Source organism: Microcoleus sp. BROC3 (assembly GCF_036702515.1).
GTDB lineage: Bacteria > Cyanobacteriota > Cyanobacteriia > Cyanobacteriales > Microcoleaceae > Microcoleus.
Map to the genome: position 1 here is coordinate 1 of NZ_JAUBTQ010000058.1, position 40705 is coordinate 40705.

The window sequence follows — 40705 nt, forward strand, 5'->3', positions numbered from 1 at the left end:
TCACTGAGCAATTGTGTCATTAAATCGCGGAATGCTTGCACAAATGCCGAAAAGGGAATGTTGCGATTGAACTGGTCAAATTTACCTTTAATGAAATAGCCGTGCTGTCGGACAATGGGTTTGTGAACTTCATTGACCACAACGGTTTTTCCTATGCCGGAAAAGCCTGCAACGAGCATCATTTCGCTGTTCCCTTGTGCTACTCGTTCAAAGGCTTGTAAAAGTTGCTGTATTTCTCGTTCTCGACCGTAGAGTTTTTCGGGAATCAGGAAGCGATCGCATACATCCCGCGTTCCTAACTCAAAAGTTTCAATTTTTCCAGTGTCTTGGCACTGCTGCAAACACAGTTCTAAGTCATGCTTCAATCCCCAGGCACTTTGATAGCGCTGTTCGGCATTCTTTGCCATCAGCTTCATCACCATATCCGAAACCACCTGCGGGATTTCTTGGCTGTTTATTGAAGGAGGTTGTTTGGCAATATGGCAGTGAACCAACTCCATCGGGTCGTCACATTCAAATGGCAGTTTTCCGGTCAGCAGTTCATACAAAGTAACTCCCAGAGAATAAAAGTCAGTGCGGTAGTCGATGCCTCGGTTCATTCGTCCGGTTTGTTCGGGAGAAATATAGGCGAGGGTTCCTTCTAAAACGTTGGGATTTTGAATTTCTTGAGTTTCTCTCGGAAGTAGAGAGGCGATGCTAAAGTCAATCAGTTTGACTTGTTTGGTTTTGGGATGAATCAGGACGTTAGCTGGCTTAATATCTTTGTGGATGACTCGGTTTTGGTAGAGTCCGTCAAGGATGTCTGTTATTTGAATGGCGATCGTCAATATTTCTACCAGAGTCAGCGTAGGTGCTTCACCGATCGCTCTTTGGCATCGTTCTTGGGCGTAGTCTCGGAGGGAAATACCGCCAAAATCCTCCATCACCAGGGCATAGCTGTTGCGGTAAAATTCTAAACTAAAGGGGGCAACGACTCCAGGCACACTCAGATTTTTGGCAATGGTGTACTGGTTGCGAAATTGCAGCAGTTCGTTGAAGCTGGGATAATCTCGATTTAATAGTTTAATGACAACCGGAAGCTGATCTGTTTCTCGGATGGCTCGATAAACTAGGGTTCTCGAACCACAATATAATTCCTCAACCAGATGATATCCCGAAACTTGGTTCGTCAAATCCACTGCTGCACTCATCTGGATTACTCCATCTCAGACATTGACTTCTGTAGCTAAGTATACACTTTTATTTGTCGAGTAGGAGTCGGATAGAACTGCGATCGCCCCAAGCAGGCAGACTCTACCGCTTCTATTCGTTTTAACTTTTGAATAGAAGCATCGCCATCCATCGAGTTCGTCTTATCCTTTTATCGGCAAAAATATCGCCAATTCAGTGCCTCGATCGAGGACAGAATTGACCTCAATCGTCCCACTATATTTTTCCATCACAGTCTGACTTATAAAGCCCAATTAGTCGGGATAGCTGTCGTCCTATAGCAATCCTAAATGATATCAAATCTGTTAGCATCGGAATTATTCCTATCTGTATTATCTTCATCTGCGTGAATCTGCGTCGATCCCTTGTCATCTGCGGCCCGACAAATTCTCTTCTTTTTACCGCAGATACAGGCAGAGCAACACTGATTAACGCAGATGAGTTATATTAATTCCGGTTGCACCGTCCGCGGTTGACTGTTGACTGAATTTAACGCCAGACGATGCTACCGGAATTGATATGATTTGTGAGAAATAACCCCAGCTAAAAAACTTGGGTGACTCAAATATTGGGAGATGAATGACTAACTTAAATAAACATTTAAAAACACCAAAAGACTTGCAGAGACGATCGTACTTTCGCACAAATACCTTGGCTTGTAACCAAATATCCTCCATTGGATTCTGCTTTGCCTCCTTAGGTGCAAACCGAATACAACTAATCTTCCATTTGCATTCATCAAATCCTTGATTAACTAATTTTCAATACGCTCTCATCTCCTTTAATCAATGGTAGCTGGATCGTCGTGCCAAATCAAAGGGATACGATTCTCAGGACATTGGCGATCGCAAGTAGTAGATAAAAGCAATGGTATTCTCAGATTTTCCGGCTTCATAGGGTTGAATCAGACATTGCTCAGTAGACAATTTAACTGCACCGTAATAAGTATGTAATATCCCCTGATTCACAATGAGAACAGAAATTCCTTCGTCTGTTCTCCCCCAGATAGAGCCACCAACTTCTACACATAATAAATGACATTCATCCTGAAAGAAGACAACTAAATGACTACAGACCATCTCGCCCCTCTGGGCTTCTAACCAATCGATAATTTCCTATTTTTGTTTACTAAGCTCCGGATCTGGTTTATGATTGTGTTTAAAGCGTCTTTTTCTACCTAATTTCAGCTTGTTCAAACAGCGTATAATAACTTTGCTTCTCCGTCAAATACGGCACCGTACTCATTTTCGATGTGACGTTGCTTTTCTGCCACATTCTCATAGTTTTTGGTTTTCAACCAAGCAGTCATTGCCTGACGTTGCTCAGCCTCTAAATAACCGACTGACCCTGCATCTGCCAGTCTAAGCGCGGATACTCTCATCTGTTAATAACGGTGTGTCCATTTGCTAATAAATCCAGAAATTATACCAGCGAATTTCTTGGCTCTCTCGGTGTTTATAAGCTTGCACAAACATCTTAACAACCACCGCTCGTTTCAACTCACGGGTATCGAGATGGGAGTGAATAAACTCATTCAACGGATTTAGCATACGCAGGGGCTGACGCCTGATTTCTCACCCCTCTAACTTGTCATATCTAGCTTGGGATTGCTATATATCCGATCGATTTGTCGGTTGGCTCCCAAATAATCACGAGATATTTGCTTGACACATAGCAGGTTCGATGCTCTATTTGAGTTTGAAATTTGTTCAAGTCCCGATAACCACTTTGTAGCAATTTCCAGAGAGCGAATACTCGTAGAGTTTCAAGATGAGTATTTTTTTATACCGCAGAGAAAACAGATCGCGCAGAGTTAAGAAAGAAACAAAAGTTCACAAATTATTCTTGTAGCATTTGGGGGTAAGAACAGCATTGCTACCTTCAGAAGTAATATGGGTAAGGTGTACCGCAGAGAACCCTAAATTCATCGATCTTGGAGACTCCATGAAATTCTACTGGAAAATTCCTCCCTTAAATGCGGAAACTATCGGCTTAATTTACGGTTTTTGGGGTGTAGTTGGATTCAGCTTGACACTACCAGCAACCAAAGTCGCTGTGATAGATTTAGACCCGATTTTTGTAGGTTTGGGACGCGGATTAGTAGCAGCTATACTAGCAGCAGTTACTCTGCGATTCACACATCAACCCATTCCCTCAAAAAAGCAATTGGGAAGTTTATTAGTTGTTGGATTGGGAGTGGTTGTGGGATTTCCGGTACTATCGGCTTGGGCAATGCAGCAAGTACCTGCTGCACACGGTGCTGTGGTGTTAGGGTTGTTGCCTTTAGCAACAGCAATAGCGGGAGTTGTGCGAGCGGGCGATCGCCCTGATTTCACTTTTTGGATGGCTAGCATTTTCGGTAGCACAACGGTTGTCTGTTTTGGAATTATTAGCGGTGCGGGACACCTTCAGCCCGCAGATTTAGCTTTGTTTGGAGCTGTAATTGCTGCGGCTGTTGCCTATGCTGAAGGTGGGCGATTAGCTAAGGTTTTAGGTGGATGGCAAGTTATCAGTTGGGCGTTGGTGATTATCGCTCCTTTCGAGATTTTGCCAACAATATTTGTTGTTTTAAAAGAAGGGTTGATAGCTGCACCTATCGCCTGGTTGGGTTTTGCCTATGTGAGTTTAATCAGTCAATTCATAGCATTTTTTGCCTGGTATCAGGGAATGGCCGTTGGCGGAGTTGCTCGGGTAGGGCAAATTCAGTTATTGCAACCCTTTTTGACTATCCTAGGCTCGGCAATTTTGCTTGGTGAAACTGTGGAGCCGATCGCCATTGGAACAGCCTGTTTAGTTGTGGCCAGCGTAGCAGCAGGTAAAAAAGCATCAATTAAACGGACAGAGGACTTGTGAGGCGATCGATATTTTAATTTTACTTTGAACCGCTTAAAATATCGCACAATTTAGTTGAACTTAGTAAAACTAACACTTATTTACCATGTTTTTGACAAAATTGATCGAAACCCGCAACTTCTGCCAAAGTATACAGTGGTCTGCCCTTCACCTCCTCGTAAATCCGCCCCACATACTGACCCAAAATCCCAATACTGACCAACTGCACCGCGCCCAAAAAGAAAATCGCCATCATCACAATTGTCAAACCAGTTAATGCCGAACCCGGAGAGAAAAGACGCCAATACAAAACCAAAAAAGCCATTAACACAGATACAAATGCAGCAAATAAACCTAGATAAATAGAAAGTCTGAGGGGAACCTTTGAAAAAGATACTAACCCATTCATCGCCAAAGCCAAAGATTTGCTGAACGTATACTTAACATCGCCAGCAAAACGGGCGTCTCGTTCAAACTTAACTGCCGTTTGTTTAAAACCAATCCAAGCCCGCAGTCCCCGAATGTAGCGGTTGCGTTCAGGCATAGCATTGAGCACGTCCACCACGCACCTATCCATCAAACAAAAATCCCCGGTATCTATGGGAATATCAACATCAGCAAGATGGCGCAAAATACGATAATACATATAAGCTGGCAACCGCTTAAACCAACTTTCTTGACGGCGTTGAGTGCGCTGAGCGTAAACAACTTGATAGCCCTGCCGCCACTGTTCAACCATATCTATAATTAGCTCTGGCGGGTCTTGCAAATCGCCGTCCATGATGACTACAACTTGACCGCGAGAAAAGTTTAAACCAGCAGTTACAGCTATTTGGTGACCGAAATTCCGGGCTAAGCTGAGGTAAGAAATTCGCGAGTCTTTTTCGTGCAATTCTCGCAAAAGTTCGAGAGAGCGATCGCGGCTGCCGTCGTTGATTAAAATTAATTCTACTGGGCCGTCCATTCGCTCCATCACTGCACTAATTCGCCGATAAAGTTCAGCTAGATTTTCTTCTTCGTTATAGATCGGAATTACCAAAGAATATTTAGGTGTATAGTTCATCGCATTTTATTTTAGGAAATCAGGTTTTGAAAGTTCAATTAAAATATACATTTTTGGACGCACGTTAACAAAAAAAACCGATTTCTTGTTGTCTACTTCGAGCGTATATGACCAATTTACCTGAACCATCCGGGTTTGTGCGTCCAGAACTGTATATCAAAAGCTGATTTTTATCAGACACTCTGGCGGTTTCAAAGGATATATTCAACGCTGGATTTCGCTATTAAACTAGAGAAAAACCTCCGACAAAATAGCAGTGTACCAACACTTATCTATTTTCTTAAACACCAAAAACAAAACGTCCACTACTGACGCAAGCAAAGCGAAAAAATATGTTATCATAGCTGTTAACTCGGACTCTAAAAATTACAATCATAACCCATCGATTCAAAATTGCATGACAACCTCAAATTATCTGTGGCAAGCAAATCAAGACTTAAGCGAAGCTTGTCTGCAACATCTTTTTGTCAGAGGGATTGCGGACGGCAGCCTCCCCCAAAATAGTTTTGCATATTACGTTGCACAAGACGCATTTTTTCTCGGAGCATTCGCTCGCGCTTACAGTATCGCTGCGGCAAAAGCACCCGACTGGGAGGGGTTTGAAATCCTCCACAATCTCGGCAGCGGCGTTGTAGAAGAACTTCGCTTGCATCAAGGATATGCAGCCAAATGGGGTGTAAACTTGCAAGAGGCAAAACCGGGAATCGCTACCCGCCGCTACACAGATTTTTTATTAGCGACAGCCTGGGGAAGCGGTGTAGGTTTGACAGCAGCCGCGATGACTCCTTGCTTGCGTTTGTATGCTTTTTTGGGACAGCAGCTAGCTAAACCTAATATACCGGAACACGCCTTTAGCGACTGGATTTCTACCTATAGCAGCCCTGATTTTGAGATTTTAGCAAAACGACTGGAAAGTTTGGTCGATCGCTACGCAGAAGCTGAGCCAGAAGTAGAAGCAACCTATCGCTACGCTATGCTGTGCGAAAGAGACTTTTTTCAGGCAGCTTGGGAAATAGAGTAAGTTAAGTTGATGGAAAAGATATCGATAAGTATCTTAAGCTACCTACGCCCAAGCCGCAAATTTAACAGCCATGTCTAGCAGTAATGTAGCAAATAATGTCATAACAGCATATCCCACCGAGGCTGACTGCTCAACACTAAACCGAGTCCGATAGAGAGCGACACAATGCCGTAAGCGTAGCGGTGAACCGATTGCAGAGCACCGGAGTCGATCGCTATGGCTAAAGAGCAAAAACCCAAACAGACGACTGTCCAAGCTGTCAGCAAAAAAGTAGGTATCAGCGCCAGTCCCTGCCGCCTAGTACCAGTCGTCAAAGCTCACCAAAAAGTCGCCCAAATATACTCGCCCCTCTCAAAATATCGCAATGCAGATGCTGTCAGGAACAAAAACAATTCTTCTGTATATATGACAGTAGAAAATAGCGACAACCGACACCATACAAGCACAGAAGTAATCCACTTAGCTGCATTGGGATTGTATAGCTGTTCTACCCAAAACTAGACCAGCAATAATGCACCGAGAAACGCCAAACTATTAATTACTACCCCTGCTAGTTCCACTTGGATTCCAACAGCAGTCAACCCGCGCATCAGAAAAGGAAACAGCGGATAAAAAGCCACAGAATGGTGCTGCCCGTCATCTGCATAGGAGTAGCCTAAAGTAGCGATTTCGACGTACCATTTACCGTCCCCGTGCGCAAACAGTTCCCACCCGCTTTTGGGAAGGAAGCCGCTTACAAAAGCCCGAGGCCGCCGAATCGCATACACGGGCGGGTTTTTGCAGACTAAAGGAGCAATTAGCTGCATCCCGATCGCAATTACCGATCGGCTTAGAAACCACATAACAGCGACAAAAATTAACCCGTCCCGGATTTTGGAGCGATCCCGGCGCGGACTTACTTATAGCAGTAAATCAGTATTTGTCATGGCTTAAACAGCGCAAGAATGTTGATTTAAAACTAAAGTACAGCCCTCCCAAATATATACGTAAGTACAGCCCTACTGCTAATTTTAGCGTCCGAGTTTATTGGGAATGCCTTCGCAGCCACCGGGAATAGTCTCTCTCGACTTCGAGCCACACCAAGCGCAACAGTAATAGCGTTGATCCTCCGACAGGCGCTTGACAGCGGTGAAATCAGCTCGTTCAATCACGGTGCCGGTATATTCGCCCGTTTGATAGTTGGGAACTTCGGTACGGCTGCGGGGAGATGCAGTTTCTGGCGAGCCGTAAAATAATATGGCGGCTCTCATGTCGGCGCGAGCGAGATTGGCGTCGTACAAGACAGCGCGCGAGAGATTGGCTTTCACCAAATCGCACTTGCTGAGATTGGCCCGGACGAGGTTAGCTTCGCTCAAATCCGTCCACCGCAAGTCAGTGTTGCCCATGTCAGCACCCGCTAACATCACATTTAAATCGATGACGCGGACGCCGTGATCTCGATCTTCAGCATAGCCGCCGTCGCCGTCAAGGATGGGGCGGCCTAAAAGCCGATCGCGCTTGAGAGGAGTAACCAATCTCGACTGCGACAAAAACCGGAGAATTTTAGCTTTACCTTCGGCATCTACACTGCTCATAATGGCAGCGGTGCGGCCTTCTGCGATCGCCCTTTCCTGCGGCCAGTCTTCCAAAAACCCTTGTTCGTCAAGGGCTAAGTCGGAAACCCCTTGAAAATAAGCATCGATCGTTTGCTGCTGCGTAATTCGATTTTGTTGAATCGTCAAATCTTTCGAGATCACGTACTGCCGCCAAGCCACGTAAACGCCCAAAATTGCGATCAAAATTTGGCCCAAAGCGCCGATCAACTCGCCGAGAGCCCCGATAGCGTCCCAGTTGATTTGGATGTTGCGGCTTCCCGGTTCAGTATTAGTACCGCTGAGCATCAGCAAGCCAACAATCCCAGCTAAAAGCCCGAAGCAGGCGACGATCAGCGTGCGCCAAGTCGGCGGAATTACCTGCGCCCAGATTTTGCCCCAACTCGGCCACATCAGCCGCAGCGATATCCCGATCGCACCGATAGCCCCTATTAAGCCCAGCCAAATGTTGTCATTGGCCAGTCCAAAAATCATCGCTGCAATTGCCCCCAGAGTCAGCACCGACCCCGACATCTCAGCAGTCGTTTGTGCAGGCTGCGGCGACAATAAAACCTTGCGGGTTGGAGGCGGCGGCGGCAGCGGTTTTTCCGGTTTAGCAGTAGCGACGATTGTCGCTGGTTCAGGTGGCAAACTAGGGTTCCCACCGTTAAGACTTTGTACAGTCACGTTCGACTCAGGAGGATTGGGTTGAGAAGAGTTTGGTTCTGGTGTCATGCGTTGAGGCAAATTCTAACTGTGGCTGGTCAATAAAACGATTTTAACCAACAAGCAGGATTCTAGATAGCATTACAATAGAAATATCCACTAATTGCACTCAAAAAGGTAACATAATATGACACTGGTGCTGCCCAATCTGCAAGGCAAACAAATGGGTCAAGTTCTTACAACAATCACCGTAACGAATCGCATCGATCAAGTCCTAGCTGAGCGTGGGTTCATTCCTGCGGCTGAAATTCGTTCATTAACTCTCGATAAAGTTTTAGTAGATACCGGAGCTACTCTGCTTGCCTTACCAGCTTCCATTATCAGCCAGTTAGGTTTGAGCCAACTTGGAGAAACCAATGTAGAAACTGCTGCGGGCGTGAGGAAAGGGCGGATTTTTCAAGATATTATGCTTGAAGTTGAAGGGCGACAAGCAGTGTTTGACTGCCTGGAAATGCCCGAAGGAGTTGATGCGGTTTTGCTGGGCGTGATTCCGATGGAAAGGCTAGGCTTAGAACCAGATTTAAAAAATCAACGGCTGCGAGTATTGCCGATGAATGAAGAACAAACATATCTGATGGTTTAATATTCGAGCGGACGAAACAGCCCAAAAATGTACCAAAAAATGCACTCAAAGAGGTAACATAATTATGACACTCGTACTCCCCAATCTTCAAAGCAAACAAATGGGTCAAGTTCTCACAACAATCGCCGTCACAAATTTTATCGATCTAGTTATGGCCGAACGGGGATTCATTTCTGCTGAGGAAGTTCGCTCTGTGACGATCGATAAGGTGATTGTCGATACCGGAGCAACTCTGCTTTCCTTGCCAGATCCCATTATTAGCCAACTAGGTTTAAAACAAGTAGGAGAAAGAGATGTAGAAACATCGGCTGGCATCAAAAAAGGTCGAATTTTTGCAGGCGCTCAAATTATTGTAGAGGGGAGAGAAGGCAGATTTGATTGTTTAGAATTGCCCGAAGGCGTTTCTGCTGTTTTGTTGGGCGTGATTCCAATGGAAGAACTAGGCTTAGAACCTGATTTGAAAAATCGACGGTTGCGAGTATTGCCGATGAACAATCAACAAACATATCTGATGGGTTAGTCGAGCGGCGTTTACCCTAGCATAAACCTCTCCCATGTGCCTATCATGTCCAGTCAATCGATTTTAGATTTTAGATTTTAGATTTTAGAATTGAAGCCTTGACCCCACGGATGAATCCGAGGGCTTGTATCCTGGATGCTTTCGGTCAATTACCGCCATCAAAAATGTTTATAGTGAAGACTAAAATTATCAAAAAAATTAGAACACTAAAGTCCTCAATAAAAACAATTTTATTTATTGGTTTGATGTAGCATAATATCATCAGCGATAAAAAAATCTACCCAAAAAACTTTATCTTGGGGTATATGTAAGTTTTTTACCATACATCTAGCGAGCCAAATAAGCCTTGAGCAAATACACGCCAACCGTCGCAAATATCAAAACAATTATCCCCAAAACCAACTCCACACTAAACCTTTGAACATTGCCCAAGGTGACAAGAATTTGCTGGCGCACCACAAAGGCCAACAGCCAGCAAATCTCCGCCTTCAGCCAAACCAAAAGCCCTCGCCCCAACAGATATTGCCGGCGAGCGTTCTCAGAAGTAATCGCTATCGGATAGTTAAAAGTATGCGGATAGCGCGATACCGCAGTTAAAACCGCAAAAATAATGGCAGCCACTGCCGGCATCATCCAAATTGTTACCTTGTCCGCCCAAGCATCAGGCAGCCCCCCCAAGCCGAAATGAATCGGAATTCGATCGGGCAAAACCGCCCAAAACTTGACGATCGGCAAAACAGCAAGCAAAAGCCCGATCGCAGCTAAAACCTCTACCACCACTACAACAGGCGAAAGCCCCAGAGAAATAACCGGCCGTTGGTTTGGTGCGTTTCCAGTCATGGCTACTTAAAATTAGATTAATATTGAAAATAATAGTATTGCTTCCAATTTCATCCCCCAACAGCTTTCGTTGGGGGTTTCCAAACATCCCGCGAGGTTCTATGACGGCTCAGGTCTTGATTGAAAAGAAAAAGTTAGAAAAACCGCCCCTAACAATACACACATTAGGCGATCGCGTCCTGCGGCAGCCAGCCAAGCGCGTCAAAAGCGTCGATGCAGAAATTCGGCAGCTAGTCCGAGAAATGCTGCAAACCATGTACAGTGCCGACGGTATCGGTTTGGCAGCCCCCCAAGTCGGAGTCCACAAACAAGTAATCGTCCTCGACTGCGACCCGGAAAACCCCGCCACACCCCCAATGGTTTTGATCAACCCCACCATCAAAAGTAGCAGCGGCGATATCTGCATCTTGCAAGAAGGGTGTTTGAGCATTCCGGGAGTTTATTTAGAAGTCAAACGCCCAGAAGTCATTGAAGTCTCCTACCGCGACGAATACGGCCGCCCACAAACCCTGATAGCAACAGACTTACTGTCGAGGGCAATTCAGCACGAAATGGATCACCTCAACGGAGTGCTGTTTGTAGACAGAGTTGAAAACAAGCTGGCACTGAATGAAGCATTAGTCAAGCATAAATTTTCGCCAAAGGCAGTAAAATCAGTATGATGGCAGGAACTCCGAAAAGTGGTTTACTATTAGCTCTTTCGTGCATCGCGGCGATCGCGGCAGTCGGCTCAATTTTTGAGCTGTCCTCGGGAGAAGCTCAACTCGGCAATTTAGTCACCGGCATCATCCTCGCCCTCAGCGTACCGCTAACTGGCATATTTTTCTATGCAGCCGTTCAGGATGCCAGAGCCAATCTATAAGCAAAGTCATTAGTGATGAGTTATTAGTCTGTAGTTATTAGTCTTTAGCTAACAACTAATAACTATTGAATAAAAATTGCCGATAAATAACATCAGCTAACAGCTCGCGAGCTCATGACTAATCACTGTGGAATAAAGACTGCCCAAAAATAACATCAGCTAACAGCTCGCGAGCTCATCACTAATGACTAATGACTGATGACTCATAACTCATGACTAATGAAATCGCATTTCTGCGACAAGTGCCAGCTAAAGGCGCTGCGGGAGCGCCAGCGTACAATTACCAACTTTCTGAAGATGGGGAAGTCGTTATCGGACGCGATCGCAATTGTCAAATAGCTTTAGAGTCGATCGGCCACGGCATGGTTTCCCGCCGCCACGCCGCAGTCCGTCCCCTGACTCAGGGTAATTTTCCGAAATGGGAAATTTGCGACCTCAACAGCGCTAACGGAACTTATATCAACGGGAAAAAGCTCCCGGGCTGCCAAATTTTAGAAACAGGCGATCGCATCAGTCTCGGCCTTGACGGCCCTGAATTCATCTTTGAATCTCCCGTAACCCCTCCCCAAAATAAACCCGAATTCCCCGCACTAACAACGGGCAATTTTGCAGTAAGTGAAAAGGAAACTCTCACTTTAACTCAATTATTCCCGATCGCTTCGACGGGAAAACAATTAAGCCAAAAAGCTTACTTATATCCAGGTATTGCCACAGTTGTTGTTGTCGTGTCGATGTTTGTGGCAGTTGGAAATTCCGCAGCTTTCAACTTGCTGCTGTCAGCTTACCTCGCCAGTGCGGCTTACTACTTTATCTATCAACTGTGCGGCAAACACAAGCCTTGGTGGGTATTGCTCGGTTCGGCTTTAGCTACAGTCCTGATTGTGATCAGTCCCTTATTGATTGGATTTATATTAGTATTTAGAGAAATTTTGCCCGGTCGCCTGCCAACCGAAGGCGAAGCAATCAGTTTTTTGCCTTTTTTGACCCGAATGTTTTTCGGGGCGGGTCTGATGGAAGAATTGCTGAAAGCCCTGCCCGTTTTGGGAGCGATGCTGCTGGGAAATTGGCTGCGAAATCCGTGGCGCGATCGAGTCGGAGTTTGGGAACCTTTAGACGGAATTCTGTTAGGAAGTGCCTCGGCAGTCGGGTTTACACTGTTAGAAACTCTGGGGCAGTACGTTCCCAATGTCATCCAAAATGTCACCCTGCAAGCAGGGCCGGACGCCGGACAATTAGTAGGATTGCAGTTGCTAATTCCCCGCATTTTGGGTTCAGCCGCCGGACACATGGCTTACAGCGGCTATTTGGGATATTTTATCGGTTTGAGCGCCCTCAAACCCCGGAAGCGCTGGCAAATTTTGGGCGTAGGTTATTTCAGCGCTTCGGCACTTCACGCTTTGTGGAATGCGTCGGGAGCCGCCAGCGTACTTTTGCTAGCATTGGTGGGAGTTTTGTCCTATGCGTTTTTGGTAGCCGCGATTTTGAAAGCCCGGGCCCTGTCTCCGAATCGGGAGCAAAATTTTGCAACTCGAATATTTTCTGAAGGTAGAAGGTAGGAGATCGAGTTTTGAATTTTAATATTGCTTGCTTCTTCTAGCAATTGTGAGGCGATGGGCATTAATCACGTAATTCTATTACAACAAATGGATTTTTTTGTCAATACGTAATTCCTAGAAATTTTACCGTCTGCCGTCTGTTTTCTGCCGTCTGCCGTCTGCCTTCTGCCGTCTTGATTCTTGCTTCTCTTAGAAATTCTTCACAAATAGTTTGACTGTGGTACTATCTGGATGGCTGTGAGTAGCTTAGGGAAGCCAACGGGCTTGATTCCTGTGGTGGAGGAGAATCCAGGAGTGCTAGATAGGATGTCATTGGGATACGCAAACGTTTTCGGCCAGCGAAGTCAACCCGAACCCCTCCGCATTGGGGTGATTGGGGTTGGCAATATGGGCCAGCACCACACACGAGTTCTGAGCTTGCTGAAAGATATCGAGCTCGTGGGTGTTGCAGATATAAATGTAGAGCGGGGAATAGATGTAGCAAGCAAATACCGGGTTCGCTTCTTTGAAGACTACCGGGATTTGCTCGCCCACGTAGATGCAGTTTGCGTCGCCGTTCCAACTCGCCTGCACCACCCTGTGGGGATGTCTTGTCTCCAAGCGGGTGTTCACGTTTTAATTGAAAAGCCGATCGCGGCTAGCATTGCCGAAGCCGAATCTTTGGTCAACGCGGCTGCTGAGGCCCACCGGATTTTACAAGTGGGTCACATCGAGCGCTTCAATCCAGCTTTTCAGGAACTCGGCAAAGTGCTGAAAACTGAAGAGTTACTGGCATTGGAAGCTCACCGGATGAGTCCCTATTCCCAGCGGGCTAACGACGTATCGGTAGTTTTGGATTTAATGATCCACGATATCGACTTGCTCCTGGAATTGGCAGATTCGCAAGTGGTGAAGCTGACCGCCAGCGGCAGCAGGGCATCAGATTCAGGTTATTTAGACTACGTGACAGCGACGCTGAACTTTGCTAACGGCATTGTGGCCACCCTGACGGCCAGCAAGGTGACGCACCGCAAACTCCGTTCGATCGCGGCTCACTGCAAAAATTCTCTGACAGAGGCAGATTTTCTCAACAACGAAATCTTGATTCACCGACAAACAACCGCCAATTACGTGACGGATTACGGTCAGGTGCTTTACCGTCAAGATGGGTTGATCGAGAAAGTTTACACCAGCAATATTGAACCGCTCCACGCAGAGTTGGAGCATTTTATTAATTGCGTGCGGGGTGGAAATCAGCCTTCTGTGGGAGGAGAACAAGCTCTCAAAGCTCTGCGGCTTGCGAGTTCGATCGAGCAAATGGCTCTCGACGGTCAAGCTTGGTATCCCAAAGAGCTAGAGTCTACTTTGCAAGTTAGCTAAATCGAGACAAATCGTGTCGTTTCCGGGTGCTTTTACAGTTTGGGTTTGTTGTTCGTTGAAGACGGTAACTGTTCCCATGCAACCGGATTCGATGTCAGTCGATTTGAGATTGTAGATTTTAGATTTTAGATTGACTCCACAGATCGATCTGGGGGCTTGATTTGTCGATTCGAGATTGTAGATTTTAGATTTGAGATTGACTCCATATTCCCATTGGGGGATTAAACTGTCGATTTTAGATTTGAGATTCCAGATTAGAGATTGACTCCACAGATGAATTTGGGGGCTTGAACTAAGGTTTAAATTTTTTTGCTCTCCACAACCTAATCCGGGGGCAAGTATCCGTTTTTGGGCGAAATCACGATTTGTGCCAAAAAAGAGCGACTATTTGACGACTGATGGTTTTGCTAACTAGCTGATTTCCTTGAGGGCTCAGGTGAATGCTGTCTCGATACAAACTTGGAATTTGCGCCGCACAATTGAAAATGGGAAGAAAATCTATGTAAGTAATTTTCTCTGTTTCCACGAGTTCGGCGAGACGCTCTCTAGCCTTGACTTCCCAGTCGCGAGGGCCCAGGTCGCCGAATTCGCCCAGCTTGGGCGTCACCGCAAGCAAAAACCGGACGTTGGCGGATATAGCTATTTTCTGGATTTGGCGAATAGCTTCTAAGTTGCACCCGACTACATCTGGGCTTTCGGCTCCGGGTGCTGCTAATTGGCGAGCCGGCACTGCAGGTAACAGGTAGCGGCTCAATAAATCTAGTGTGGCCGATCGGGGTTTGCGATCCGGGTAAGATCGATCGCGGCCCACAACCTCCCCACAGGGAGCGGATGCAAACAAATCGTCCGTATTGAGCAGCAACACCAAAGCCTTGGCCCCAAAAACACCGAACCGCTTGGCGTAAGCAAGTTGATTCCTCGGCCCCCAAGAATTGGCTGAGGCGTTGAGAACTTCAAAATCTGAATAGTTGACTTTTGAAGCTAATTGTGCATCGCTCGCCAGATTCTGTACTTGCAATCTCAACTGCCGAGTCATAATTTCCGAGATCGTATTGGTCTGATGTGTCCACCAACCGCCGTTGGCGACAGAATCTCCCAACAGCAAGACACGCAGAGTTTCTGGAGGGGGTATCGGGGCGATAGCTCCGGTACGCATCGAATACTCGTTAATCTCAATCCGGTTGCCCAAGCGGCGCACCCTCTGGTTTGGTGCCAACAAATAGCCGCACTCGGCATCGGCAATGTAAATCAAGGGATTGCCAAAACCCAGCAGCACCCGCAGCAGCACTTCGATTGCTGCCCACAATCCGGAGGTGACAGCCAAAATTATGAGAACAACTTTCACCACTTAACCTCGTTGACGTACTCCCCCGCAGACCAGCGCGGGGATTCTTAAAGGCTGCTTGAGGGTGGGCCGGGGCCACACCCTCAAGCTTTCTTCTTCTTGCTTCCGCGACTCTTAACTAGACCGTTGCCAGTCCCCGTCAGACCGTCTCCACAAGCATTTTCTTTAATGTCCAAGAAGCGTCCCTCCTCAGACAATCCGCGATTGCGGATAACTTGAGCTGCTGCTACGTCTCTATGCGTCGTGTAACCACACTCAGGGCATTGGTGGAGTCTTTCTTTAAGCTCCTTTTTACCTGTGTGCGTATCGCATTGAGGGCATACCTGCGAGGTGTAATCTTTATTAACCTTGCCAAAATATACGCCTCGTTTCCAGCAAACCCATTGCAGTATTGACACGAATTGGGCAAACCCAGCATCTAGCGTATGCTTGCAAAACATCCCTTTAGCCCAAACCCTGAAATCGATATCTTCGACGAATACCATTTGGGCCCGGTCACAAATATGATTAGCTTGCTTAAAATGCCAATCTTTGCGGGTGTCGGCAATATGCTGATGATGTCTAGCTATCTTTCTGTTTAGCTTGTGGCGGTTGTTAGACCCTTTTTTCTTGTTCTTTAACCGACGTTGCAGCAATTTCAGCTTGCGATGTTTGGTCTTCAAAAACTTGGGACGTTTAACTACTTCACCATCAGATGTTGCCAAGAATTGATCCAAACCAAGATCGATCCCTATTGGATTTCCCGATGCTACAGGGTCGGGGACGTTAACATCACACCTCAGTGACATCACGACAAAATACCCTGAAGCCTTGCGAACTATCCGAGCTTGCTTGATTACAAATCCGTCTGGTATCTCCCTAGACTTAATGAACTCCACTTGACCCAGTTGGGGAAGCTTAATCGAATTCCCTTGGATGCAATTTTTAAGCATTTGGGGGAATACAAACGACCTCATCCGATACGGGTTTTTAAACCTTGGGAAACCCATTCCTTTGCGCTGCATATCCACAAAAGCTGTCTCCAGTCGTCTTAAGATTTGTTGGAGTACTTGAGCGTTCACAGTTTTTAGCTCTGGGATTTGCTCTTTTGCTTCTGTCAATGATTTGCTTTGCTGGAAATAATTTGGGTAAGCTGCATCAAGCGGAATGATGTATTCCTTAGAAATCGAGCAAGCATTGACCGCACATTTACGAGAGTTGATCCAGTCCTTGCGTTCCCGCAAAGCGTAGTTCCAAACCTTGCGACAAACCGTTAGAACCCGCTCAATTTCTTGAGCTTGCTCTGGGGTTGGCTTCAATTTGTACTCGTAACTAAGGTTTAACATTGCTCGTTTTCCCTGGCTCTACAAAATAGAGTAGCATTTTGTAAAGTCAACGACAAGCAAAGCAATGGAAGGTAACTTGCAGGCTAAAGCCTGCCTCTAGCTTTCATCCCCGGTCTAAAGACACGGGGTTCTCAGCATATTTGCTATAGAATTCTAGAATATACCGTGACTCATCCGCCGTCAGCCGTCAGTGAACTTGGTGGTTTCAGGAAAATCCGTGGACTTAAAACAAATATTCAAAACGCCGAATCCCATAATCGGTGTCGTACATTTACAGCCTTTGCCAACTTCTCCCCGCTGGGGGGGGAACCTCAAAGCTATTATCGGAAGAGCCGAGCAAGAGGCTACAGCGCTGGCTTCTGGCGGCGCAAACGGTATCATAGTCGAGAACTTTTTCGACGCCCCCTTTGCCAAAGACACCGTAGATCCGGCTGTGGTAAGTGCGATGACTCTGGTAGTCGAGAGGCTAACAAATCTGGTGACGCTGCCGATCGGCGTTAACGTGCTGCGAAACGACGCCCACAGCGCGATCGCCATCGCCTCCTGCACGGGTGCCCAATTCATCCGCGTCAACGTCCTCAACGGCATCATGGCTACAGACCAAGGCTTAATTGAAGGCCAAGCTCACCAGCTACTGCGCTACCGTCGGGAATTGGGCAGCGATGTCAAAATATTAGCAGACGTGTTAGTCAAGCACGGGCGACCCCTAGGCAGCCCCAACTTGACCACAGCAGTCTCTGAGACGATCGGGCGGGCTTTAGCCGACGCGGTGATCCTTTCCGGCTGGACAACCGGCAGCCCTCCAAATCTCGAAGACTTAGAACTTGCGAGTGCAGCAGCGGCGGGAATTCCTGTTTTCATCGGCAGCGGCGCGTCGTGGGAAAATATTTCCACCCTGATGCAGGCCGCTGACGGTGTGATTGTATCGAGCTCCCTGAAGCGAAACGGCCGCATCGATCAACCGATCGATCCGATCCGCGTCAGTCAGTTTGTAGAAGCCGCCCGTCGCAGCTTGTCACAGAAAGAGCGCGAACAGGAAAACAGAGACGCTAATGGCTCCAGAGGGTCAACACAGGAACCGGGCAAAGTCACAAATAAAACGTAAAATGGGAATGGGTAATCGGTAATCGGTAATTGGTAATCGGTAACGAGTAATAGCTGAAAACTAAGAGCTAACACTGAAAAAAAGCACCAATTATCAATTCCCAATTCCCAATTCCCAATTCCCAATTCCCTTGATTGACGACACGGAAGTCAGGGATAGCTGTTGTTTATTCTGACTTCTGACTTCTGACTTCTTTCCTTAAAATTCATTCCTTAAATCCGTTAAATCCCGTACATTCCTCGTTGCCGAACTTTCTTATTCCTTCAACGTCCCACTTCCCAATTACCATTTACCAACTCAAAAAATGATTCGCCGACGTTCAACCCCTTGGATTCATCGCTGGTCTAGGACTGTGATGGCAGCGATCGCAGCCATCGGCGTCCTAGAAACGGCCTATCTCACGATCGCTAAATTCACGACAGGCTCAGTCATTTGTCCCACCAGCGGCTGCGACAAAGTTCTCAACAGTCCCTACGCTACAGTAAGCGGCACAGTGCCTTTAAGTTTGTTAGGCTGTCTGGCTTACCTGAGCATAGCAATCCTGGCATTGGCCCCCAAAGCCGTCAATCCCAACACCAATAAAGGACTGCACTCTCAACTAGAAAACAAAACTTGGCAAGCGCTATTTATCATCACCGCTGCGATGATAATTTTCAGCAGCTATTTGATGTATTTGATGGCTTTTGAAATTAAGGAACTGTGCATTTATTGCATCAGTTCCGCCGTATTGTCGCTGTCGCTGTTTGTGCTGGTGCTAGTCGGGCGCGAGTGGGAAGATATCGGACAGTTGTTGTTTACAGGCATTTTGGTGGCAATGGTGAGTTCGATCGGCGCTTTGGGACTCTACAACAGCGTGCGATCGCCTGCTGCTTCTGTCTCTACCCCCGGAATTGTAGCCCCTGCCGTCACTACAACCTCCGGCCCGGCACAACTTGCTTTGGCCCGCCACCTCCGAGAAATCGGCGCTAAAGAGTACGGCGCTTACTGGTGTCCCCACTGCCACGACCAAAAAATGCTGTTCGGCAAAGAAGCAGCCAAAATAATTGATTATTTTGAATGCGATCCCCGGGGGCAAAATTCCCGCGCTGAAATTTGCCAAGCTGCTGCTGCGAATGTTAAGGGTTTCCCGACTTGGGAGATTAAAGGTCAGTTTTATTCTGGGACGCAATCTTTGGAGAAACTCGCTGAGTTATCGGGTTACACCGGCCCGCGCAACTTTCAAAACTGACAGAAAAGTTTGAGATTTTAGATGGCAAATTTTAGATTGATTGGCACGAAATTTCCTGAGTTTTAAAGGATTTTAGCGTTTTTTCGTGCCGATAAATCAATCTAAAATCTCCCAACTAGAATTAATAAAAAATTAGTAAAAACTAGGTAGATAGCGGTGAACAAAAAAATATAATACGCCGAAACCCTTGTTGCTAAGCTTTTTAAGTTTGATTGCGTACCTCATCTACCCAAGCATCTCTATAGCAACCGCACCAGACGTTGAGAAAGTTATTAATTGGTGAAACCATTGCGGTCGATAGTAACTTCGGTCTTTATTCTTTCTTCTTCCTTCTTTCTTGTTCCTTCTGCTATACACAAATACTCAAGAAACCTGGTTTATGCTTCCAGACATATTTGAAAAATGACATATTTTGGTTGACAACCCCTGTTTCTGGTGTTGAAGCCCGATCGTACCGAAAAATCAAAAAATCTCAAATCGACTCGCCCGAACCGAAAAACCAAAAAATTGGATAATCTAAAATCTCAAATCGACTCGCCCGAACCGAAAAACCAAAAAATTGGATAATCTAAAATCTAACATCTAAAATCTCAAATCGACTGAGCAGATCGCCCCGAGATGTAAAAGCTATGTGTGGTAGTAGCTTAGAAGCTCGAAGGGCGAGGCAAAATCCCAAAATATGCTAAAAAATTTCAAAAAATGGGTCGATCGAGAACGCCGAGTATTGATTACTGCAAGTGCCGTTGCCGGTACGGTGATTGTAATGCGCTGGTTCGGATTTTTTCAGGTGTGGGAATGGGCTGCTTTCGACCACTTTGTGCGCTGGCGGCCGACCGAACCAATTGACTCGCGCATCGCCATTGTAGAAATTAAGGAAGCTGACTTGCAAAAATACGGCTACCCAATTTCGGATGCTGTATTGGCCCAATTGCTGCAAAAATTGCACGCTGGCAAGCCGCGGGCGATCGGCCTCGACGTTTACCGAGATCTGCCAACTCTACCGGGTAACGCCGAATTGCTCAAAACGTTTAAAACTATTCCCAACTTAATCGGCATTGAGTTGATGCCAGACGAAACCCGCTTCGGAGTTCGACCGCCTCCGGTACTGGACAAGCTCGATCGAATCGGTTTCAACAATGTTGTCATAGACGCTGATGGAAAAGTGCGCCGAACTTTGCTCTACGCTTGGCCAGAAGACGGCAAAACTCATCAAAGTTTCGCTCTCAGACTGGCTTTGCTTTACCTCAAAAGCGAAAAAATTTCCCCTAAACCATCAAAAGGCTATCCCAAATACTTGCAGTTAGGCAAGGGGGTTTTTCGACCTTTTCAACCGAATGACGGTGCCTATGTTCGATCGGACAGCCGCGGCTATCAAATTTTGACCAACCTGCGCGGCCCGCGAGGCAGTTTTCGCACTGCATCGATGAGCGACGTGCTTTCGGGCAAAGTACCCGCTGATTTTGTGCGGTCGCGCGCTGTCTTGATCGGCTCAAATGCCCCCAGCCTCAAAGACTTTTACCAAAATTCATACAGTTCCGGTTTGTTTGCTCCTCCCCAGCAAATACCGGGAGTCGAGCTTCAGGCTCATTTCTTGAGCCAAATTTTGAGTGCTGCCCTAGACGGACGCGGGGGTATCAATGTCTGGCCAGAGGCTGCGGAATTGCTGTGGATTTTACTTTGGTCTTGGGCGGGAGCAAATGTGAGTTGGAATTTGCGATCGCTCGGTCGATCGGCTTGCTGTTTATCAAGTATTTGTCTCGGTCTGAGTGCCAGTTTATACTTTGCCTTTTTAGCCGGTTGGTGGCTCCCGTTAATTCCTCCAATCCTCAGTCTTTTGGGTTCTGGTGCCGCAGTTGTCGGTTATCTGGCTCATTTGCAAGAAGAATTAAAACGGTCTAAAGAATTTTTACAATGGCTAATCGATACCATTCCCGACCCCATTTTTGTCAAGGATCGAAATCACCGCTGGGTTGTTTTGAATCAGGCATATTGTCGGTTTATTGGCTATCCTTTGGAAATTTTAACTTGCCGAACAGATTACGATTTATTTCCCCAAGCCGAAGCCGATATATTTTGGCAGCAAGACGAATTAGTATTGCAAACTCACCAGCCGCGAGAAAACGAAGAATATTTTACCAACGCTCACGGAATTACCCATTTAATTGCGACCAAAAGATCCCTCCACAAAGATGCTGCTGGCAACCTATTTTTAGTCGGAGCGATCCGAGATATTACCGAGCGCAAGCGCCGAGAAGATGCTCTACAGCAACAAAATGCTGAACTCAGCCACCAAGCTTATCACGATGCTCTTACCGGCTTGCCCAACCGCCAAATGTTCTACGAATCCTTGCATAAGTCTCTAGAAATAGCCTCCACAAATCAGGAATTGGTAGCTTTACTCTTTTTAGATTTAGATGGATTTAAGTCAATCAACGACACTCTCGGACACAATGTGGGCGATTTGCTCTTAAAAACAGTTGCCAGTCGGCTCAAAAAATGCCTGCGCGGCAGCGATACTATCTCGCGGTTGGGCGGCGACGAATTCACAGTCATTCTCCCCGCAATTCCCGGTCGCGAGGAAGCTGCGAAAGTAGCTGAAAAAATTTGCGCTGCCATCATACAGCCTTTTATTTTAGAAGAACATAAAGTTTCTGTAACTACAAGTATTGGCATTAGTTTGTATCCCTGTGACGGTCAAGATCCAGAGATTTTAGTCAAGAATGCCGATGCTGCGATGTATCGTGCTAAGGAACGCGGGAAAAATCAATATCAATTTTATTAATTAATAGCCGTAAAAAAATAATACAACTGTGCGTAAGCTCCAAATCACGAGCTTAATAAGTCATTCCCAATTATTCAATTCTTTAATCTAAAATCTCACTACTTAGGACAAAATTTGAGCAAGTTTTAGACCTCTAACCCCGCTCCGGCCCAGGGAGGAATATTATTTTCAGGTGTCTGATGTGCAGCTAACTTTGAAAAATAGCTCGCTCCTGAAACCCTAAGCCCTGTAAGGTTTTTGAAACCGTTCAAAAAAATGTCCGAATAATTGAAATCTCGAACATTAAGTCGTATAATCTGTCATCTGTCATTAGATAGAGTTACACCAATATGAAACTTGTTACAGCAAGTCGCCGTCTCCTCTCAAGGTTCCAAAATTTTGAAAAAATCATAACCTGAGACAGAAAACCAAATTAAACGCCCAAAAGCCTTGATTTTAAAGATTTTATGTAAACTGACGAAAGTTAATTAAAGGAAATGTAAAGATATCCGTGGAAGTACGGAAATTGATAGATATAATAGGTCGTAAGGATGTGCATCTACTGCGGTGATTTGAAGAAGACTATGAATACTATGCGTACTTTGATTCAGCTTACAACAACGGCAACCCTGGCTGCCTGTTTGCAAGTGAATACAGTCGGCACTGCAAATGCGGCTGGAGTGGCCCGCAACTCAAACAGCAACTTAACAAAAGACCGCTCGACCCCCAGAGTTTGGGTAGTTGCACCAACCTCTCGCTTGGCCAATCCCCAACAATACGAACCACCCCCGAACGGGAGCCCCAAAAGTGAGGGTACGGGGACGCGCTGACCCCAATTTTTCAATCTTCTATTCGCCTAGATAGAGCCGCAGATTTGTACCAATGGCAGTGGCGAATTAAAGTGTGCGCGCACCAATCCGGATCTGTGAGGGGATAGTCCACCCGGTAGTGACCCCCGCGACTTTCAGTCCGAAACGCAGCACTTTTGAGAATTAAGTAGCCGATATCCAATAAATTTGCCAGTTCCCCCCAATTTCGCAAAATCGAGCTATTCTCCGCATCAGCATCGGAAAAATCAATAATTTGTCCGGGCAGTAAATCATCCAGCGCTTGACTCAAAGGCAAAGACGCAAATTCTTGCCGCCAAATCTCAACTTGGACGATCGCACTTTCCAAGTCCCGCTGTCCCCGGCAAATTCCCGCACTCTGCCACACCAAGTTCGGCAATTCGACCCGCAAATTTTCGATCGCCTCAATGTCCTTCGGACAAATCGATTTTTCTAAGATTGCCCCTGCATCTAACTCATCTGTGAGTGCCTTGGGCCTTTCACTTTCTACCTGCAAAAGTCCCATCTGCGCCCCAAAAACCAGACATTCCAGCAGCGAATTGCTCGCCAACCGATTAGCGCCGTGTACCCCCGTGCTCGCAGTTTCTCCCACCGCGTACAAACCCGGAATCGAAGTTTGGTTGAACTTGTCAGCCACAATCCCTCCCATCCAGTAATGGGCGGCGGGCGTCACCGGCACCGGTTCGGAAAAAATATCAATTCCCCAATCAGCGCACACTTGAATAATATTCGGAAACCTGTAGCGCAGTCGATCGACCGCAATCGGCCGCAAATCCAGCCAAACGTGAGGTTCCCCCGTCTTCTGCAAGTGGCGGAAAATAGCGCGGCTGACAACATCCCGAGGGGCGAGTTCCCCGCTGGGGTGAGAGTCAAAAGCAAAGCGATATCCCTTACTGTCAACCAAATGAGCTCCTTCTCCCCGCACCGCCTCGCTAATGAGAAACCGAGGCGCGCCCGCTTTGCTGAGGGCTGTCGGGTGAAACTGCACAAATTCTAAATCTCGCAGCAGCGCCCCGGCGCGCCACGCAATTGCCACCCCGTCCCCGGTACTTACCGACGGGTTGGTCGTGCGAGCAAAAACCTGTCCGCCGCCGCCTGTCGCCAGCACTACGGCGCTAGCCCGCAGCCACTTGACTTGTGAGCCGCAAATCGAGCTAATCCCATGACAGCGCCCGGTTTCGTCTAGCCACAGACTCAAAGCAAAGGCAGGGGATACGAGTTCAATGTTTTTGCGGCTCAATACTTTGGCTGTCAGCGTAGCGATCACGGCTTTGCCCGTAGTGTCGGCGGCGTGGAGAACTCGGCGGCGGGAGTGGGCGGCTTCTAGGGTGAGGGCTAAATCGGGGCCGGTGCGATCGAATGCAACGCCCATTTTCACCAGGGAGTCAATGCAGGCTGAAGCTTCCTCTACTAAAAATTTCACCGCCTCCAAATCGCAAAGACCGGCTCCGGCAGCCAGTGTATCCTGAACGTGCAGCGCTGCCGAATCTTCAGGGGCGATCGCCGCGGCAATCCCTCCTTGAGCCCAATCGCTTGCAGAAACAGGTAGGGTATTTTTATTGATCAAGCCCACCTGCAAATGTTCTGGGAGGCAAAGTGCGGTGTACAACCCGGCCGCGCCAGCACCTATCACCAATACGTCAAATTTGTCAGTCATAAGTCTGCAGCCAGTCAATTTTAGATTTTAGATTTTAGATTTTAGATTTTAGGTTTTAGATTTTAGTCTACAGATGAATCTGGGGACTTGAACTATTGTCCGTGGAGGGATTTTAGATTTTAGGTTTTAGATTTTAGGTTTGAGAATTGAGTCTACAGATGAATGTGGGGAACGCGCTTATTTCAATCTAGCGAATTTTGGTCGGTTTTTGCCGCATGGTGGTTGAAAGTAAGTCTCCAGAAATTAAAGGCAGAAGTCATCAGCCTGTAGAAAAAAAATTTTTCTTTATGCCGAGTGCCTTCTGCCAAATGCCGAATGCCTTCAAATGAGGCCCGCTGCTACCTAGTCGTAGAGACCATTATTCAACCTGTTGTCTCCTTCAATAAAGACTGATTCGACCTCAGTTACGGTGAATTTGTCCATGTTAGCTTGCAGCACCTTTTTTTGAGCTTCCGTCAAGTCTGAAATATTGAGTACGTCCTCAACATTTTCGTAAGGAGCATTCTTAATAATTAGTCGAGCTAAAGTGGGATACAAGCCTCGAAATTCCCGAAAGTCCCGAACCGCGCTGTTGTTCAAATCAAGTTTTTTGCCGTATTCTGTGGCAAGCTTGTCATCGGCGCGATTGGTTCTAGGGGCTACTTCAACGGCTATGAGCGAGGATGATGGCAAGACGATACGGCTCAAGGTCGCCGCGATCGCGCTTTGGTTTCCAGCCCATGCAAAGCAGCCCAGCACTAAGCCCAATACTGCCAATAGACGACCCAATCGTTTCATGAAGTTTTGTCTCCCAATTTCATACACAGCATTTATGTAGAGACTACCATTTTGCTTATGCAGTTTTGCAGATAAATCCGCAACAGCTAGAGGGCTGTTATAAACTTTACATTTAGACCTTGACACCACGGACGATATATGATATCAGTCGAAGTCTAGGCATCGCAGGCAAGTTTATCAAAGGCGTTCCCAATTAAAAACAGCGACTTCCATTTTTAAGGGTTAATTTTTTGCCCCGCACCGAATTATCTAGCTATCGAGAACTCTTTCCTGTGGTTTTGAGAAAAGCGTTCAAGTCACCATAAGTACCGCCGTAAATCACGCTGGGAGTGTCGTAACCCTTCAAAGCAACGGTGTGCTGCTCGAAAGCGCCTTGGGCCCCCAATTCCGTCAGGTATTTGTAGGTTGTTTCTCCCACGGCAATATCCTTGCCGATTTGCTTAGTGCAAGACTCCAGGCGAAATGCTGCGTTTACAGTATCTCCCAAGGCAGTGTAGTCCGATCGGTCGCTGCTGCCAGAATTTCCCACCATGGCATAACCAGTATTGATTCCGGCCCCGACTCGCAAAGGAAAAGGCAAGGGGTAACGGCTGCTGAGTTCGTCTGTTGCCTTGTGCAGTTCGCTCAAAGCTTGGCAAATCCGCATCATTTCCTCGCTGCTGACACCGCTGGTTTTATGGAACCAGACGGCCATGATCGCATCGCCGATGTATTTGTCCACCCAACTGCCGTGTTCGCGAATTATCTGTCCTGCTTTGCGGAACCAATTGCCGATCACTTCTGAAAGTAGGGTTTCGTCTAGCTGCCTAGTCAAAACTGTAAAGTCTCGGATGTCCATTACCATGACGCTAATCAGGCTGCGCACGGTCAAAGTCGCCGTAAAATCTTCAGAGTCTGTGTCGTGTATGGGATCGTGCCGGTAGCCGGCGGTTGGGTTGTAGAAGTCCAATTCGGTTTGACCGAAAATAATCCGATCGCCATTTCTGAGAGTGACAGGAATACTGACGCGCCGCCCGTTGACAAAGGACCCGTTGCGGCTTCCCAAGTCGATCAGATAGAACTCTCCTGTCTCCATTTGCTGTAACATCGCGTGATTACGGGAAATCCAGCGATCGGTCAGTACAAAATTATTGTCATCGCTCCGCCCTACTGTCCAGCAATTGCTGCCGGAGAGCGGCAAGTAGCGATTGCCGCTTTTCTCTGTACGAAGTACCAAATGTGGATTGGCTTGCAAAGTCACCACAGCCCTAAAAACGACATCAAGTCAACCGATTTGAGGTTTTAAACTTTAAATTTTAACTTTACCGCGCGGCTTATAACTGAGATTGCTGCTAAAAAACCTCAAATCGGCTGTTCTCAAATCTAAAAATTGTTTAGTCGATCGTCGATGCACCAAACCGTACAGGATTGCCGAACCACAATTCGATCGCCAGCGAAGGTAGTTATGGTTCGATCATAGGCGAAATTGTCATATTTTTCACCCCAAAGATGTATCTGGGGAGTTAAATTTGCTGCTTGTTGCGGAAAATATAACTATCCACCCAATATTCTACCTAATGTCGCCTAGCGCACCCAGAGCCAAGTTTTATTTATGCTGCAGGGCCCCAAAAAACTGGAAAATGGCTCTCCGGATCAGACAGAGAGTTGTTAAACACAAGGTATCTTTAAGATTTGTTGCTTAACTTCATGTTTTTGAAGACATCAACAAAGCCTTTTCCTCGCTGCGGCGGTCAATAAATTAGAAACACGAGAATTTTATGTTGTCGAAAAGAATTTTGCCTTGTCTGGATGTGAAAGCCGGCCGCGTGGTCAAAGGTGTCAATTTTGTCAACCTGACTGATGCTGGCGATCCGGTAGAAATGGCTCAGGTATACAACGATGCCGGTGCTGACGAGTTGGTGTTTCTGGACATTACCGCGACTCACGAAGACCGGGACATTATTATTGATGTGGTGTACCGCACGGCCGATCGAGTATTTATCCCTTTGACGGTGGGCGGCGGCATCCAATCCTTAGACAGCATTAAAAGGTTGTTGAGGGCGGGGGCAGATAAGGTCAGCATTAATTCTGCAGCAGTACGCGATCCGAGTTTAATTGACAAAGCGAGCGATCGATTTGGCAATCAGTGCATTGTCATCGCGATCGACGCCCGCAAACGGCAAGACGCAGATCATCCCGGTTGGGACGTGTACGTGCGCGGAGGGCGAGAAAATACCGGCAAAGATGCCATCGCCTGGGCCAAGGAAGCCGAACAGCGCGGTGCCGGCGAAATTCTGGTGACAAGCATGGACTCTGACGGCACTCAAGCCGGTTACGACTTGGAATTAACCCGCAGCATCGCCGAAATTGTCGAAATTCCCGTCATTGCTTCCGGCGGTGCCGGCAACTGTCACCACATCTACGAAGCGGTGACTGACGGCAAAGCAGAAGCCGCACTCCTGGCTTCCCTGCTGCATTACGGGCAACTTAGCGTCGGTGAAATTAAGACTTATCTAGCAAAATATCAAGTTCCCGTGCGACAGCAGCAGCCATTAGTCATTAGTCATTAGTCATTAGTCAGTGGATAGTCGGGCACATATCATATCTTGCAACATTTTCCACAAACCGCTCTGCGGGTTCACTCAAGCGCCCTCTCACAGTGCAAACAGGCTAAATCAATCCGCCCCCACCCCACGAAAAAACTCGTCAGTCACATTGATACCGCTATGTGAGGCCCACCCGAAGGCCCTTAGGTAGAATTTTTTTGATTCTACACAAGTGCCTTCTACATCAAGGTCTTGGGGCGACCAACGCCAGTCATCTAGAAATATTCCCTGAGAAGGATTTCAAATACCAGCTTTTTCAGCTACATATTATATATTAGTTCAATTTGAAAGAAAGCAACGGTTGCTTTTCTCAAACTTGAGTTAAAGATTGTGCAGAATTTGAGTGAGCTTCAGCCTGTTAACAATCTTACCGATCAAAACTTCTAAAAACGGAGAAATTTTGTATGTCTTTTATCAGCTTTGACTTCCCTGCCAAGCGTTTAGTTCGCACTTTAATAGCTGTTTGTTTTTGTGCCTTGATGTTTGTTTCTAATGCTTTCCCGGCTTTTGCCGTTACCAGCAGCCCCACCAAAGGTGAAGACCAACTTTTGGGTATTGAAAAAGAATCTCAAGAAGTTGTACTGAAAAAACCAATGTCCTTAGAAGAAACTCAAGAAAAAGCGAGCAAAGGGCCTAACGAAGTTCAGGGAGACGCTGACATTGATAAAATGAAAAATCCTTCTAACACAAGCGCTACATCCTTTGAGCAACAAGTCAAAAAGGCTGTTGGTAAAATCAAAGACTAACTCAGCGCGCAGTAGTCAGCCGACAGTTGTCAGTATAAAAGATTAGGGACACGGCATGAAGCCGCGTCCCTTCAAATTTCGTATCCAATCTCAATTTAGGTCTTTTTTTAAGAATTGGTATCAGATAGAATAAAAAAGTGGAAAGGACTTGGCATCTTTTGGCTTAACGAACACTTTTTGCTGAGGTTCTAACTGCAATAAGTCAAACTTTTCTCTTGTCAAATTAGCGTTTACTACTTGACCGTCATCTAAGGTTAATTCTACCTGAATTTCCCATCCCAAATGAATCAAGCGACTGATTCTTGCAGGCACTGTTGCACTATTTTCTGTAGTTTCAATTACTACGTCGTGAGGGCGCAAGAAAATCTCCGGGTTGGCTGAGTCAAAGCCGTTGTCTTGAAACATCCTCGAACTGCTGGGCAAGACATTGACGGGGCCGATAAAACTCATGACAAAAGCACTAGCTGGATGGTCGTAAATTTCTGCCGGTGTTCCTACTTGTTCGATTTTACCTTTATTCATTACTGTAATGCGATCGGCAACTTCCATCGCTTCTTCTTGATCGTGGGTCACAAAGACTGTGGTAACGTGTACTTCGTCGTGCAGTCGCCGCAACCAAGCACGCAAGTCTTTGCGAACTTTGGCATCGAGAGCTCCAAAAGGTTCGTCTAGCAGTAAAACTTTCGGTTCCACAGCCAGGGCTCTGGCGAGGGCCACCCGCTGTCGCTGGCCTCCTGAAAGTTGCGACGGGTATCTATCGCCCAATCCTCCCAATTGCACTAAATTCAACAATTCTTCTACTCGCGATTTGACTTTCGCGGGCGGTGTTTTCTGAATTTCCATGCCGAAAGCGATGTTTTTTCGCACTGTCATGTGCTTGAATAGCGCGTAGTGCTGAAACACGAACCCAATTTTGCGGTCTTGGACGCTAGTATTGGTCGCATCTTGGCCTGTAAGCCAGATTTTTCCGGAGTCGGGCATTTCTAAACCGGCAATCAGCCGCAGCAGTGTAGACTTGCCGGAACCAGACGGGCCCAGCAATGCGACTAGGGAACCGGATTCAATTTCTAAGCTGACTCGATCGAGTGCTTGGAAACTGCCAAACTGTTTTGATACGTTTTCTACAACTATCATCTATTTACCATTTATCAATACTTTCATGGTCTAACTGTGTAATTTCTATCAGCACTCTAGCAAAACAGCCATTTTAGGGGGTTTTTGACCCTTGCTGCGATCTGTTTGCTTGTCCCAGTGTCCCTTACCTGATACTCGCTTACAAGCGAACTCTTCTATCAATCTTCTAGCTTACCCCTACCTTGTCTGTCCTACCTTGCTTTTTTACAAATAGCCGCCAACTGTAGGCGGCTAAGCTGGAGAATGCTAACCTGTAGGCAAAAAAAAGCCCCCGCTATCCCTAGTAGCGTTACCTAGTGAGGAAGTAACAAAACCCTGTGTCACGTGGTTCGACAATCTCAAGCCGGTACTGCTCTAGCAGTTTAAGCGCCTGACACAGGCGATAAACCTTACCTACTACTATGCTAAACCCAACCGGACACATCGACTCAATCAAGAAAACTCAGTTTTCCTCACCTTGGCAATCGGGTGCTACCCGCACCATTCGAGTGCCGATAGTCCTAGCTGACGCAACCCTCGAATACGCTCGACAGCTCGGTAAAGGTATTGAACCGCACGACACAGTGAAGAATATTAATTCTGAAATAGAAGCGAGTTCAAGTTCATCCCCTGACACACGCGATTCAAGTGATGAAGTGAATAGGTTGAAGGATGAGGTTGAACGGTTGCAGAACGAGTTAGGCAACCTGCGGGTGCAAAGTGAACTGCCAGAGGCAGCCAACCTGCTTAACCAGTTGAAGGCTAAAAGGAAGAAATCGACAGCCTCGCTTGCTGATGTAGAGGCACTTTTGGAGATGATTGAGGGGTAAACCCCAAAAAGGGAATTAGGAAGCTGCGCCCCTTAAAAGGGGGCTTTATTTCTGTTCCTAGTAAAACAGACTATTTAAGAGTATTTGAGTGTATTTCTGAGCTTAGCCGCCTAAGTTAGGCGGCTATTTCTCAAAATGAAGGTATTTGCCCGAATTTGCGGCTTGACTTGAAGTGGCTTTTGCTGCGATCGTCGTAGATGCAAGGAAGATTTCTGCGTAGCCAGCAAGGTTTCTGACACCGAGCTAACTACGACTTCCCCAAACGTTACGTAACAACGATTGAGGCACATTTATTATGACTGTCAGAACGCCTCCGGCAATGTACAGCCGCAATTCTTAACGCGCGAATCGCTTTTTACTTCACAGTTGGCGCGTATCCATACATTTGACGGCATCACCCATGACAAGGCACTTGAGATACTTTACGACGCAACGGTAGCCCGTCAACTCGAAACGTCTCGCGAACCAATACCCAGACACCAGTGGGGCAAATATTTCGATTTACCCGTAATGTCGGTAAATGATGTGGCGGGTTATTACGGCTTAAAAGCAAAAAAAATCAAAACTGTAATTAGTGGAGTTCCCAGTTACCTAAAGGAATTATTCGAGAGCGGGTTACTGGTATTATTGCGCGATAAGGCTATAGAGGATGCTTGCAAGCAACTAGGTACACCATTGACTGCGAACGAACTCATTTTGCTGCCCCCGCAAGCGGTTTTAAAAATGTGCCTGTTCCTACCTGCTACCCCTACCGTAGTGGCAACCGTTGATGCACTATGGAATTATGCGGTGAGTGAAGAGTTGAGTGAAACCACATCTGCTGACTGGGAAAAAACCTGCTATCGTTACCGCGCGATTCACTGCGATCGGATAAGCGATCGAGAATTGGTTGAGTGCCTGGTAAAAGCAAAAGAACTCAATTTGTATCCCTATGTCCAACATTTTGGACAGCAAGACTGCCTCAAAACTTGGTCGAGCCTGTTTGCCTATGATGGGGAGTTCCCGCCCCCGCGAGGTGATTTTTATATGAAAAAGGATACTTGGGTTGACAGAATATCCGATGTTTGTTTACGCGAGTAATTTACGCGAGCAAGTCCTGTAAGTAATAGAAGACCTAGGTTTAGTTGCCTAGGTTTTTTTGATTTGAGTATTTTTACTTTGACCTCGAAATACTTGAGGTTTACACTTGCTCTCTCTAGTCTATTTTTAGGAATAGCCGCCTATCTTAGGTGGCTAAGCCAGAAAATAGACTTACTTGCTGAGATAGTGAAACGGGATTTTACAGGTCGGCTGCTAAGGGGTCATAATTTCGCATATTTGTGCTGCCAAACCTATAGGGTTGAGAAATATTTTCTCTTATACAAAAACGAACAAATACTATTTAGGCTATTTACCTTCATTTTCACAGATAGCCGCCCGTGTTAGGCGGCTAAGCCAGAAAATAGACACAGATACTAAGAGACACTTCCCTACTTCTTTCACACTATGCACACGACGTGACTGAAAGTTTTCTGCTTCCGTGCCGGAGCGATCGCCAATAAAAAACCGCCCTTTTTAGGGGGCGGTCGGTAGGGTGAGTGTGGGAATTAGATATCAGGAAAGCGTGCTTCAGTATTGATGCCCAAGTAGTGTCTTTGAATCACGTCAACACTATTACCGCACGCGGCAGCTAGTAGCAGTAAATCTGTACCAGCTTGTGCCATTAGAGTGATAAAGGTATGCCGGGTATGGTACGGGGAGAGATAGACACTAATCTTACCTTCTTCTACCAGTTGAGTAACTACACCTGGGTACGTGTACGTTTTTTGAGAGCATTTTAGTTCGTATGTATTCCACAACTTAGCAAAATGACCAATATACCAAGTTTTGCTATTTTGTTGTTTGAAAATTAAATCAGTAGGCTTAGCGTCTACAGGTTTAATTTTCGATAACAAATTTTCAAGCTTGGGATAGATCTTAAAAATCCTAGTCTCCCCCGTTTTTGGAACCTGAGTATTCTTTAATCGCCCGTTGTAAGACTTACTAAACCTGATGCAATCTTTGTCTCGTCCTAAAAAAACGTCCTTCCATTCAAGCGCAAACGCTTCGCCAGAACGACAACCCGTTAAAAACAAGAATTCAACCAGCGGCGCGGCTTGTCGTACATTAGCTTTTTCTGATTCATAAAAAGCCTTGATAATGATGTCACGCTCTTCCTTAGTGAAAGCCCGACGGTCGCGCTCTTCTGGATCTGTTTCAGTGTCAGACTTATCCCACCATCGTAAATCAACCGTACCATCGACATTAACGACTGACTTATATTTATCTGTTTTGTTAGGTGTGGTAGAGGAGTCAATTCCCGCAAACGGATTAACCCTAAGTTTTGTTTTCTCTTGAGATTGCAAACGCAAAAACGCTTCAGAAAGAGCCGAAATAATTGAACGCTTGGTGGCTGCACAGCAGGTGAACCGCGATAAACATTCAATTATTTTCCCGTCCAAGCGTTCATCCCATAAAGGATTATCCAACATTAGATAAACACGATTTTTTTTGTCATATACCTTTCCTTTGATGGGATTAGTGTAGCTAATTCGATAGAGTAGCTCAAACGTAGTCGGCTGTAGTTGTGGTTGTTTCCACACCAAGTAATCCTCCCACATCTCCCCTACTGTGATTTCAGGTTCAGGTTCTGGGATGGGTGCTGCCAGTTTGAGTTCAGCAGCATACTTGGTTTTTAAACCGTACTTGGCAAAACTGGGGTCAAACAACTGCTGCCAGTCTGGATGCTGTAGATCGCCTTCGATCCTCCAAGCAATAGCGATCGCCTTTTGCCAGTTTTCGGGAGTGTCCTTCAGACCTAAGCCCTGATGCTTCCGCTTGCCCCCAAAAATGGGATTGTACTTGGTACTGAACTGCAATCGGAGAGTACCGTTATCGGACTGAACTTTAACTGTCTCAGGGATGGCTTGTGTTTTGGCGTACATATTGGTTTTTCAAGGTTCTGTAAGGGTTTCAACTTCTATCAAGTTTCTAGCAAATTTCGGTAGGTCGAACTGTGTGCATAGCGTGAATGAAGCTGTAAAACTAGCATATCGTATTTATGGTAGTTTTTTACAAACTATGCCCATAAAAAGTTCGGCCGCGAAGCCGTGTACAAGATTTAAGGGATTTAACAGATTTAACGGATGGATGTTGAGCTTCGAGGTTCGAGGTTCAAGCGAAAAATTTTAATCTCCGGTTTGTGGATGGGTTAAAGTAAATTTTTTATAGCACGATCGCACATCCGTTTGTTAATTTTAGGCTTTTGGCGATCGGTCAGTCGATTTTAGATTTTAGATTTTAGATTTTAGATTTACTTGCAGCTTTGAATCTGGAAGGTGGAACTTTGGTCTAAAATTTTGGGCTCTCCAGGAAAGGAGTCGGGGCTTTGTATCCGTTTTTGGGCGGGGTCAAACACCGGAAAATTCACAAAAATCCACCTCCCAAATAAAAGTACACAATTCTTTGCTACCAAAGTTGGCGTTTGGTACTACAATGCAGCAAAAGTTCAAGCGTTTTTGACTTCAACGGCTGAGGGGATAAAGGAAAATGGGAGATGTTGGACGTGTGCCTGTAGGAATTATCGGCGCTTCAGGGTACGGCGGCGTGCAACTTGTACGACTGCTGGCGGATCACCCAGCGGCCGAAGTAGTCTATTTGGGCGGGGATAGCAGTGCGGGAAAACCTTTTTCCAGCCTTTATCCGCATCTGACTAACTGCATTGACTTGACTGTCGAGGCGATCGACTTAGATAAAATAGCGGCAAAATGTGAGGTTGTGTTTCTGTCGCTGCCGAACGGTTTGGCTTGCAAAATGGCACCGACGCTGATCGCAAAAGGCTGCAAAGTCTTGGATTTGTCGGCTGACTACAGATTTGAAAATCTGGAAACTTACAAAGCTTGGTACGGCGGCGAACGATTAGACTCTGAAGTGGCTGCAACCGCTGTTTACGGTTTGCCAGAATTGTACCGCGATCGCATTAAAAACGCTCAGTTAGTAGGCTGTGCCGGCTGCTACGTCACTGCTAGTTTATTAGCGCTGGCACCTTTGCTCAAACAAGGTCTCATCGTGCCAGAAACAGCAATTATCGACGCCAAATCCGGTACTTCTGGAGGGGGCCGCAAAGCCGAAATTAATCTCTTGTTGGCTGAAGCAGAGGGTTCTCTGGGCGCTTACGGCGTTGGCCGCCACCGCCACACGCCAGAAATTGAACAAATTTGCAGCGACTTAGCCGGACAAGATATCAAAGTTCAATTTACTCCCCACCTAATTCCGATGGTGCGAGGAATTCTGGCAACTGTTTACTCAACTCTGCGCGATCCGGGGTTGGTTCGGGAAGATTTGATCACTATTTTTAGCGCTTTTTACCGCAATTGTCCTTGGGTAAAAGTGTTGCCGGCTGGGGTTTATCCGCAAACAAAATGGGCTTGCGGCACGAATCTTTGTTATATCGGCATCGAAGTCGATCCGCGGACTGACCGAGTAATTGTGATGTCGGCGATCGACAATTTAATTAAAGGTCAAGCCGGTCAAGGCATCCAGTGCATGAATTTGATGATGGGCTGGGAAGAAACATTGGGTTTGCCTCAATTGGCTTTCTATCCTTAATTAGGAATGGGTGATTGGTCATTGGTAATTGGTGAGTGAATCATCGGCCTAGTCGGGGCGAATTTATCAATATCTGGGAGGTGAATCATAGATATTGGTGAACCCGCCCCGCAAGTCGGGTGAATTCCCGATTGCCGATTACCGATGACCGAGTGTTATTTTGGCCCGAAACCGATCGACCCAGCATAAATTGCCCGATCGCCCAATTCGTCCTCAATCCGCAGCAAGCGGTTGTATTTGGCAACTCGTTCGCTGCGGCATAGCGAACCAGTCTTGATTTGACCGGCGCGAGTCGCTACCGCTAAATCGGCAATTGTGGTATCTTCAGTTTCGCCGGAACGGTGGCTGATGACCGATCGATAGCTGTTCCGTTTGCCGAGGTCGATCGTCTCCAAAGTCTCCGTCAAAGAACCAATTTGATTCAGCTTAATCAAAATCGAATTGCTAGCTTTCAAATCAATTCCTTTTTGCAGCCGCGTGCGGTTGGTAACAAATAAATCGTCACCCACCAACTGAACTCTGCTGCCCATTTTCTGCGTCAGCGCTACCCAACTGTCCCAATCGTCTTCGTGCAAACCGTCTTCAATCGAAACGATCGGATATTGCCCCACTAAAGCATCCAAATAATCGATTAATTCTGCTGGCGAATGAGCCACACCGTCGTAAGTGTACTGCCCATCTTTGTAAAATTCGCTAGCAGCAACATCCAAAGCTAAAGCCACTTGTTCACCCGGTTTGTAGCCGGCTTTTTCAATAGCTGCAATCAACAAATCCAAAGCTGCTTGATTGGATTTAAGATTAGGTGCAAAACCCCCTTCATCACCCACACCAGTCAGCAAACCCTCAGCTTTTAAGACTTTACTTAGGGATTCAAATACCTCTGCACCCCAGCGTAAAGCTTCTTTAAAAGATGGCGCACCCACAGGGACAATCATAAATTCTTGAATGTCCACATTATTGTTAGCGTGAGAGCCCCCGTTGATGACATTCATCAGAGGCACGGGCAGAACGTTCGCCAAGGGGCCGCCCAAGTAGCGGTAAAGGGGGAGTCCTAAAGTCTCGGCGGCCGCCTTTGCTGTGGCTAAAGAGACCCCGAGAATCGCATTTGCGCCGAGGTTGGATTTGTTGGGGGAACCGTCCAAGTCAATCATGGTTTTGTCTACCAATGCTTGGTCGATCGCATCTAGATTTGCTAAAGCGGGGGCAATTTTGTGTTCGACGTTAGCGACGGCTTTTAGGACTCCTTTGCCGCCATAACGGCTTTTGTCGCCGTCGCGGAGTTCGTGGGCTTCAAAAGAGCCTGTAGACGCGCCGCTGGGGACTTGGGCGAGTCCGACAACACCGTTTGCTAGGTAAACTTCAGCTTCAATGGTGGGGCGGCCGCGGGAGTCGAGGATTTCTCTGGCTTGAATAGATTCGATCGCAGTGTCTAGCATATTAACGATTCCTGGCCTTACTCAAGGTGTGATGACATTTTGCAGTCTGCGGGTTTTCCCACACTGACTGCTGACGGGTAATAGAGTACGCGATCCCCAGAATTATTGGTGCACAGTTCAAAATATTTGCGGATTTGGGCCGTCTGGTGTCAATAAGCTAAGCTTGTTGCATAATAACCCCGGGCAATTTTGACAGTAATTTAATTTTTTAAACCGCAGATTCATGCAGATTTCTTAATTGGAACATTTGTTAAAATCAGAATGTCACCAAAGTGAATCAAAAAAGGAGAAACCTAAGATGTTAGAAACAAATCTCCAAGAACTTAGAGCATTAGCTGAAAATTCTGACCCAATTATTGCCGATCCCCCAAACATCAAATTACTAACAGCGCCATTGCCAAACCCAGGCAGCGACCCCAACTTTTTTGACTTAACTCCCAATGACGACGCAGTTCAATTAGCAAATGGAATTCTGGGCAACACTCCCGGAGGTTTGCGGGCCTTAGCGGGCAACGATTTTGTCAGAGGTTCAGGTGCTGCGGAACTGATGAACGGCAACAGCGGCATAGATACTTTAATCGGAGGTTGCGGCAGCGATACTATTCGCGGCGGCGAAGATTTTGACATACTTTACGGAGAATGCGGCAACGATTTAGTCAGCGGAGATCAAGGCAGTGACTACGCTTACGGAGGCACGGGCAATGACTTTATTCGCGGCGGTAAAGGGAATGATGCTTTAGTCGGAGAGAGTGGAAACGATACTCTAATCGGTGATGCTGGAATTGATAGGCTTTGGGGAAAAGAAGGCGCAGATTTGTTTGTCCTCCGCACAGAATCGGGAGCAACTTCGGGAGAAATTGGTTCGCTTCAACCGCCTCCTAGCGGCAATTTTGATGTAGATGAAGTGCCGGCCGATTTTATTCTCGATTACAATCCCGCTCAAGGTGATGTAATTGGATTGGCATCTGGATTGACGCGAAATGATATTGTTTTGAGCGAAAGGTTTTTAACAATTGGTGATGCCAGAGATTACGATAGCAGTGGCCCTTTTCCTCCGGGAATTCCTCGAACGGCTGATTTTAGAATTTTAAATACTAAGGCGACGGTGATTCGGGAAGCTAGCAGCGGCAATATCTTGGGTTTGGTGAAGGATGTTTCGCCGGATCTACTTCAGTTTACCTCTGTGTCTGAAAGCTCGATCGCTTTAGGATAATTACCAACTTGAATGCGTAAGGTGCGCATTGCGCACCCTACAAACTACAAACTCAACCAGTCGGCATGGCACAGCCTAAAATTTTTAAGATTGCCAAAAATTCGCCACATCATATCCCATTTCGCTGAGCATTTGCCGCAGCAGAGGTAAGCTCAAACCGATCACATTCGTGTGACATCCTTCGATTTTTTCCACAAAAAAACCGCCTTTACCTTCGAGTGCAAAACAGCCCGCACATTGCAGCGGTTCCCCAGTAGCAACGTAAGCCGCAATTTGGCGCGAGGTAACTTCCGAAAAATGAACTTTTGTAACTTGACAGCGAATGAGCGATCGCTCCCTTGCCAGATCAAAGTCATCGAATCTAGTATCAATTAAAGCATGACCCGTATATAATTCGCCCACCTTACCGCGCATTTTCTGCCAGCGCGAGATTGCTTCTTCCGCATCCTTGGGTTTGCCGTGAATTTCGCCATCTACGAGCAAAATTGAATCGCATCCCAAAACCAAACAAGATTTGGGATTAGGAATTTCCGGGTGAGAATTACCCAGTAAAAACTTAGCTACAGCCTCAGCTTTTCCCTCTGCTAACACCTGCACTAATTTATTGGCATCCCTCATTTGTATTTGCCCTTCATCAAAGTCGCTGGGGCAAATCACAGCTTGAATTCCGGCATTTGCTAGCAGGCGGCGGCGCGCTGGAGAAGCTGAAGCTAATACAAAAGTTGGAATTTTCATAAGTTAAGAAGTTCAGTTGACAGTTGACAGTTGACTGTTGACAGTTGTCAGTTGTCAGTTAACTGTGGTGAGGTTTCCCGCGAACAGTCAACAGTCAACAGCGAACAGTCAACAGTCAACAGTCAACAATGCCCCATGCCCAATTCCCAATTGCCAATTCCCAATTCCCTAATAAACAGAGAAAGATTTAACAACTTTCTCAAAAGCTTCTTTTACCTTGGGCCAGCGTTCTTCGGTAGTGGAAACGTTAAGCGTAAAAAGTTTGCCGCGGCTGACGGCTACACTCGCTAAGTTGTGCCGTTCTTGGTTTGGCAACTTAACAGCGTATTCTAAAATGTAATAGCTTTTCGATCGCGATTCGCGAGCTTCTGCATTGACTAATTCAGCTTCGCGGCCAGAATCACTCGGGGCGATCGCACTTTTGCTGAGCTTGTATCCCACATCCGTCGGCGTTCCCAAATCCGCCAGAGTTTTGCCCTCCGCGACTGGACTGATTACCACGCTGACGTTCTCGGTTTGCTGAATCAAATCGCGGAACACCACATCAGGCCCGTTAGAAACCGCGATCGGCAGCCAGCCGTTAGGATAGAGAAATTGATAGCCGTCGCCAGTATCAACGTAGCTTTTGAGTCCGGTGACTTTAGAGACACAACCGGTCAAGCTAAGGCTGAGAACAACCAGAAGTATTGCCGCAATTCGTTTGAGCATTATTTTTACGGGTAGGGTAACACTAAAATATTTAATTTTAATTGTCTCACCAAACCTTGCCCCTAAAAACAGTTAAGCTATGCTCGCCGTTTGTGTACCGTCCGCGAGGCATAGCCGTATAGTCTAATTTTTAACAAAATCATTACAGGTGAGTCAGCCAGCTAATGAGTCCGTGCTTGGTAGAAACTTCTAAAGCCAAGAGAGAAACAAAACCAATCATGGCAAGGCGACCGTTTAAGCGTTCTGCGTAAGGGGTGAAGCCGGTGCGGGCTTGGTCATCGATGTATACTTTGGGTTCGATCGCAAAATTGTTCATTTTGCCTTCGTCGTCCAGCATGAAGCCTCTGTTAGTCATGTTTTTTTTCCTAAATGGTTTTTAATGTACTGTAAATAAATGTAACACACTTGTGAAGATATGTAAAGGATTGTGAGAAATTTTTTTTAAAGACCCCGATCGGACTGTGCACTGTAGACTCTGGGCCCCGGAGGGGGGAGGATAGAGTGGAGAGGCACAAAAGTCGATGGTGTGTGGCAAATCCAGTCTGGGTTTGACAAAAATTGTGGAACGGAGGAAAAATTTATGCGGGCCAGTCTGGAAATGCGGTGGTTTTATAGCGGTGCGCTGCCAAAATCGATCAATCAATGGTTTGGAAGCGACAGTCTCGGCGGGTATCTTTCGCCTCCAGAAGAGCGGGAAGACATATATTTGCTAGTACCTAACTGCGACTACTTGGGAGTGAAGCTGCGCGGGAAAACCTTGGAGGTAAAGTGGCGTCAGGCAGAGTTGGGGGCGATGCAGTTCGGCAACCGCTGGGAAGGTAAGGCCGAGAAGTGGCTCAAGTGGGTTTGTGCCGACACCATCGCACCGATACCGGCGGATATTTTGGCCACAGGAAAGTGGGTGGCAGTCAAGAAAAAGCGAGCGCAGCGTCTTTATCAAGTTTCGGCCCCTGGTGTCCTGATGTCTGTGCCTGTGGAAGCCCCAATTCCCCAAGGTTGCACCGTGGAACTTACTCAGTTGAACATTAACGGCAGCGCCTGGTGGACTTTGGGATTTGAAGCGTTTGGCAGCGAAAGTTGTTTGACAGAAAGCCTGCAAACAGTAGCTAGTTTGACTAGCAAGAGTTATCAGGCGCAAAAGTTGAAAGCTGAGGATTCTTCTGCTTATCCGATTTGGCTGGGCAGCAAGTAATATCAAACCCGGCTTGAATAATACCTCCTGTATTTTTTAGTCGCCCTCTGCTGGGAGGAGAGGCAAGTTTAAACCGGGTTTCAACCGCCGAGTCTGGAAGTCCGGGACGCCACTGGCATATATAGTAAGGTGCTCTACTACCCGAAATCTTCAATAATATTTCAATAACGGAGTCTGACGCACCTGAGATGTTGCACCATTTTCAATTAGGTTTTTTAGGGGCGGGCTCTCCTGCCCACCCCACAAGAAAACTCACTAGACCTCTTGCAAAAGTCCCCAACGCCGGGCAATAGTGAGGTGATTGAGAGGAAAAACTGATGACTTACGAACAAG

Annotated in this window: 38 protein-coding genes; 20 read left to right on the plus strand and 18 right to left on the minus strand. The window is 46.6% G+C overall.

The annotated features are described in order from the left end of the window. The 3 genes from QUB30_RS27325 to QUB30_RS27335 all read right to left on the minus strand — a co-directional run. Positions 1-1190, minus strand: a 1190-nt coding sequence (locus QUB30_RS27325) for a protein kinase domain-containing protein (RefSeq protein WP_333340135.1), incomplete at its 3' end; no start/stop codon positions are given. A gap of 849 nt (positions 1191-2039) precedes the next feature. After that, positions 2040-2288, minus strand: coding sequence for a hypothetical protein (locus QUB30_RS27330; RefSeq protein ID WP_333340138.1), 249 nt, complete (start codon positions 2286-2288; stop codon positions 2040-2042). A 113-nt stretch (positions 2289-2401) separates the two neighbouring features. Next, the gene (locus tag QUB30_RS27335; protein ID WP_333340140.1) at positions 2402-2590 is read right to left on the minus strand and encodes a hypothetical protein; all 189 of its coding nucleotides are present in this window, start codon (positions 2588-2590) and stop codon (positions 2402-2404) included. 563 nt (positions 2591-3153) lie between these two features. Between QUB30_RS27335 and QUB30_RS27340 the strand changes: the two genes are divergently transcribed. After that, positions 3154-4062, plus strand: a complete 909-nt coding sequence (locus QUB30_RS27340; RefSeq protein WP_333340143.1) for a DMT family transporter — start codon at positions 3154-3156, stop codon at positions 4060-4062. 76 nt (positions 4063-4138) lie between these two features. Here the strand turns inward: QUB30_RS27340 and QUB30_RS27345 are convergent, their stop codons facing one another. Beyond that, complete coding sequence (locus QUB30_RS27345) at positions 4139-5104, minus strand: glycosyltransferase family 2 protein (RefSeq protein ID WP_333340146.1); 966 nt, start codon at positions 5102-5104, stop codon at positions 4139-4141. 397 nt (positions 5105-5501) lie between these two features. Between QUB30_RS27345 and QUB30_RS27350 the strand changes: the two genes are divergently transcribed. Then, positions 5502-6125 carry a TenA family protein gene (locus QUB30_RS27350; RefSeq protein ID WP_333340149.1) on the plus strand — a complete coding sequence of 208 codons (624 nt, stop codon included), beginning with the start codon at positions 5502-5504 and terminating at the stop codon, positions 6123-6125. A gap of 216 nt (positions 6126-6341) precedes the next feature. Continuing rightward, entirely contained in the window at positions 6342-6626 is a 285-nt protein-coding gene (locus tag QUB30_RS27355) for a hypothetical protein (protein ID WP_333340152.1), read from the plus strand. On the opposite strand, the gene QUB30_RS27360 is transcribed toward QUB30_RS27355, so the two are convergent. Together QUB30_RS27360 and QUB30_RS27365 are read right to left on the minus strand one after the other, a co-directional pair. Beyond that, complete coding sequence (locus QUB30_RS27360; protein ID WP_333340156.1) at positions 6623-6967, minus strand: hypothetical protein; 345 nt, start codon at positions 6965-6967, stop codon at positions 6623-6625. The genes QUB30_RS27355 and QUB30_RS27360 overlap by 4 nt on opposite strands. A 168-nt stretch (positions 6968-7135) precedes the next feature. After that, positions 7136-8431: a pentapeptide repeat-containing protein gene (locus QUB30_RS27365; protein ID WP_333340159.1), complete on the minus strand. Its 1296-nt coding sequence runs from the start codon at positions 8429-8431 to the stop codon at positions 7136-7138. A gap of 118 nt (positions 8432-8549) precedes the next feature. On the opposite strand from QUB30_RS27365, the gene QUB30_RS27370 reads away from it, so the two are divergent. After that, positions 8550-9005: a retroviral-like aspartic protease family protein gene (locus QUB30_RS27370; RefSeq protein WP_333340162.1), complete on the plus strand. Its 456-nt coding sequence runs from the start codon at positions 8550-8552 to the stop codon at positions 9003-9005. A 64-nt stretch (positions 9006-9069) separates the two neighbouring features. Next, positions 9070-9525, plus strand: coding sequence for an aspartyl protease (locus QUB30_RS27375; protein WP_333340165.1), 456 nt, complete (start codon positions 9070-9072; stop codon positions 9523-9525). Positions 9526-9852: 327 nt separating this feature from the next. Here QUB30_RS27375 and QUB30_RS27380 read toward each other — a convergent pair whose 3' ends face one another. Then, the gene (locus QUB30_RS27380) at positions 9853-10365 is read right to left on the minus strand and encodes a DUF1648 domain-containing protein (protein ID WP_333340167.1); all 513 of its coding nucleotides are present in this window, start codon (positions 10363-10365) and stop codon (positions 9853-9855) included. A gap of 101 nt (positions 10366-10466) precedes the next feature. On the opposite strand from QUB30_RS27380, the gene def reads away from it, so the two are divergent. The 4 genes from def to QUB30_RS27400 all read left to right on the plus strand — a co-directional run bounded on the left by def (position 10467) and on the right by QUB30_RS27400 (position 14142). Next, entirely contained in the window at positions 10467-11027 is a 561-nt protein-coding gene (gene def, locus QUB30_RS27385; RefSeq protein ID WP_333340171.1) for a peptide deformylase, read from the plus strand. Beyond that, the gene (locus QUB30_RS27390) at positions 11027-11227 is read left to right on the plus strand and encodes a hypothetical protein (RefSeq protein WP_199297488.1); all 201 of its coding nucleotides are present in this window, start codon (positions 11027-11029) and stop codon (positions 11225-11227) included. The genes def and QUB30_RS27390 overlap by 1 nt, the downstream gene beginning before the upstream one ends. 212 nt (positions 11228-11439) lie before the next feature. Further along, entirely contained in the window at positions 11440-12783 is a 1344-nt protein-coding gene (locus QUB30_RS27395) for a PrsW family glutamic-type intramembrane protease (RefSeq protein ID WP_333340174.1), read from the plus strand. A gap of 306 nt (positions 12784-13089) precedes the next feature. Continuing rightward, positions 13090-14142 carry a Gfo/Idh/MocA family oxidoreductase gene (locus tag QUB30_RS27400; RefSeq protein WP_333239904.1) on the plus strand — a complete coding sequence of 351 codons (1053 nt, stop codon included), beginning with the start codon at positions 13090-13092 and terminating at the stop codon, positions 14140-14142. Between the two features lie 358 nt (positions 14143-14500). Here the strand turns inward: QUB30_RS27400 and QUB30_RS27405 are convergent, their stop codons facing one another. Next, positions 14501-15487 (minus strand): GDSL-type esterase/lipase family protein, encoded by a 987-nt coding sequence (locus QUB30_RS27405; protein WP_333340178.1) that lies wholly within the window; start codon positions 15485-15487, stop codon positions 14501-14503. An 83-nt stretch (positions 15488-15570) separates the two neighbouring features. Continuing rightward, entirely contained in the window at positions 15571-16812 is a 1242-nt protein-coding gene (locus QUB30_RS27410) for a transposase (protein WP_333340181.1), read from the minus strand. Between the two features lie 217 nt (positions 16813-17029). Here QUB30_RS27410 and btpA point away from each other — a divergent pair, with 217 nt between their 5' ends. The 4 genes from btpA (at position 17030) to QUB30_RS27430 (ending at position 22736) form a co-directional block, all read left to right on the plus strand. Continuing rightward, a complete protein-coding gene (btpA, locus tag QUB30_RS27415; RefSeq protein ID WP_333340183.1) occupies positions 17030-17917 on the plus strand; it encodes a photosystem I biogenesis protein BtpA in 888 nt (295 codons plus the stop codon). 304 nt (positions 17918-18221) lie between these two features. Beyond that, positions 18222-19145, plus strand: coding sequence for a vitamin K epoxide reductase family protein (locus QUB30_RS27420; RefSeq protein WP_333340186.1), 924 nt, complete (start codon positions 18222-18224; stop codon positions 19143-19145). 679 nt (positions 19146-19824) lie between these two features. Beyond that, a complete protein-coding gene (locus QUB30_RS27425) occupies positions 19825-21927 on the plus strand; it encodes a CHASE2 domain-containing protein (RefSeq protein WP_333340189.1) in 2103 nt (700 codons plus the stop codon). Positions 21928-22490: 563 nt separating this feature from the next. Further along, positions 22491-22736, plus strand: coding sequence for a hypothetical protein (locus QUB30_RS27430; protein WP_333340192.1), 246 nt, complete (start codon positions 22491-22493; stop codon positions 22734-22736). A gap of 10 nt (positions 22737-22746) precedes the next feature. On the opposite strand, the gene nadB is transcribed toward QUB30_RS27430, so the two are convergent. The 3 genes from nadB to QUB30_RS27445 form a co-directional block, all read right to left on the minus strand. Next, complete coding sequence (gene nadB, locus QUB30_RS27435; protein ID WP_333340195.1) at positions 22747-24411, minus strand: L-aspartate oxidase; 1665 nt, start codon at positions 24409-24411, stop codon at positions 22747-22749. A gap of 342 nt (positions 24412-24753) precedes the next feature. After that, positions 24754-25188, minus strand: coding sequence for a photosystem II complex extrinsic protein PsbU (gene psbU / locus QUB30_RS27440; RefSeq protein ID WP_333340198.1), 435 nt, complete (start codon positions 25186-25188; stop codon positions 24754-24756). 253 nt (positions 25189-25441) lie between these two features. Then, on the minus strand, positions 25442-26431 hold the full coding sequence (locus tag QUB30_RS27445; protein WP_333340201.1) for an adenylate/guanylate cyclase domain-containing protein: 990 nt from the start codon (positions 26429-26431) through the stop codon (positions 25442-25444). A 514-nt stretch (positions 26432-26945) separates the two neighbouring features. Between QUB30_RS27445 and hisF the strand changes: the two genes are divergently transcribed. Together hisF and QUB30_RS27455 are read left to right on the plus strand one after the other, a co-directional pair. Next, the gene (hisF, locus tag QUB30_RS27450) at positions 26946-27737 is read left to right on the plus strand and encodes an imidazole glycerol phosphate synthase subunit HisF (protein ID WP_333340205.1); all 792 of its coding nucleotides are present in this window, start codon (positions 26946-26948) and stop codon (positions 27735-27737) included. Between the two features lie 440 nt (positions 27738-28177). Then, positions 28178-28519, plus strand: a complete 342-nt coding sequence (locus QUB30_RS27455) for a low temperature-induced protein (protein ID WP_333340208.1) — start codon at positions 28178-28180, stop codon at positions 28517-28519. 120 nt (positions 28520-28639) lie between these two features. Here QUB30_RS27455 and QUB30_RS27460 read toward each other — a convergent pair whose 3' ends face one another. Continuing rightward, entirely contained in the window at positions 28640-29653 is a 1014-nt protein-coding gene (locus QUB30_RS27460) for a sulfate/molybdate ABC transporter ATP-binding protein (RefSeq protein WP_333340212.1), read from the minus strand. Between the two features lie 401 nt (positions 29654-30054). Between QUB30_RS27460 and QUB30_RS27465 the strand changes: the two genes are divergently transcribed. Together QUB30_RS27465 and QUB30_RS27470 are read left to right on the plus strand one after the other, a co-directional pair. Continuing rightward, positions 30055-30462: a hypothetical protein gene (locus tag QUB30_RS27465; RefSeq protein ID WP_333340215.1), complete on the plus strand. Its 408-nt coding sequence runs from the start codon at positions 30055-30057 to the stop codon at positions 30460-30462. A 279-nt stretch (positions 30463-30741) separates the two neighbouring features. Then, positions 30742-31542 (plus strand): hypothetical protein, encoded by an 801-nt coding sequence (locus tag QUB30_RS27470; protein WP_333340218.1) that lies wholly within the window; start codon positions 30742-30744, stop codon positions 31540-31542. A gap of 506 nt (positions 31543-32048) precedes the next feature. On the opposite strand, the gene QUB30_RS27475 is transcribed toward QUB30_RS27470, so the two are convergent. Further along, entirely contained in the window at positions 32049-33425 is a 1377-nt protein-coding gene (locus tag QUB30_RS27475) for a tyrosine-type recombinase/integrase (RefSeq protein WP_333340221.1), read from the minus strand. A 604-nt stretch (positions 33426-34029) separates the two neighbouring features. On the opposite strand from QUB30_RS27475, the gene argC reads away from it, so the two are divergent. After that, entirely contained in the window at positions 34030-35088 is a 1059-nt protein-coding gene (argC, locus tag QUB30_RS27480; RefSeq protein ID WP_333340223.1) for an N-acetyl-gamma-glutamyl-phosphate reductase, read from the plus strand. 155 nt (positions 35089-35243) lie between these two features. On the opposite strand, the gene eno is transcribed toward argC, so the two are convergent. Then, on the minus strand, positions 35244-36524 hold the full coding sequence (gene eno, locus QUB30_RS27485) for a phosphopyruvate hydratase (protein WP_333340226.1): 1281 nt from the start codon (positions 36522-36524) through the stop codon (positions 35244-35246). A gap of 298 nt (positions 36525-36822) precedes the next feature. Here eno and QUB30_RS27490 point away from each other — a divergent pair, with 298 nt between their 5' ends. After that, complete coding sequence (locus tag QUB30_RS27490) at positions 36823-37737, plus strand: calcium-binding protein (protein ID WP_333340230.1); 915 nt, start codon at positions 36823-36825, stop codon at positions 37735-37737. Between the two features lie 84 nt (positions 37738-37821). Here the strand turns inward: QUB30_RS27490 and QUB30_RS27495 are convergent, their stop codons facing one another. The 3 genes from QUB30_RS27495 to QUB30_RS27505 form a co-directional block, all read right to left on the minus strand. Further along, complete coding sequence (locus tag QUB30_RS27495) at positions 37822-38472, minus strand: nucleoside triphosphate pyrophosphatase (protein ID WP_333340233.1); 651 nt, start codon at positions 38470-38472, stop codon at positions 37822-37824. Between the two features lie 168 nt (positions 38473-38640). Continuing rightward, a complete protein-coding gene (gene psbP / locus QUB30_RS27500; RefSeq protein ID WP_333340236.1) occupies positions 38641-39180 on the minus strand; it encodes a photosystem II reaction center PsbP in 540 nt (179 codons plus the stop codon). Positions 39181-39322: 142 nt separating this feature from the next. Then, a complete protein-coding gene (locus tag QUB30_RS27505; protein ID WP_333340239.1) occupies positions 39323-39535 on the minus strand; it encodes a chlorophyll a/b-binding protein in 213 nt (70 codons plus the stop codon). A gap of 225 nt (positions 39536-39760) precedes the next feature. Between QUB30_RS27505 and QUB30_RS27510 the strand changes: the two genes are divergently transcribed. Next, positions 39761-40372, plus strand: a complete 612-nt coding sequence (locus tag QUB30_RS27510; RefSeq protein WP_333340242.1) for a hypothetical protein — start codon at positions 39761-39763, stop codon at positions 40370-40372. Positions 40373-40705: the final 333 nt, after the last annotated feature.

Bases quoted from the DNA above. Each gene is read 5' to 3' on its own strand.
- QUB30_RS27400 (WP_333239904.1), top strand. From the start codon at position 13,090: ATGTCATTGGGATACGCAAACGTTTTCGGCCAGCGAAGTCAACCCGAA.
- QUB30_RS27465 (WP_333340215.1), top strand. From the start codon at position 30,055: ATGCTAAACCCAACCGGACACATCGACTCAATCAAGAAAACTCAGTTT.
- QUB30_RS27355 (WP_333340152.1), top strand. From the start codon at position 6,342: ATGGCTAAAGAGCAAAAACCCAAACAGACGACTGTCCAAGCTGTCAGC.
- QUB30_RS27430 (WP_333340192.1), top strand. From the start codon at position 22,491: ATGAATACTATGCGTACTTTGATTCAGCTTACAACAACGGCAACCCTG.
- QUB30_RS27490 (WP_333340230.1), top strand. From the start codon at position 36,823: ATGTTAGAAACAAATCTCCAAGAACTTAGAGCATTAGCTGAAAATTCT.
- QUB30_RS27365 (WP_333340159.1), bottom strand. From the start codon at position 8,431: ATGACACCAGAACCAAACTCTTCTCAACCCAATCCTCCTGAGTCGAAC.
- hisF (WP_333340205.1), top strand. From the start codon at position 26,946: ATGTTGTCGAAAAGAATTTTGCCTTGTCTGGATGTGAAAGCCGGCCGC.
- QUB30_RS27425 (WP_333340189.1), top strand. From the start codon at position 19,825: ATGCTAAAAAATTTCAAAAAATGGGTCGATCGAGAACGCCGAGTATTG.
- nadB (WP_333340195.1), bottom strand. From the start codon at position 24,411: ATGACTGACAAATTTGACGTATTGGTGATAGGTGCTGGCGCGGCCGGG.
- QUB30_RS27510 (WP_333340242.1), top strand. From the start codon at position 39,761: ATGCGGGCCAGTCTGGAAATGCGGTGGTTTTATAGCGGTGCGCTGCCA.
- argC (WP_333340223.1), top strand. From the start codon at position 34,030: ATGGGAGATGTTGGACGTGTGCCTGTAGGAATTATCGGCGCTTCAGGG.
- QUB30_RS27420 (WP_333340186.1), top strand. From the start codon at position 18,222: ATGATTCGCCGACGTTCAACCCCTTGGATTCATCGCTGGTCTAGGACT.
- def (WP_333340171.1), top strand. From the start codon at position 10,467: ATGACGGCTCAGGTCTTGATTGAAAAGAAAAAGTTAGAAAAACCGCCC.
- QUB30_RS27360 (WP_333340156.1), bottom strand. From the start codon at position 6,967: ATGTGGTTTCTAAGCCGATCGGTAATTGCGATCGGGATGCAGCTAATT.
- QUB30_RS27410 (WP_333340181.1), bottom strand. From the start codon at position 16,812: ATGTTAAACCTTAGTTACGAGTACAAATTGAAGCCAACCCCAGAGCAA.
- QUB30_RS27340 (WP_333340143.1), top strand. From the start codon at position 3,154: ATGAAATTCTACTGGAAAATTCCTCCCTTAAATGCGGAAACTATCGGC.
- eno (WP_333340226.1), bottom strand. From the start codon at position 36,524: ATGCTAGACACTGCGATCGAATCTATTCAAGCCAGAGAAATCCTCGAC.
- QUB30_RS27455 (WP_333340208.1), top strand. From the start codon at position 28,178: ATGTCTTTTATCAGCTTTGACTTCCCTGCCAAGCGTTTAGTTCGCACT.
- QUB30_RS27505 (WP_333340239.1), bottom strand. From the start codon at position 39,535: ATGACTAACAGAGGCTTCATGCTGGACGACGAAGGCAAAATGAACAAT.
- QUB30_RS27375 (WP_333340165.1), top strand. From the start codon at position 9,070: ATGACACTCGTACTCCCCAATCTTCAAAGCAAACAAATGGGTCAAGTT.
- QUB30_RS27330 (WP_333340138.1), bottom strand. From the start codon at position 2,288: ATGGTCTGTAGTCATTTAGTTGTCTTCTTTCAGGATGAATGTCATTTA.
- psbU (WP_333340198.1), bottom strand. From the start codon at position 25,188: ATGAAACGATTGGGTCGTCTATTGGCAGTATTGGGCTTAGTGCTGGGC.
- QUB30_RS27475 (WP_333340221.1), bottom strand. From the start codon at position 33,425: ATGTACGCCAAAACACAAGCCATCCCTGAGACAGTTAAAGTTCAGTCC.
- QUB30_RS27380 (WP_333340167.1), bottom strand. From the start codon at position 10,365: ATGACTGGAAACGCACCAAACCAACGGCCGGTTATTTCTCTGGGGCTT.
- QUB30_RS27350 (WP_333340149.1), top strand. From the start codon at position 5,502: ATGACAACCTCAAATTATCTGTGGCAAGCAAATCAAGACTTAAGCGAA.
- QUB30_RS27370 (WP_333340162.1), top strand. From the start codon at position 8,550: ATGACACTGGTGCTGCCCAATCTGCAAGGCAAACAAATGGGTCAAGTT.
- QUB30_RS27495 (WP_333340233.1), bottom strand. From the start codon at position 38,472: ATGAAAATTCCAACTTTTGTATTAGCTTCAGCTTCTCCAGCGCGCCGC.
- QUB30_RS27390 (WP_199297488.1), top strand. From the start codon at position 11,027: ATGGCAGGAACTCCGAAAAGTGGTTTACTATTAGCTCTTTCGTGCATC.
- QUB30_RS27395 (WP_333340174.1), top strand. From the start codon at position 11,440: ATGACTAATGAAATCGCATTTCTGCGACAAGTGCCAGCTAAAGGCGCT.
- QUB30_RS27335 (WP_333340140.1), bottom strand. From the start codon at position 2,590: ATGAGAGTATCCGCGCTTAGACTGGCAGATGCAGGGTCAGTCGGTTAT.
- QUB30_RS27460 (WP_333340212.1), bottom strand. From the start codon at position 29,653: ATGATAGTTGTAGAAAACGTATCAAAACAGTTTGGCAGTTTCCAAGCA.
- QUB30_RS27345 (WP_333340146.1), bottom strand. From the start codon at position 5,104: ATGAACTATACACCTAAATATTCTTTGGTAATTCCGATCTATAACGAA.
- psbP (WP_333340236.1), bottom strand. From the start codon at position 39,180: ATGCTCAAACGAATTGCGGCAATACTTCTGGTTGTTCTCAGCCTTAGC.